At 67.4% G+C, this 57274-nt stretch carries 53 protein-coding genes and 1 pseudogene (1 of these 54 cut by a window edge); 40 read left to right on the top strand and 14 right to left on the bottom strand.

Annotated elements, in window-relative coordinates; translation table 11 throughout:
* Positions 1 to 158, top strand: partial view of a GAF domain-containing protein gene (locus AAFP30_RS21140; RefSeq protein ID WP_419231985.1) — the 3' end only. The gene continues 1486 nt to the left of window position 1, outside the view; 158 of the gene's 1644 nt are visible here — the last part of the coding sequence; its start codon lies off the left edge, out of view; it ends in the stop codon at positions 156 to 158.
* 151 nt (positions 159 to 309) lie between these two features.
* On the opposite strand, the gene AAFP30_RS21135 is transcribed toward AAFP30_RS21140, so the two are convergent.
* Positions 310 to 993, bottom strand: coding sequence for a response regulator (locus tag AAFP30_RS21135; protein ID WP_419231984.1), 684 nt, complete (start codon positions 991 to 993; stop codon positions 310 to 312).
* A 205-nt stretch (positions 994 to 1198) separates the two neighbouring features.
* On the opposite strand from AAFP30_RS21135, the gene AAFP30_RS21130 reads away from it, so the two are divergent.
* Both AAFP30_RS21130 and AAFP30_RS21125 read left to right on the top strand, forming a co-directional pair.
* Entirely contained in the window at positions 1199 to 2191 is a 993-nt protein-coding gene (locus tag AAFP30_RS21130; protein ID WP_419231983.1) for an acyl-ACP desaturase, read from the top strand.
* Entirely contained in the window at positions 2188 to 2598 is a 411-nt protein-coding gene (locus tag AAFP30_RS21125) for a hypothetical protein (protein WP_419231982.1), read from the top strand. The genes AAFP30_RS21130 and AAFP30_RS21125 overlap by 4 nt, the downstream gene beginning before the upstream one ends.
* 20 nt (positions 2599 to 2618) lie before the next feature.
* On the opposite strand, the gene AAFP30_RS21120 is transcribed toward AAFP30_RS21125, so the two are convergent.
* Positions 2619 to 4271: an AMP-binding protein gene (locus AAFP30_RS21120; RefSeq protein WP_419231981.1), complete on the bottom strand. Its 1653-nt coding sequence runs from the start codon at positions 4269 to 4271 to the stop codon at positions 2619 to 2621.
* 69 nt (positions 4272 to 4340) lie between these two features.
* Here AAFP30_RS21120 and cobA point away from each other — a divergent pair, with 69 nt between their 5' ends.
* The 3 genes from cobA (at position 4341) to AAFP30_RS21105 (ending at position 8625) form a co-directional block, all read left to right on the top strand.
* On the top strand, positions 4341 to 5588 hold the full coding sequence (cobA, locus tag AAFP30_RS21115) for a uroporphyrinogen-III C-methyltransferase (protein WP_419231980.1): 1248 nt from the start codon (positions 4341 to 4343) through the stop codon (positions 5586 to 5588).
* Between the two features lie 72 nt (positions 5589 to 5660).
* Positions 5661 to 7187, top strand: a complete 1527-nt coding sequence (locus AAFP30_RS21110; RefSeq protein WP_419231979.1) for a DHA2 family efflux MFS transporter permease subunit — start codon at positions 5661 to 5663, stop codon at positions 7185 to 7187.
* Positions 7188 to 7482: 295 nt separating this feature from the next.
* Positions 7483 to 8625 carry an FAD-dependent monooxygenase gene (locus tag AAFP30_RS21105; protein ID WP_419231978.1) on the top strand — a complete coding sequence of 381 codons (1143 nt, stop codon included), beginning with the start codon at positions 7483 to 7485 and terminating at the stop codon, positions 8623 to 8625.
* Here the strand turns inward: AAFP30_RS21105 and AAFP30_RS21100 are convergent.
* On the bottom strand, positions 8577 to 9557 hold the full coding sequence (locus AAFP30_RS21100; protein ID WP_419232077.1) for an XdhC family protein: 981 nt from the start codon (positions 9555 to 9557) through the stop codon (positions 8577 to 8579). The two genes, AAFP30_RS21105 and AAFP30_RS21100, sit on opposite strands and share 49 nt — an antisense overlap.
* 209 nt (positions 9558 to 9766) lie before the next feature.
* On the opposite strand from AAFP30_RS21100, the gene AAFP30_RS21095 reads away from it, so the two are divergent.
* The 9 genes from AAFP30_RS21095 (at position 9767) to AAFP30_RS21055 (ending at position 18490) form a co-directional block, all read left to right on the top strand.
* On the top strand, positions 9767 to 10339 hold the full coding sequence (locus tag AAFP30_RS21095) for a MarR family winged helix-turn-helix transcriptional regulator (protein WP_419231977.1): 573 nt from the start codon (positions 9767 to 9769) through the stop codon (positions 10337 to 10339).
* A 167-nt stretch (positions 10340 to 10506) separates the two neighbouring features.
* The gene (locus AAFP30_RS21090; RefSeq protein WP_419231976.1) at positions 10507 to 11487 is read left to right on the top strand and encodes an ABC transporter substrate-binding protein; all 981 of its coding nucleotides are present in this window, start codon (positions 10507 to 10509) and stop codon (positions 11485 to 11487) included.
* Between the two features lie 5 nt (positions 11488 to 11492).
* A complete protein-coding gene (locus AAFP30_RS21085; protein WP_419231975.1) occupies positions 11493 to 12284 on the top strand; it encodes an ABC transporter permease in 792 nt (263 codons plus the stop codon).
* Positions 12285 to 12397: 113 nt separating this feature from the next.
* Entirely contained in the window at positions 12398 to 13159 is a 762-nt protein-coding gene (locus AAFP30_RS21080; protein WP_419231974.1) for an ABC transporter permease, read from the top strand.
* Positions 13152 to 13985, top strand: coding sequence for an ABC transporter ATP-binding protein (locus AAFP30_RS21075; RefSeq protein ID WP_419231973.1), 834 nt, complete (start codon positions 13152 to 13154; stop codon positions 13983 to 13985). The genes AAFP30_RS21080 and AAFP30_RS21075 overlap by 8 nt, the downstream gene beginning before the upstream one ends.
* Positions 13985 to 14806, top strand: a complete 822-nt coding sequence (locus tag AAFP30_RS21070) for an FAD binding domain-containing protein (protein ID WP_419231972.1) — start codon at positions 13985 to 13987, stop codon at positions 14804 to 14806. Before AAFP30_RS21075 ends, AAFP30_RS21070 begins: the two co-directional genes overlap by 1 nt.
* Positions 14803 to 15336 (top strand): (2Fe-2S)-binding protein, encoded by a 534-nt coding sequence (locus AAFP30_RS21065; RefSeq protein ID WP_419231971.1) that lies wholly within the window; start codon positions 14803 to 14805, stop codon positions 15334 to 15336. The genes AAFP30_RS21070 and AAFP30_RS21065 overlap by 4 nt, the downstream gene beginning before the upstream one ends.
* Positions 15333 to 17699: a xanthine dehydrogenase family protein molybdopterin-binding subunit gene (locus AAFP30_RS21060; RefSeq protein ID WP_419231970.1), complete on the top strand. Its 2367-nt coding sequence runs from the start codon at positions 15333 to 15335 to the stop codon at positions 17697 to 17699. The genes AAFP30_RS21065 and AAFP30_RS21060 overlap by 4 nt, the downstream gene beginning before the upstream one ends.
* The gene (locus AAFP30_RS21055) at positions 17696 to 18490 is read left to right on the top strand and encodes an aspartate dehydrogenase domain-containing protein (RefSeq protein WP_419231969.1); all 795 of its coding nucleotides are present in this window, start codon (positions 17696 to 17698) and stop codon (positions 18488 to 18490) included. Before AAFP30_RS21060 ends, AAFP30_RS21055 begins: the two co-directional genes overlap by 4 nt.
* Positions 18491 to 18493: 3 nt before the next feature.
* Here the strand turns inward: AAFP30_RS21055 and yaaA are convergent, their stop codons facing one another.
* On the bottom strand, positions 18494 to 19234 hold the full coding sequence (gene yaaA / locus AAFP30_RS21050; RefSeq protein ID WP_419231968.1) for a peroxide stress protein YaaA: 741 nt from the start codon (positions 19232 to 19234) through the stop codon (positions 18494 to 18496).
* Positions 19235 to 19294: 60 nt separating this feature from the next.
* Here yaaA and AAFP30_RS21045 point away from each other — a divergent pair, with 60 nt between their 5' ends.
* The gene (locus AAFP30_RS21045; protein ID WP_419231967.1) at positions 19295 to 21025 is read left to right on the top strand and encodes a proline--tRNA ligase; all 1731 of its coding nucleotides are present in this window, start codon (positions 19295 to 19297) and stop codon (positions 21023 to 21025) included.
* 31 nt (positions 21026 to 21056) lie between these two features.
* Here AAFP30_RS21045 and AAFP30_RS21040 read toward each other — a convergent pair whose 3' ends face one another.
* Positions 21057 to 21491, bottom strand: coding sequence for a ferritin-like domain-containing protein (locus AAFP30_RS21040; RefSeq protein ID WP_419231966.1), 435 nt, complete (start codon positions 21489 to 21491; stop codon positions 21057 to 21059).
* Positions 21488 to 22033: a hypothetical protein gene (locus AAFP30_RS21035; protein ID WP_419231965.1), complete on the bottom strand. Its 546-nt coding sequence runs from the start codon at positions 22031 to 22033 to the stop codon at positions 21488 to 21490. The genes AAFP30_RS21040 and AAFP30_RS21035 overlap by 4 nt, the downstream gene beginning before the upstream one ends.
* A gap of 140 nt (positions 22034 to 22173) precedes the next feature.
* Here AAFP30_RS21035 and rimP point away from each other — a divergent pair, with 140 nt between their 5' ends.
* From rimP to AAFP30_RS21005, 6 genes are all read left to right on the top strand, one after another.
* A complete protein-coding gene (gene rimP / locus AAFP30_RS21030; RefSeq protein ID WP_419231964.1) occupies positions 22174 to 22731 on the top strand; it encodes a ribosome maturation factor RimP in 558 nt (185 codons plus the stop codon).
* Between the two features lie 96 nt (positions 22732 to 22827).
* On the top strand, positions 22828 to 23838 hold the full coding sequence (gene nusA, locus AAFP30_RS21025) for a transcription termination factor NusA (RefSeq protein WP_419231963.1): 1011 nt from the start codon (positions 22828 to 22830) through the stop codon (positions 23836 to 23838).
* Between the two features lie 71 nt (positions 23839 to 23909).
* Entirely contained in the window at positions 23910 to 24254 is a 345-nt protein-coding gene (locus AAFP30_RS21020) for a YlxR family protein (protein WP_419231962.1), read from the top strand.
* A 79-nt stretch (positions 24255 to 24333) separates the two neighbouring features.
* Positions 24334 to 27216 (top strand): translation initiation factor IF-2, encoded by a 2883-nt coding sequence (infB, locus tag AAFP30_RS21015; protein ID WP_419231961.1) that lies wholly within the window; start codon positions 24334 to 24336, stop codon positions 27214 to 27216.
* A 122-nt stretch (positions 27217 to 27338) separates the two neighbouring features.
* Complete coding sequence (gene rbfA, locus AAFP30_RS21010; protein WP_419231960.1) at positions 27339 to 27794, top strand: 30S ribosome-binding factor RbfA; 456 nt, start codon at positions 27339 to 27341, stop codon at positions 27792 to 27794.
* Positions 27791 to 28747: a DHH family phosphoesterase gene (locus tag AAFP30_RS21005; RefSeq protein ID WP_419231959.1), complete on the top strand. Its 957-nt coding sequence runs from the start codon at positions 27791 to 27793 to the stop codon at positions 28745 to 28747. The genes rbfA and AAFP30_RS21005 overlap by 4 nt, the downstream gene beginning before the upstream one ends.
* 3 nt (positions 28748 to 28750) lie before the next feature.
* Here AAFP30_RS21005 and AAFP30_RS21000 read toward each other — a convergent pair whose 3' ends face one another.
* A complete protein-coding gene (locus AAFP30_RS21000; RefSeq protein ID WP_419231958.1) occupies positions 28751 to 29653 on the bottom strand; it encodes a DUF5996 family protein in 903 nt (300 codons plus the stop codon).
* 60 nt (positions 29654 to 29713) lie between these two features.
* Here AAFP30_RS21000 and AAFP30_RS20995 point away from each other — a divergent pair, with 60 nt between their 5' ends.
* The 4 genes from AAFP30_RS20995 to truB all read left to right on the top strand — a co-directional run bounded on the left by AAFP30_RS20995 (position 29714) and on the right by truB (position 33814).
* Positions 29714 to 31057, top strand: a complete 1344-nt coding sequence (locus AAFP30_RS20995; RefSeq protein WP_419231957.1) for an MATE family efflux transporter — start codon at positions 29714 to 29716, stop codon at positions 31055 to 31057.
* Positions 31058 to 31267: 210 nt separating this feature from the next.
* The gene (locus AAFP30_RS20990; protein WP_419231956.1) at positions 31268 to 32260 is read left to right on the top strand and encodes a metallophosphoesterase family protein; all 993 of its coding nucleotides are present in this window, start codon (positions 31268 to 31270) and stop codon (positions 32258 to 32260) included.
* Positions 32257 to 32913 (top strand): 4'-phosphopantetheinyl transferase family protein, encoded by a 657-nt coding sequence (locus AAFP30_RS20985; protein ID WP_419231955.1) that lies wholly within the window; start codon positions 32257 to 32259, stop codon positions 32911 to 32913. Before AAFP30_RS20990 ends, AAFP30_RS20985 begins: the two co-directional genes overlap by 4 nt.
* A gap of 1 nt (position 32914) precedes the next feature.
* Complete coding sequence (gene truB / locus AAFP30_RS20980) at positions 32915 to 33814, top strand: tRNA pseudouridine(55) synthase TruB (RefSeq protein WP_419231954.1); 900 nt, start codon at positions 32915 to 32917, stop codon at positions 33812 to 33814.
* 7 nt (positions 33815 to 33821) lie between these two features.
* Here the strand turns inward: truB and AAFP30_RS20975 are convergent, their stop codons facing one another.
* On the bottom strand, positions 33822 to 34739 hold the full coding sequence (locus AAFP30_RS20975; RefSeq protein WP_419231953.1) for a LysR family transcriptional regulator: 918 nt from the start codon (positions 34737 to 34739) through the stop codon (positions 33822 to 33824).
* 100 nt (positions 34740 to 34839) lie between these two features.
* Here AAFP30_RS20975 and AAFP30_RS20970 point away from each other — a divergent pair, with 100 nt between their 5' ends.
* The 4 genes from AAFP30_RS20970 to AAFP30_RS20955 all read left to right on the top strand — a co-directional run bounded on the left by AAFP30_RS20970 (position 34840) and on the right by AAFP30_RS20955 (position 38660).
* Positions 34840 to 36042: a cytochrome P450 gene (locus AAFP30_RS20970; protein ID WP_419231952.1), complete on the top strand. Its 1203-nt coding sequence runs from the start codon at positions 34840 to 34842 to the stop codon at positions 36040 to 36042.
* A 30-nt stretch (positions 36043 to 36072) separates the two neighbouring features.
* A complete protein-coding gene (locus AAFP30_RS20965) occupies positions 36073 to 36390 on the top strand; it encodes a 2Fe-2S iron-sulfur cluster-binding protein (protein ID WP_419231951.1) in 318 nt (105 codons plus the stop codon).
* On the top strand, positions 36387 to 37556 hold the full coding sequence (locus AAFP30_RS20960) for an NAD(P)/FAD-dependent oxidoreductase (RefSeq protein WP_419231950.1): 1170 nt from the start codon (positions 36387 to 36389) through the stop codon (positions 37554 to 37556). The genes AAFP30_RS20965 and AAFP30_RS20960 overlap by 4 nt, the downstream gene beginning before the upstream one ends.
* 123 nt (positions 37557 to 37679) lie before the next feature.
* Positions 37680 to 38660: a helix-turn-helix domain-containing protein gene (locus AAFP30_RS20955; protein ID WP_419231949.1), complete on the top strand. Its 981-nt coding sequence runs from the start codon at positions 37680 to 37682 to the stop codon at positions 38658 to 38660.
* On the opposite strand, the gene AAFP30_RS20950 is transcribed toward AAFP30_RS20955, so the two are convergent.
* Positions 38650 to 39909 carry a styrene monooxygenase/indole monooxygenase family protein gene (locus AAFP30_RS20950; protein ID WP_419231948.1) on the bottom strand — a complete coding sequence of 420 codons (1260 nt, stop codon included), beginning with the start codon at positions 39907 to 39909 and terminating at the stop codon, positions 38650 to 38652. The genes AAFP30_RS20955 and AAFP30_RS20950 overlap by 11 nt on opposite strands.
* Positions 39910 to 40227: 318 nt before the next feature.
* Here AAFP30_RS20950 and AAFP30_RS20945 point away from each other — a divergent pair, with 318 nt between their 5' ends.
* Positions 40228 to 40725, top strand: coding sequence for a flavin reductase family protein (locus AAFP30_RS20945; protein ID WP_419231947.1), 498 nt, complete (start codon positions 40228 to 40230; stop codon positions 40723 to 40725).
* Positions 40726 to 40771: 46 nt separating this feature from the next.
* Here the strand turns inward: AAFP30_RS20945 and AAFP30_RS20940 are convergent, their stop codons facing one another.
* A complete protein-coding gene (locus tag AAFP30_RS20940; protein ID WP_419231945.1) occupies positions 40772 to 41515 on the bottom strand; it encodes a metal-dependent transcriptional regulator in 744 nt (247 codons plus the stop codon).
* A gap of 175 nt (positions 41516 to 41690) precedes the next feature.
* Here AAFP30_RS20940 and AAFP30_RS20935 point away from each other — a divergent pair, with 175 nt between their 5' ends.
* From AAFP30_RS20935 to AAFP30_RS20915, 5 genes and pseudogenes are all read left to right on the top strand, one after another.
* Positions 41691 to 42659, top strand: coding sequence for a bifunctional riboflavin kinase/FAD synthetase (locus AAFP30_RS20935; RefSeq protein WP_419231944.1), 969 nt, complete (start codon positions 41691 to 41693; stop codon positions 42657 to 42659).
* A 118-nt stretch (positions 42660 to 42777) separates the two neighbouring features.
* Positions 42778 to 43047, top strand: coding sequence for a 30S ribosomal protein S15 (rpsO, locus tag AAFP30_RS20930; protein WP_419231943.1), 270 nt, complete (start codon positions 42778 to 42780; stop codon positions 43045 to 43047).
* A gap of 442 nt (positions 43048 to 43489) precedes the next feature.
* Positions 43490 to 45778 (top strand): annotated as a pseudogene (locus AAFP30_RS20925) (polyribonucleotide nucleotidyltransferase); the annotation flags it as partial.
* On the top strand, positions 45764 to 47695 hold the full coding sequence (locus tag AAFP30_RS20920; protein ID WP_419232076.1) for a putative nucleotidyltransferase substrate binding domain-containing protein: 1932 nt from the start codon (positions 45764 to 45766) through the stop codon (positions 47693 to 47695). The pseudogene AAFP30_RS20925 and the gene AAFP30_RS20920, both read left to right, overlap by 15 nt.
* 16 nt (positions 47696 to 47711) lie before the next feature.
* Positions 47712 to 48479, top strand: coding sequence for an NRDE family protein (locus tag AAFP30_RS20915; RefSeq protein WP_419231942.1), 768 nt, complete (start codon positions 47712 to 47714; stop codon positions 48477 to 48479).
* 18 nt (positions 48480 to 48497) lie between these two features.
* Here the strand turns inward: AAFP30_RS20915 and AAFP30_RS20910 are convergent, their stop codons facing one another.
* The 4 genes from AAFP30_RS20910 to AAFP30_RS20895 are packed head-to-tail and all read right to left on the bottom strand — an operon-like array spanning position 48498 to position 52396.
* On the bottom strand, positions 48498 to 49451 hold the full coding sequence (locus AAFP30_RS20910) for a S1C family serine protease (RefSeq protein ID WP_419231941.1): 954 nt from the start codon (positions 49449 to 49451) through the stop codon (positions 48498 to 48500).
* Between the two features lie 16 nt (positions 49452 to 49467).
* The gene (locus tag AAFP30_RS20905; RefSeq protein ID WP_419231940.1) at positions 49468 to 50412 is read right to left on the bottom strand and encodes a VWA domain-containing protein; all 945 of its coding nucleotides are present in this window, start codon (positions 50410 to 50412) and stop codon (positions 49468 to 49470) included.
* The gene (locus AAFP30_RS20900; protein ID WP_419231939.1) at positions 50409 to 51344 is read right to left on the bottom strand and encodes a DUF58 domain-containing protein; all 936 of its coding nucleotides are present in this window, start codon (positions 51342 to 51344) and stop codon (positions 50409 to 50411) included. Before AAFP30_RS20900 ends, AAFP30_RS20905 begins: the two co-directional genes overlap by 4 nt.
* Positions 51341 to 52396 (bottom strand): AAA family ATPase, encoded by a 1056-nt coding sequence (locus AAFP30_RS20895; protein WP_419231938.1) that lies wholly within the window; start codon positions 52394 to 52396, stop codon positions 51341 to 51343. Before AAFP30_RS20895 ends, AAFP30_RS20900 begins: the two co-directional genes overlap by 4 nt.
* 104 nt (positions 52397 to 52500) lie before the next feature.
* On the opposite strand from AAFP30_RS20895, the gene AAFP30_RS20890 reads away from it, so the two are divergent.
* The 4 genes from AAFP30_RS20890 to AAFP30_RS20875 all read left to right on the top strand — a co-directional run bounded on the left by AAFP30_RS20890 (position 52501) and on the right by AAFP30_RS20875 (position 57180).
* On the top strand, positions 52501 to 53211 hold the full coding sequence (locus AAFP30_RS20890; RefSeq protein ID WP_419231937.1) for a response regulator transcription factor: 711 nt from the start codon (positions 52501 to 52503) through the stop codon (positions 53209 to 53211).
* Positions 53212 to 53215: 4 nt separating this feature from the next.
* On the top strand, positions 53216 to 54463 hold the full coding sequence (locus AAFP30_RS20885; protein WP_419231936.1) for a sensor histidine kinase: 1248 nt from the start codon (positions 53216 to 53218) through the stop codon (positions 54461 to 54463).
* 79 nt (positions 54464 to 54542) lie between these two features.
* Complete coding sequence (locus tag AAFP30_RS20880; protein WP_419232075.1) at positions 54543 to 55562, top strand: aldo/keto reductase; 1020 nt, start codon at positions 54543 to 54545, stop codon at positions 55560 to 55562.
* A 304-nt stretch (positions 55563 to 55866) separates the two neighbouring features.
* Positions 55867 to 57180: a DUF222 domain-containing protein gene (locus tag AAFP30_RS20875; RefSeq protein ID WP_419231935.1), complete on the top strand. Its 1314-nt coding sequence runs from the start codon at positions 55867 to 55869 to the stop codon at positions 57178 to 57180.
* The last annotated feature ends 94 nt before the right edge of the window (positions 57181 to 57274 follow it).

Raw genomic sequence — 57274 nt, 5'->3', positions numbered from 1 at the left:
AGATCAGCGACGACGGCATCGGCATCGACACCGACGTCGCCTACCGCGGCCTCGACAACCTGACCCGCCGCGCCGACGACAACGACGGCACCTTCACCATCGACACCCGTCCCGGTGGTGGCACCACACTCATCTGGTCGGTGCCGCTGCGGGGGTAGCGGATGCGGGGGTAGGGGATGCGGGGGTAGGGGATGCGATCCCGCTCCCTGAGGTGCGAGGCGCCAGCCGAGCCTCGAAGGGCCGGTGACCTAGGGCTTCGAGACGCGTCGGGCTCGCAGGCTCGCTCGTCGCTCCTCAGCCGGCGGAGAATCACATCTTGCCGTCGCGTAGCTTCGTGGCCATCACCGCGACCTGGGTGCGGCGCTGCATGTCGAGCTTGGCGAGGATGCGGGAGACGTAGTTCTTGATCGTCTTCTCCGCCAAGAACATTTTCTGCGCGATCTGCCGGTTGGTCATCCCGTCGCCGATGAAGTTGAACACCTCGCGCTCCTGGGCGGTGAGGTCGGCGAGGGGATCGGTCGCGGGGTCCTTGCCGTCGCGCAGCTTGGCCAGCAGCGCGGCGGTGCTGCGGTCGTCGAGCAGCGAGCCGCCGTGGCCGACGGTGCGCACCGCCTCGATCAGGTTGTGCCCGAGGATCTGTTTCAGCACGAATCCGGAGGCACCAGCGAGGACCGCGGCCAGCAGGGCGTCGTCGTCGGCGTAACTGGTGAGCATCAGGCAACGCACCGACGGTTCGGCGGCGCGCACGTCGCGGCACAGTTCAACGCCGTTGCCGTCGGGCAGGCGGACGTCGAGGACCGCCACATCCGGCTTGGCGGCCAGGATGCCGACCCGGGCCTCGCCGACGGTGGCCGCTTCGCCCACCACTTCGAGGTCGGGAGCGGTGCTGAGCAGGTCGCGCAGACCGCGCCGGACGAGTTCGTGGTCGTCGACGAGGAACACGCGGACCGGCGTGGTGGCGGCGGAGTCGGGACCGGTGGCAGCGGCAGACATGGTCCGACGGTACCGCAGCCCGAGCTGGTCCGGCGCCCATGCACGGCGTTACGACACCAGATTTTCGGCACTTGGGTCCCGGTCGATTCGGGACTTTCGGCACACGCACCTCGCCGGACCGACGAGCAGTGTGGGTATCTGCCCGACGTGTGACAACGACGCCAGACGCAAACCGAATACGACGTGAAGCGAGGACTCGAGAGAAATGACCAGTCTGATCGGTTCCGAGATGACCGGCTCCGACCTGCTCCGGGAGCTGCTGCCGGTGTGTGAGACCGAGGTCGAGCGCCACATGAAGATGACCAAGGATTGGCACCCGCACGACTACGTCCCGTGGGACGACGGCCGCAACTTCGCCGCTCTCGGCGGCATCGACTGGGATCCGGAGCAGTCGCAACTCTCCGAGGTCGCCAAGGCCGCGATGATCACCAACCTGCTCACCGAGGACAACCTGCCGTCGTATCACCGCGTCATCGCCGACAACTTCACCCTCGACGACGCCTGGGGCTTCTGGGTGGGTCGGTGGACCGCCGAGGAGATGCGGCATTCGGTGGTGATGCGCGACTACCTCGTCGTCACGCGCGGCGTGGACCCGGTGGAGCTGGAGAACCTCCGCATGGAGCACATGACCCATGGCTTCAACCCGCTCCCGGCCGACGACGGACAGCGCGACCACAGCTTCGACATGCTCTACGCGGTCAGCTACGTCAGCTTCCAGGAACTCGCCACCCGAGTCAGCCACCGCAACACCGGTAAGGCCTGCGGCGACCCGATCGCCGACCGCATGCTGCAGCGCGTCGCCGCCGACGAGAACCTGCACATGCTCTTCTACCGCAACGTCGTCGCCGGCGCACTGGATCTCGTGCCGGATCAGACGATGGCCGCGATTTACGGCATCGTGTCCAACTTCCAGATGCCCGGTGCCACCATGCCCAACTTCCGGCGCAACGCGGTGCTGATCGCCAAGGGCGGCATCTATGATCTGCCGCAGCACCTTTCGGAGGTCGTGATGCCAGTGCTGCGGAAGTGGCGCATCTTCGAGCGCGACGACTTCGGCCCCCTCGGCGAGCACTACCGCAACCTGCTCGGGGCCTACCTCGAGGAGATGAACGTCAAGGTCGAGAAGTTCGAGGCCTCCCGCGACCGAGCGCTGGAGCGCGCCCGCCGCAAGGGGCAGGTGGAGGTGGCGGTCGGATGACGGTGCTCGACGGACCCCGCTTCCGCGACGACGGTTTCGCCGACGACCGCTTCGGTGGTCCGCGATTCAACGGCCCGGTCCTCGACCTGGCCATCGACTCCGGCACCGGGTGCGGCGACTGCACCACCTGTGCCTGCAGCGGTGAATCGGCCACCGACGACGCCCCGGACACCACCGACGATCGGATGCCCGGCTTCGACACCGCCATCGCCATGGCCGAGGCCGCCGGCTGCGGCAATGTGAGCTGGTGGAACGACATCCGCGCGCACGCCGGCGACTCCGCGGTCGGCGAGTATGCTGCCTCGATGCTCCTCGCGCAGATGATCCGGGAGTCCGCACACCGCTGGGGCGTGCCGGTCGTCGACGTGTGGGATGCGGTGCGCCGCACCGGCCGCCTGCCGTCCTGACCCTGACAGAGACCTACCGGCTAGATCGCGGGCACCGGCGGAAGTAGGTGCCCGCGGTCATGGTCGGCGAACTCGACGGCGAGTTCCCGTACCCGATCGTCGGTGAGCAACCGGTAACGGCCGCCGACGAATTCGTACACGGGGTCGTCGCCGAACCATGCCGTGCGGCGCAACGCGGGCTTGTCGACCTTGCGAGTCGCGGTGTGTGGCAACGCTTCGGTCAACCGCAGCAGCGTCGGCATCCACTTGGTACCCAGATCGGGTTGCGCGGCAAGAAAATCCGCGAACTCGTCGGCGTCAAACCCGTCCGCGTCGGTCTCGATCGCCGCCATCACCCGATCGCCGGTCCGCGGGTCGGCCACCGGATATGCGGCCACGCTCCGAACCCCGTTGAACCGCATGATGATCCGCTCCAGAGGCGCCGTCGCGAAGTTCTCCGAATCCACCCGAATCCAATCGCTGGTGCGCCCGGCGAACCAGAACACCCCGTCGGCGTCCCGGTAGGCCAGATCGCCCGACCAGTAGTCGCCGTCGCGGATCTTGTCCGCGGTGGCGTCCGGGTTGTTGTAGTAGCCCTCGAAGCGTGCGGCACCGTCACGCGCGACGATCTCGCCGATCGCCTCGGCGGCATTGGTCATCTGTCCGGAGTCGTCGAACTGAGCTGGGGGACAGGGTGTTCCGTCGTCGTCGACGATGTCCAACCCCATCTCCGGGCGCGGGATGCCGAGTGCGCCAGGCGGTGTGGAGTCGTCGCGCAGGATGACGCACACCCCCTCCGACGACCCGTAGGACTCGATGATCTGACACCGGTAGCGCCGGGTGAACTCGGTTCGGTCAGTGGCCGAGGCCTCGGTGCCGAAGCCGAGCCGCAACTGTGTCTGTCCCTCCTCGGGCCGCTCGGGCTGGGCGAGAATGTAGGAGAGTGATCGCCCGACGTAGTTGAAGAAGGTCGCGCCGAAACGCTGAACGTCGGGCAGAAACCCCGACGCGGAGAACCGGGCGCGCAGCGCAAAGGTGCCGCCGTATACCAGGATCGGCGCCCACGCGCTCATCAGCGCGTTCCCGTGGAACAGGGGCATCGCGTTGTAGGCGACGTCATCGTGATCGAGTCCTCGGACGTTGAGTTCGCCGATCGCCGCCAACCGGCGTGACGAACAGATCACCGCCTTCGGCGCGCCCGTCGATCCGGACGTGAACAGCAGCAGCAGAAGGTGATTCACACCCCGATATGCGGTGAAGTCGGTCAGCGCGGCCGGCCGGTGCTCGGCAACTGCGGCGGTGTACTCGTCGCCCTCGGCCAACAAGTGGTCCACGCCGAGATCGGGCACCAGATCGCGGTGACCGGCTCCGACGATGACCAACTGGCAGTCGGTGCGGGCGACGTCGGCGATGAACTCGGCGCCGCGTCGGGTCGGATTGATCCCGACGATCGTCGCGCCGGCGAGCGCCGCCCCGCCGATCAGGAACAGATACTCGGGCTCGTTGTCCATCAGCACCCCGACGTGCCACGGCCCGGGGCGACGCAGCTCACGCAGTACCGCGGCGCGCACAGCGCATTCGTGGACGAACTCCCGCCACGTCCACGACCGGTCATCGATGAGCAGCGCTGGTGCGTCGTCCTCGGCGCGGGCGGCGAGGTGATCGGCGATGGTGGCGGTCGACGGCGTCGTCATCAGCGCAACGTTACGTGCCCGCCCGCATGGTCGGCGCCGAGTCGGAGTGCGTCGGTAGGATCTGCTGCCATGTCTGCCTCCACCCCGCTCGACTCGGGGACTGCCGATCCGGGCGATCGGACCCACTATCTGGCCGGCCTTGACCTGACCGACCGCAAGGTCGTGCTCGTGGGCGGGGGATCGGTGGCGCAACGACGACTGCCGAACCTGCTGGCGGCGGGTGCACGCGTGCACGTCGTCGCCCTCGATCCCACGCCCGCGGTCGAGTCGACCCCCGGTGTCACCGTGGAGCGGCGCGCCTACCGTGACGGCGATCTCGACGGCGCCTGGTACGTGATGGCGTGCACCGACGACCCGGAGGTCAACGCGCAGGTCGTCGCCGACGCCGAAGCCCATCACACCTTCTGCGTGCGCGCCGACGACGCCCGCTACGGCACGGCAGTTACCCCCGCGTCGGGGCGGCACCGCGATCTGCAGTTCGGTGTCCTCGCCGGCGGCGACCACCGCGCGTCGGCCGCACTCCGGGCCGCGATCGGCCAGGCGCTGGCCGACGGCTCACTCAGCGTGGACGACGACGCACCCCATCCGCCCGGGGTCGCGCTCGTCGGCGGAGGACCGGGCGACCCCGACCTCATCACGGTGCGCGGGCAGAAACTGCTGCAGGCCGCCGACGTCGTCGTCGCCGACCGCCTCGCCCCACCGCAATTGCTCGCCGAACTCGGGCCTCAGGTGGAGATCGTCGACGCCGCGAAGGTGCCCTACGGACGGGCGATGAAGCAGGAGGCGATCAACGCGATCCTCGTCGACCGCGCGCAGGCCGGGAAGTTCGTCGTCCGACTCAAGGGCGGCGACCCCTATGTCTACGGCCGCGGGTTCGAGGAGGTCCAGGCGTGCGTGGCGGCCGGGGTCCCGGTGACCGTCGTCCCCGGCATCAGCAGCCCGATCGCCGCACCGGCCGCCGCCGGCATCCCGGTCACCCACCGCGGTGTCACCCACGAGGTGGTCATCGCGTCCGGGCACGTCCCGCCCGGGCATCCCGACTCGCTGATCGACTGGTCGGTGCTCGCGCAACTGCGCGGCACACTCGTGCTGATGATGGCGGTGGAACGCGTCGACGTCTTCGCCGACGCGTTGCTGGCCGGGGGCAAACCGGGCGGCACCCCGGTCGCGATGATCGAGAACGCGTCACTACCGACCCAGCGGCTGATCCGCAGCGATCTGGCCAACGCCGCGGCCACCGCAGCCACGGAGAACCTACGACCCCCGGCGATCGTGGTCATCGGCGATGTGGCCGGCTTCACCGAAATATCGGGTTGAGCTGGACATCTCCGATCATCTGGCCAATGGGGATTGGCATATTACGCCCGGAGAACGGTAGCGTCGGAACCTATGTCCGCACCGGAAACGTCGCCGCCGGCGCACAGCTCGGCCTCGGGGTACCGCAACGTCTTCGGCCCGGCCATCCTCGTCCTCAGCGGAATGCAGCTGCTGATGGTGCTCGACGGCACGGTCGCGGCGCTCGCTCTGCCCCGCATCCGGGACGCCCTGCAGCTCTCGGAAGCCGGCTCCAACTGGATCATCAGCAGCTACGTGCTCGCCTTCGGTGGACTCATGCTGCTCGGCGGTCGACTCGGCGACACCTTCGGCCGCAAACGCATGTTCGTCATCGGTGTGGCCGCCTTCACCGTCACCTCGCTGCTGTGCGGACTCGCGTGGAACGAACCCAGCCTGATCATCGGCCGCGCGCTGCAAGGTGCGTCGGCCGCGATCGCCGCGCCGACGGCGATGGCGCTGGTCGCGACCACGTTCGCGCCCGGTAAGCAACGCAGCCAGGCGTTCGCCATCTACGCCGCGATGACCGGCATCGGCTCGGTCGCCGGACTCATCTTCGGTGGTCTGCTCACCCAGGTGTCATGGCGGCTGGTGTTCCTGATCAACGTGCCCATCGGGCTGATGGTCGCGCTCGGTGCGGGGGCCGTACTGCGTGAATCCCAGGGTGAACGGCTATCGCTCGACATCAAGGGCGCAGTACTCGGCACCCTCGGCTGCACCCTGCTCGTACTGGCGGTCAACGAAGGACCGAGCGCCGGCTGGGACAGCCCGCTCGTCATCGGCTCATTCGTCCTCGGCGGCCTGGCGCTGATCGCCTTCATCCTCGTCGAACGTCGCGCCAGCAACCCGATCCTGCCGTTCGTCCTGTTCGACAACAGCAGCCGCGTCGCCGCCCTGGTGGCCATCTTCTTCGCCAGCATGATCATGATGTGCATGGCCGTTTTCATCTCGCTGTACCTGCAGGGCATCCTCAAGTACTCGCCGGTGCAGAGCGGTCTCGCGGTGGTGCCCTTTGCCTTCGGACTCGGGATCGCCGCGGCCATCGCCTCCAAACTCGCGTTGCGCTATCAGCCGCGTTGGCTGGTGCTGTGCGGCGGCACGATCATCCTCATCGGCTGCCTCTACGCCTCGTCGATCGCTACGACGAATCCGTCCTACTTCCCGAGCATCTACCTGCCGGTCGTCATCATCGGCTTCGGTGTCGGCTTCGCCGTCATCCCGCTGACCCTGTCGGTGGTCGCCGGCGTCGCACCGACCGAGATCGGTCCGTTGACCGCGCTGGCGCAGGTCGCCCAGAACCTCGGCGGCGCGATCGGACTCGTCGTTGTCGGCGCTCTGGTCACCTCCCGGGCGCTGTCGCTGGGCGGCACCACCGGCCCGGTCGAGGATATGAATCCCACTCAGTTGGCCGCCCAGGCCAACGGTTACGGCCTCGCGTTCGCGTGTTGCGCGGGTATCGCCATCATCTCGACCGTCGTGGTGCTCTTCATGCGGTTCACCCCCGAAGAGGTCGCCGAGGGACAGGCCGCGCAGCAGTCGGCCGACGCGGGCCTCGAGCCCGACGCCGACCAGCCTCAGGCATAGGCCCACCAGCCCACAGCAACCACTTCCGCGCCGACAGCAACCACTTCCGCGCCGACAGCAACCACTTCCGCGCCGACGGCAACCACTCCTGCGCTGACAGCAACCACTTCCGCGCTGACAGCAACCACCAACTGGCCCGAGCAGGTTGCTGTCGACGCGATTTTGGTTGCTGCCGCTGTGCTCGCGGTACCAGGAAACTTGCTCAAAAGGGTTGACCGGACGTCCCACCTCGCGTAAACCTTTGCGCTAAGTGTTTTAGCGCTAAAATAGTCGCGCGCAACGAGAGGTGAGGACCATGGCAACACCCGAGATCGCCATCGTGGGAGCCGGCATCGGCGGACTGACGGCGGCCATCGCCCTCCGGTCGGTCGGCCTGAGCGTCGAGCTCTTCGAGCAGACCGCACAGTTCGCGCGCGTCGGCGCCGACATCAACCTGACGCCCAACGCCGTCCGTGCGCTCGACGGCCTCGGCGGAAATCTCGGCGCGAGTCTGCGTGCCGCCGGGGCGCGTCCTCGCTATCGCATCAGCCGTACCTGGGACACCGGTGCGGAGACCTCGCGCATCACCCTCGGCGACGACGCCGAACAGCGCTACGGCGCGCCGCAACTGATGCTGCACCGCGGCGATCTGATGTCGGCGCTGCGGGCCGAGGTTCCCGACGAGATCATGCATCTCGGCGAACGAGTGCAGTCGGTGGAGTTCGGTGATCGCCCGACGCTGGTGCTCGGCAGTGGTCGCCGCGAGTTCGACGTCGTCATCGGTGCCGACGGCATCCACTCCCGCGTCCGTACGGCCATGTTCGGTGCCGAGGACCCGACCTTCACCGGTGTGGTGGCCTACCGCGGGGTCATCCCCGCCGAGCGTGTGGCGCATCTGCCGAACATGGATTCCTTCACCAAGTGGTGGGGCCCCGACGCCGACACTCAGATCGTCACCTTCCCGCTGTCGCAAGGTCGGGAGATCTTCGTCTTCGCCACCGTTGGACGACCGGAATGGACCGAGGAATCCTGGACCACGCCTGCGCGCATCGCCGAGATCCGTTCCGCGTTCGACGGTTTCCACACCGAAGCACTCGAACTGCTCGACGCCTGCGACGACGTGATGAAATCTGCTCTCTACGTTCGGGATCCGCTGCCCGACTGGACCAACGGTGCCGCTGTGCTCCTCGGCGACTCGAGCCACCCGATGATGCCGTTCATGGCTCAGGGCGCCGGACAGGCGATCGAGGACGCCGTCGTGCTCGCCCGCTGCCTCGCGGGCAATGCCACGACGGCCGACGCGCTGCGCGCCTACACCGCCACCCGGCACAGCCGCACCGCCGAGATCCAGCGCGGCTCGCGCGGCAACGAATGGCTCAAGACCGCATGCAACGGTGACTGGGTCTACGACTACGACGCCTGGACCACCCCGATTTCTGGTGTGCCCGTCGCCATCTGACGCTGATCTGCGAGGCGTGTGACGAGTTCTGCAGCGATCGACACCGCGGTCTGCGCCGGACCGCGGTTGCCGATCGGCAATCCCACGGGACTCGACAGGCGTGCACACTGGTCGATGGTGATGCCGGCGTCGGCCAGTTCGCGACGGCGGCGCGCGTCGGCTGTTCTGGAGCCCATCGCGCCCACATAGAAGGGTGGAGTCATCCATCGGGCGTCGTCGAGACATTCGACCAGCACCGGGACATCGATCTTGGGGTCATGGGTCAGCACCACGACCACGGTTCGGCTGTCAAGACATCCCGAATCGCGCTCGCGCGCAATGAAGTCGGATGGCCACTCGCAGACGACGCGGTGCGCATCGGGGAGGCGTGCGGGCGTGGTGAAGACGGGCCGCGCATCGCACACCGTCACGAGGTAGCCGAGGCGGGCGCCGAGGGCGGAGAGCTCGGCCGCGAAGTCGGTGGAGCCGACGATCACCATGCGCGGCGGGGGTTCGAATACGCGCGTGACCGTGTCGGAGCGGATCCGTGTCGCGCCGAGGATCCCCTCGAGGAGATCGTGCTCGCACCCATTGGTCCTGACCGCTGTCGTCAGCGTGAAACTCTTTCCGGCACAAAGACCTTCGACGATTGATCCCAGGTGGGGAAATGCGCCGGGGCTCACCTTCTCGACCAACACCCGCAGCGAACCGCCACAGGTCAGCCCAGGTGCGATGAGATCACCAGCCGGGCCGTAGTCCTCGATACGCGGTGTGCCGGTGGACAATACGTCCAGAGCGCTCTCATACAGAGCGCCCTCCACGCACCCACCGGAGATGCTGCCCTCCACCGACCCGTCCTCGTGCACCACCAGCATCGCTCCAGGATCGCGGGGCGATGAACCGTTGGTCGCGACGACCGTCGCCAGCGCGCAGGAACGACCGGATTGCCACACCGCATAGGCGGCCCAGAGTATCGGATGCGAGGTTCGCAGCAGCTCGTCCACAGTACCGTGCCTCTCGAGAAGTGGGGCGGCGCTGAGCTATTCGGTGGCAGCATACCGCCGATGCCCGCATCCTACACATAGTTTTGCGCTAAGATACCCTACGTTCCGTCCGGGACGCGTCCTGGGGGTTCGCGGCCCGAACCGACAGGAGAGTGATCATGGCGAGTGCGTCGCAAGGTTTCGACGACGGTGTCGGTGACATCGTCCGGGGATGGGCCCGGTCGCGTCCCGACCTCGACACGTCGGGTCTGGAGGTCTTCGGGCGCCTGCACCGCAGTTATCTGCTGTATCGCGCAGAGATCAACGCCGGGTTCGAGTGCTACGGCATCAACGAGGCGGGATTCGACGTATTGGCCTCCCTGCGGCGCGCCGAACCGCACTACCGGCGGACCGCCGGCGATCTGGCCAAGCAGACCCTCGTCACCACCGGTGGTCTCTCCCTGAGGGTGAACAGGCTGGAGGTGGCGGGGCTCGTTGTTCGCGAACGCGACGCGGCAGACGCGCGTGTGGTCTACGTCCGTCTCACCGACGACGGCCGGCGGCTCGTCGACGAGGTTGCCGATGCCCATTTCGAGACGCTGTCGACGATGCTCGGCAGTGTCCCGGCGGGTAGTCGTCGACAGCTTGTGGAGTTGCTCCACGGACTCGAGCGGTCCCTTCAGGACAAATTCGATCCGAGTGATCCGAGCGCCGTCACCAAGCATGTTGTGTTGCATATCATGCCTGGTTAGACCGCATTTAACGTAAGCAAAGGGGAGTAACCAACTCGTTAACGCAGGTTACGTCTTTGCGCGAAGCCATTGCGCAGCCAGCGGCCGTCGGGTTACATGTCTTTCTACAAAGAATCTTGGCGCAAAGGTAATGCGCCTCAGCCTCCCAACAGAGAGTTGTTCATTCCATGAAACGAGTCCGTCTGATCTCCCTTGCTGCCGTGGCAGCGTGCGGGATACTCGCCATGTCCGGGTGCGGCAACGGGGAATCGGCTTCCTCCGGTAGCGCCGCGGACGGGAAACTGGAGAAGACCGCCATCACCGTCGGCGTACTCCCGCTCGCCGACTATGGGGCGGTGTACTGGGCCGAAGAGAAGGGCCTGTTCGAGAAGGCCGGTCTCGACGTCACCCTCGAGCCGATTCAGGGCGGTCCCATCGGGATCCAGAAGGTGGCGTCCGGCGAACTGGACTTCGCCATCGCCAACACGATCTCCGCATCGATCACCCAGGCCCAGGGCGCTCCGATCACCGACGTGGCGTACACCTCCTCGCTCGGCGCGGGAAGCGGAATCGTCTTCGTCAAGCCGGATTCCCCGATCAAGGCGATCGATGATCTCAACGGAAAAACAGTTGGTACCAATACAACTCGCAATATCGGTGACGTGACGTTCGCCAACCTGGTGCAGAGTGAGCACAAAGACATCAAACCGAATTGGGTGGAAGTGCCCTTCTCCGAGATGATCTCGGGCGTGCAGGCCGGTTCCATCGAGGCGGGCTATGCACCCGAGCCGTTCTCGTCTGCGGCGAAGGAAGCGGGCATGCGTCAGGTCGTCGACCTGACCACCGGTCCGAACGAGAATCTCGCCGCCTCGATCTTCGTTGCGGGCAACCGATTCATGCAGGCGAACCCGGACACCACCAAAGCGTTCGCGGAGGCCATCTACGCGGCCGGTGGCCAGATGAGTGCCGATGAAGCGGCGGTTCGCAGTTGGCTGCCGGGAGTGGCAAAGGTACCCGCCGACATCGCGCAGACCATGGTGATGCCGAACTACTCATCGGCGATGGATCTTCCCGCCCTGGAAAAGGTCGCCACCATGCTGAAGCAGCAAGGTCTGGTGCCCGAAGATTTCGACATCTCCGAGCATGTCTACCGCCTGCCGACGGACTGACCGCCGTGCGTATCGACAACGAACCCTTGAGCCGACGTGCTCGCGTCGCCTACGGAACCCTTGGGGTGGTGGGGACTGCCGTCATCGCACAACTGCTCCTCGGCTCCGGGCTGATCTCGAAACCGGGACTTCCCGTGCCGTCCAAGGTGATCGGTGGAATCGGTGACCTCGCCGGGGATGGTGCCTTCTGGCACGCAGTGGGCTTCACCCTCCGCGAGTGGATGCTGGGGGTGCTCATCGCCGCCGTCGCCGGAGTCGTCATCGGCGGTCTGATGGGTGCATTCACCACCATCTTTCGGGCGTTGGAGTACCCCGTCGAGGTGTTCCGGGTGCTGCCGTCGGTGGCCGTCGGACCGATCCTCGTGCTGCTCATCGGCAACGGGATGCTCCCGCTTTCGCTGACCGTCGCGCTGGCCTGCATGTGGCCGATTCTGTTGAACACCCTCTACGGGGTGCGGGCCACCGATCCCACGGCGGTGCAAACAGCTCGGACCTTCGGTATCGGTAGTCTCGGCATCCTCGCCGCGATCAAGATCCCGAGCGCACTTCCGTTCGCGTTCACCGGCATTCGGGTCGCAGCGTCGATCGGACTGATCGTTGCGGTCAGTGCGGAGTTGCTCATCGGCAACGGCGACGGGATCGGCGGGTACATCCTGATCAACAGCGCCAACGCGCTGAACCTCGACATCGTCTATGCCGCAACGCTGGTCGCCGGAGTGCTCGGCGTGCTGGTGAGCGCGGCCTTCGCCGTCGTCGACGCCGCAGCGCTCGGCTGGAAAAAGGGGTTGGCACAGTGACATCGGTACAGATCGACACACGACCGACTACTCTCGGAACGGGCTCGCCGCAGGCGGGGACGAAGGTCGCGCACGCGCGAAAGATTCTCGAAAATACGGGAATTCGGATAATCGTGCCGGTAGTTCTGATCGGCATCTGGTACGCCGGGTCGCAATCGCCCACCGCTGGACTGTTCATCGCCAACCCCGTCGACGCGGTGTCGCGGGTCTTCACCGACTTCTTCAGCACCGACGCGAGCACACTCTTTCTCGGCCCGGCGTTCTACGACGACCTGATCCCGAGCGTCTATCGCGCGATGGCTGGTCTCGCGTTGGCCGTTGTCGTCGGTGTCGCGGTGGGAATCCTGCTGGGCGTCAACCGAACCCTGTTCGCGCTGTCGGCTCCGTTGATCCATCTCGGACGTTCCCTGCCGAGTCCGGCCTTGCTCGGGGTGTTCTTTCTGCTGTTCGGCACGGGCGACAGTCCCAAGATCTTCCTGATCGCGTTCAGTGTCGTCTGGCCGATTCTGTTCAACACCATCGACGGCGTACACAGCATCGGCACCGCGCGACTCCAGGCCGCGGCGGTGTTCGAGATCGGCCGCCGCGACGTGCTGTTCCACATCATGCTGCCCGGATCGGCACCCAAGATCTTCGCCGGCACGCGCACGGCGATGTCACTCTCGCTGATCATCATGATCATCTCCGAACTGCAGAAGTCCGAGAACGGTCTCGGCTACCTGCTCGTCCAGACCCAGCGAAACTTCGATTACACTGGCTTCTGGGCCGTCTTGATCGTTCTCGCCGTACTCGGCGTGGTACTCAATTTCGTCTTCAAGGCCATCGAACATCGTGCGCTGGCCTGGCACCGAGGAGCAACAGCCCAAAATGACTAGCACCGAATTGCGGTCCGCCGCGGCCAACACCCGATCGGCCACCATCGAAACCTCCTCTGCCGAACTGGTTCTCGACGCAGTATCCAAGTCGTACGGTGACAATCTCGCCGTGCGCGAGGTGACAGCCCGGGTGCCCGCCGGACAGGTCAGTGTCATCGTCGGCCCTTCCGGATGCGGCAAGTCCACTCTGCTGCGCATCATCAGCGGACTCGATACGCCAACGTCCGGTTCGGTCACCTTCGACGGTCGGCCTGTCAACGGCGTCCCCGAGGGTCTGGCGATGGTGTTTCAGGACTATTCGCGTTCGCTGTTCCCGTGGATGCGAGTTGAGCGCAACATCGCCTTCCCCCTCAAACATCTGCCGAGCGGTGAGCGCAAGCAGCGGGTGCGCGAGGCGATCGAAGCGGTCGGTCTGGCCGGCAAGGAGAAGCTCTACCCCTGGCAGATGTCGGGTGGAATGCAGCAGCGTGTGGCGATCGCGCGAGCCCTCGCCAGCCATCCGCGGCTCCTGCTGATGGACGAACCGTACGCGTCCGTCGATGCGCAGACGCGCGCCGAACTCGAGGATCTGCTCCTCACGATCCAGGCCCGCCTCGGGATCACCGTGCTCGTCGTCACGCACGACATCGACGAGAGCGTCTATCTCGCCGACCGGATCATCGTGCTGTCCACACCGCCGAGCGTCGTCGCCGAGGTGATCGACGTGAACCTGCCTCGCCCGCGTGACCAGGTGACGACCAAGGAGGATCCGGACTTCGTGGAACTCCGCGCCCATGTGACAACGATGCTGCGATCGACCGACGGTCGGGCGACCGAGTCACGCTGATGCGGACCCAGGCACGTAATGCCGGGTTGCTCGCGCAGAGCCAGTCGGCCACCCCTGCGTTCCGATTGCATCGGCCGACCACCGTCGCCGAAGCGTCCGACCTGGTTGCCGAGTATCCGGACGCGACCATCGCGGCCGGATGCTCGGACCTGGTGGCGCAGATTCGGGAAGGTGCTCGCGTCGAACGGCTCATCTCGCTGCAGCGGGTCGACGACTTGCGGCGCATCGACCTCGACGCCGACGGCGGACTGACCATCGGCAGCACGGTGACCCACCATGACGGATCGTCGAATGCCCTGGTGCACAAGGCTGTGCCCGGTTTGGCCGATGCGTGGGCGGCCATCGCCACGGTGCGCATCCGCTACACGGGCACCATCGGCGGCAACGTCATGGCCGGTCGCACTCGTTACGAGATGCCGATCCTGCTGGGCGCACTTGACGCCGACCACAACTACGATTCAACGGGACGTCTCCTGCTGGGCGTGCACGTCGATACCAGCAACCTGGTCGCCTACGCCTACGAACGGTCGATGCGTCCCACCGCCACCCTCGCCGTGGCCGTTCGTCGCGACGCCCACGGTCGGTTGGCGCTGCGCGCGGTGGCCGGTTCGGAATACCGACCCTGCTACACGCTGACCGCACAGACCGCTGCGACGGCCATGGGTGAGATTGAAATCGACGACACGGCAGAGCATCTCGCACGTCAGATGCCCGACGACTGCGCCGATCACACCGGGTCGGCGCAGTATCGCCGACACCTGGTGCGGGTGCTGATGTCGCGGACACTGCACCGGATGAGGGAGAAGGAAACCGAATCATGACCCACGACGAATCCGGTACGTCCCGTGGCGGCGAACTGTCGACGACCGTCGAACTCACCCTGAACGGCGTGCGCCGGGCCGTGGATGCGCCGTCGAATGCCACTCTGCTCGACGTGCTGCGTGATGATCTCGGCTGTCGAGGCGTGCGTGCTTCGTGCGAGCGGGGTGTCTGCGGTGCCTGCACGGTATTGATCGACGACGTGCCGGTGGCGTCGTGCTCGACCTTCGCCTTCGCTGCCGACGGTGCATCGGTGGATACCGTCGAGGGACTCGTCGAGCCGTGCGGCCGGCCGTCACCGGCGCAACAGGGATTCACCGAGTGCGGCGGATTCCAGTGTGGCTATTGCACTTCCGGCATGCTGATGCTCACCACCGGGCTCCTACGCCGCGACCCTCACCCGGACCGAGACACCATCCGTGAGTGGATCTCATCCAACACCTGCCGATGCACGGGATACGAAATGATCCTCGAATCAGTGGAGCGTGCCGCGGAACTCGCCGGCGAGCGGGACAGCGGGGGTCTGCGATGACCGTCGTCGATCCGACCCCACAGGTGCACTACGAGGTGCACACCTTGCCGACCGCATCGGCGCAGCACAGAATCGTCGGGCGCGACGGTCCCCGGGCCGACTCCGGGATCAAGGTGACCGGAAAAGCCGTATACGGCACCGACATCGCGCGCGCCGGGATGCTCTGCGCCAAGGTGCTCCGTAGCCCCCACGCTCACGCCCGGATCGTGTCGATCGACGCGTCGGCGGCCAGGGCATTGCCAGGTGTGCACGCGGTGCTGACGCGCGACGAGGCAGTGGGTCTGCAGCCGTACGGCACGATGGTCAAGGACCAGCCCACGGTCGCGATGGATGCGGTGCGTTATATCGGTGACATCGTCGCAGCGGTGGCCGCCGTCGACGAACGCACCGCGCTCGATGCGCTCGATCTCATCGACATCGTCTACGACGTGCTGCCCGCTGTTTTCGACCTCGACGAGGCGATGGACCCGTCGTCGCCGCTGATCCACCCGGAGGCGCCGTTCGGCGCGGTCCCCGGCTACGGCGACGGTGCGTCGGCAAAGCTGCGTGCCGACCACAACGTTCCCTACGAGTTCCGTTACAGTACAGGCAATCCCGCGGTGTGGGCCGACTGTGACCACATCTGGGTTGACGAGTTCCGCTATTCCCGGATGAACCACATGCACCTCGAACCGTTCGTCACCGTCGCCGAGGCGACCGACGACGACATCGAGGTGTGGACGTCGACGCAGAGTCCGTTCAACCTCCGCAAGGAACTCGCCCGTATTTTCACCATTCCCGAGAACCGCATCCGCGTGCAGGTCCCGTTCATCGGCGGCGGCTTCGGTGCGAAGAACGGCCCGAAGGCCGATCCGGTCGCGATCCGGCTGTCCCAGCTCTGTGGCGGGCGGCCAGTGCGGTTCGCGATGACCACCGAGGAGGTGTTCCTCACCGTCTCGCAGCACGCGGCGAAACTCGTCGTGAAGAGCGGCGTGAAGTCCGACGGCACATTCGTGGCGCGCGAGTCGCTGGTACTGCTCGACGGCGGCGCCTACGCAGAGCATTCGCCCGCCGTCGCCGAGAAGGCCGGGTACCGGATGCCCGGCGCCTACCGATGGCGCCACATCGACTCGGTATGCCGCGTGGTCACCACCAACACCGTGCCGGCCGGAGCCATGCGCGGCTTCGGCGGCACACAGGCGACCTGGGCCAGTGAACGTCAGGTCGACTTGATCGCCGAACGGCTCGGCATGGACCCCTACGACCTGCGGATCAAGAACTTCAAGGCCCTGGGAGAGGAGTACGTGCCGGGCGAGTCCGGTATCGACTCCGATCTCGCCGAGGGATTGCGGCTCGTCGCCGACGCGATCGGCTATCACGATCGAAAGCGCAGCGATGCTGGCGGCCCGCTGCGGCGCGGTATGGGAGTCGCTCTGGGCGTCAAAGACGGCGGCGGTATCAACAAGCCGGCGATGGCCCGCGTGAAGGTGACCTCCCGCGGTGATGTGATCCTCAACTGCGCGCTCACCGAGATGGGTCAGGGCGGGCATTCCGCGTTGTGTCAGATCGTCGCCGAAGTGCTGTGCACTTCGCCGGCCAGAGTTGTGTACGGTCGCATCGATACCGAGAACACCCCGTTCGACCAGGGCACCAACGCGAGTTCGGGGATCGCCGTGATGGGACAGGCGGTGCGCAGCGCCGCGGAGAATCTGCGTCGCCAGGTGCTCGACTGGGCGGGGGATCAGTTCGGCTTCGAACCGAGCACCGCACGGCTCGAGGACTGGTCCGTGCACACCGCCGCCGGCGAGGTCCACCCGCTGTTCGGTCGCATCATGGAGATCTTCGGGAACACTGGTTTCGAGTTCTCCGCCGACGGCTACTACAAGGCACGCATCGACCACCGCGCACCACTCGAGGCGCCCTGTGTCTTCTGGGAGATCGGCTGGGCCGCCGCGGAGGTCGAGGTCGACATCGAGACCGGCCGGGTCGAGGTACTGCAACTGGTGGTCAGCGGTGACGCGGGCAAGGTGGTCAACAAGATCAGCTGTCGCGGTCAGGACGAGGGCGCGGCGATCTTCGGTCTCGCACAAGCACTTTTCGAGGAGATGCGGTACGAGAACGGGGAACTGCTCAACGCCGAGGCGCTGCTCTACCGAGTGCCGCTGGCCGAAGACATCCCGCGACATTTTCGCTCCATCACCCAGGAGCAGGGTCACGGCGCAGGCCCGTTCGGCGCCAAGGGCATGGGCGAGGGCGGCATGCTGCCGGTGGCGCCGGCCATCGCGCAGGCGATCGCCGACGCCACCGGGGCGCAACTACGGGCGCTGCCGATGACTCCCGAACGAATCTTTCGGGCGCTGCCCGGTACCCAGGAGGACCAGTGACCCACACTCGTGGCGACACCCTGCGCGTTGCGGTCCTCGGCCGCGGCAGCATCGGAGCCGTCGTCGCCCAGCGACTCGCGAGCGGCGCCGTCGACGGAGCCGAGCTCTCGTGCGTCGTCGGCCGGACGGCGACCGGTGATGCGCTACCGCTCGACGAGGCGCTCGCCTGCTCCGACGTCGTCGTCGAATGTGCCGGTCAGCCGGCGCTGCACCAGCACGCGCTCGCTATCGTCGAATCCGGATGCGACCTCGTCGTCACCTCGGTCGGTGCGCTGTGCGCCGACGGCCTCGGCAAGCGCCTGCGCGACGCGGGACCCGGCCGCACGATCTGCACGCACGGCGCGATCGGCGGCCTCGACCTCCTTGCGTCGGCCGCTGACGCCGACGGGGTGGACTCGGTGACCGTCCGCTCGACCAAGAAGCCCGCCGGCCTGGTCCGGCCGTGGATGTCGGCGCCGGAAGTGCATCGCATCGAGGGTGCGTCGGTGCCGATCGAGGTGTTCCGTGGCTCGGCCGAGGACGCGGCCCAACTGTTCCCGGAGTCGTTGAATGTCGCTGCGGCGGTCGACTTCGCGGTGCGCGGCGGTGGTGCCACCACGGTGGAACTCGTCGCCGACCCCCACGCCACACTGACTCGGCACGAGATCCACGCCGACGGCCCGATGGGCCGCTACACGTTCGTCGTCGAGAACCGACCGAGTCCGGAGAATCCGAAGAGCAGCGCGGTCGTGCCGTACTCGGTGCTGCGGACCGTCGCCGGCCTCACTCGTGCGCTGCCGCTGATCGCCTGACGGTCAGTCGGTTACCACGGTGATCGCGGTGGCGCCGCTGACCTCCACCCGCTGCCCCGCGTCGGCGAGCACCGCCGCCAGTCCATTGATGTCGCGCACGTTCCGGCGGGTCGCGACGAGCTCACGCGCCATCAGTCCCTTGTAATGCTTGTTGAAGTGGCTCACCACTTTTCGCGACCCATCGGCGGCTTCGGTCACCACCGTCGCGGTCACCGCGCCCCGCACCGGACCCAGTTGCTGATACACGCCCGACCGCAGGTCGACGACGAAATCGTCGACCGCATCGAGCGCGTCCGACAGGGCCGGTTTCCACACCGCGGCCAGTGTCGGCATGCCGGGCAGCTTGGACCCGCCCGAGAGGCGGTAGGCGGGGATCATGTCGCCGGCGCGGACGACGCCGAACAGTGCCGACCCGATGGCGAGCCGATCCGCGGCCTTGGTCTTGCCGGCCCGGGTCAGCGAGGCGTGGTCGAGGGCGTCGTAGAGCACCCCGGTGTAGCGCTCGATCGCCGGTCGGGTGGGGGAGAGCCAGAGGTCGGCGTTGCGGTCGACCTCGGCGAGCTGGGTGCGACCGAGCCCGAGAGCCTGCCGGCTGGCGTCGAGGTCACCGGCCAGATCGACGATCGCCTCACCGATCCGCTTGCGGATCGGGGTCAACTCGGGGAAGGCGAGGGTGTCGAGGTCCAGGGGAGCGCCGCGACCGCCGTCGGACTTGGTCTCGGAGGGAGGCAGGATGACGAGCACCGCAACACCATAACGAGGCGCGATGGACGGCCGTTAAGCTGGTCAATTGTGATCACTGCGATGTCCTCCCTGTTCTTGCGTACGCTGCGCGACGACCCGGCCGATGCCGAGGTCCCCAGCCACAAGCTGCTGGTTCGCGCCGGCTACATCCGCCGCGCCGCTCCGGGCGTGTACAGCTGGCTGCCGCTGGGCCTCAAGGTGCTGCGGGCGGTGGAGAACGTCGTCCGCGAGGAGATGGACGCCATCGGCGCCCAGGAGATCCTGCTGCCCGCGCTGCTGCCGCGTGACCCGTACGAGACCACCGGCCGCTGGACCGAATACGGCGACGGCCTGTTCCGCCTCAAGGATCGCAAGGGCGCCGACATGCTGCTCGGTCCCACCCACGAGGAACTGTTCGCGCAGATCGTCAAGGGGGAGTACTCGTCGTACAAGGATCTGCCGCTGGTGATCTATCAGATCCAGACCAAGTACCGAGACGAGGAACGGCCCCGCGCCGGCATCCTGCGCGGCCGTGAGTTCATCATGAAGGACAGCTACTCCTTCGACCTCGACGACGACGGCCTCAAGGCCGCCTACCACGCGCACCGCGAGGCCTACCAGAAGATCTTCGCGCGCCTGGCCATCAAGTACGTCATCGTCGCCGCCACCTCCGGCGCCATGGGCGGCAGCGCCTCCGAGGAGTTCCTCGCCGAGAGCGATGTCGGCGAGGACACCTTCGTCCGCTGCCTCGAGTCCGGCTACGCGGCCAACGTCGAAGCGGTGATCACGCCTGCGCCCGAAGCGATTCCGTTCGATGGTCTGGCCGAGGCCGTGGTGCACGACACCCCGGACACCCCCACCATCGACACCCTCGTGGCATGGGCCAACGACACCCTCGACGGCACCTACGATGCCGCGGACACCCTCAAGAACGTGCTGGTCAAGACCCGCCAGCCCGGCGGCGACTGGGAACTCCTCGGCGTCGGCGTCCCCGGCGACCGCGAGGTCGACTTCAAACGCCTCGAGGCGTCGCTGGAGCCCGCCGAGGTGCAACTGCTCGACGATGCCGACTTCGCCGCCAACACCTTCCTCACCAAGGGCTACATCGGACCGAAGGGATTGGCCGCCAACGGGGTTCGCTTCCTCGTCGACCCGCGCGTGGTCGACGGCACGTCGTGGATCACCGGCGCCGACGCCCCCAACAAGCATGTGGTGAACCTCGTCGCCGGGCGTGACTTCACCCCGGACGGCACCATCGAGGCCGCCGAGGTCCGCGACGGCGACCCGTCGCCGGATGGCAAGGGCGCCTTGGTGTCCGCCAAGGGCATCGAGATCGGGCACATCTTCCAGCTCGGCCAGAAATACACCAATGCCTTCGAGGTCGACGTCCTCGGCGAGAGTGGCAAGCCCGTTCGCCTGACCATGGGTTCCTACGGCGTCGGCGTCTCCCGCCTCGTCGCGGTGATCGCCGAACAGTGCCACGACGAGAAGGGTCTGCGCTGGCCGAAGTCGGTGTCGCCGTTCGGCGTTCACCTCGTCATCGCGAACAAGGACGAGGCCGCCATCACCGGCGCCCACGAACTCGCCGCCGACCTCGACGCCGCCGGTATCGACGTGCTGCTCGACGACCGCAAGGCCTCGCCCGGCGTGAAGTTCAAGGACGCCGAACTCCTCGGCGTGCCCACGGTGGTGGTCGTCGGACGCGGATATGCCAACGGCACCATCGAGATTCGTGACCGGTTCACCGGTGAGGCCAACGAGGTTGCCGTCGACGCCGCCGTCGAGTCGATCGTGGCGGCGGTCCGCGGGTAGCCGGACCTCGTTTCGAGAGCCGGGGCCTCGATCAGGTCGTGCGCCCCGGAAACGCCACCGTCGCCGGGGATTCCCGCAACACGACCCGCCAGTTCGCGGCCCGCACGGTGGACTCGGTGAGTCCGTCCAGGCCGAGTCGGCGGTTCTCACCAGAATCGGCCTGCTCTATCAGTGAGCGGTAGGCGACGGTGCAGTCGACCTCGGCGGCCAGCAACGCCTGCACGGCCGTGACGGCATTGGTCACCGCCACCGGAAGGGTGTATCCCGCAGCGGCTTCGGGGACTTCTGCCTGTGCCGCGGTCAACGCGGCGACCAGAGATTCGCGACGAACGCGATGTGCCGCAACGTATTCGGCGACCGTCATCCGTCGTGCGGCGGAGACGAACGCGGTGCTCACGCCGTAGGCGAAGATGGTGGCGTCCTCCACCTCCACGGCTTTGGCCAACGCATCAGTGGTGGCGCTCATCCGAGTTGCACCTCCACCATGCTGGTCACCGACGCGCCGATTGATCCGGCCAGGCCGGCCGGATACCCGTTGAGTGACACCGCCGCATCCCCGGCCGCGCGCGCGGATGCAGTCAACTGGGTGCGCAACGCCGAAACCGTCGTCGGGGCGGGGGCCGGCGCGGGCGATGTCGAGGTTGCACCCGGAGCTACCGACGCGGATGCCGAGGTCGAAGCCACCGCGGGGTCGGTGATTCGGTTCGCGGTCTCCTGATCGAGGCGGGTGATCTCCTCGCGGAGCGCCCGCGCGTGATCGCCGCGCTGGGTGGCGACCACTCCGAGTGCTGCCGAGTACTCCGCAGACTGGGGTGAGAGTTGTTGGGCCGCATACTGATCGGCGAGAGCGCTGTCGGCCAGTGGTACCAGCGCCGCCGCGGTGACCTGTTCCGGGGTCGGTCCGCGGTCGCAGGCGGCGACCACCGAGGCGGCGACGGTCCCGGCCGTGATGACCAGACCGCCGCGCAGCACCGCGCGCCGGGTCAAGGGTGTGCTCACCCGACACATGATGCCAGCCGCGGCGCCTGGCGGTCGCCGGCTCACCCGTCGGAGACCGGAAGGCGCAGCGAATAGGTCGATGGCACGCCCATCCACTACGATGGTCGACCGGACCGAAACGCGGAACAACTGAACACGGAGGAGTGGTCGTGGCGATCAGAGCCGAGCAGATACGTGATCTCATCGACCCCGTGGTCACCGCCAACGGATTCGACCTCGAAGACGTCTCCGTGCGATCGACCAACGGCACCGACAACGTCACCGTCGTCGTCGATCGTGACGGCGGCAGTGAACTCGATGTGCTGGCCGCCCTGTCCACCGCGGTCTCCGACGTCCTCGATCAGGCGCCCGACATCGACGAGACCGCTTACACCCTCGAGGTCACCTCGCCGGGCATCGACCGGCCGCTGACCGCGGAACGACATTGGCGCCGGGCACGTGGCCGCAAGGTCACCGTCGACGTCCGCGAGGACGACACCACCCGCACCGTGACCGGCCGCATCGGCGCCCTCGACGACGGCCGGATCCAACTGGTGAACAACGACCGCGGCCGGATGCGCAGCGAAGAAATCGTGCTGGCGTCGGTCATCAACGCCGTCGTACAGGTTGACTTCAGCAAACCGAGCGCCGCCGAACTGAAACTGTGCGGCCTCGACGACGACGAGATCGACCGCCGCCGGTCCGACGCCGCGCAATCGGACACCTGACCCACCCCGATCGGCGATCATGGATATCAGAGATCGCGCGACAACTGCATACCCGGATAAGTGAATACACCGACAAATGAATAGGAACCCAGCCCCATGAACATCGACATCAACGCGCTGCGCATGATCGAAGCCGAGAAGGGCATCTCGATCGACACGGTCATCACCGCGATCGAAACCGCGCTACTCACCGCCTACCGCCACACCGACGGCTTCGCGCCGCACGCCCGCATCGATGTGAACCGCAAGTCCGGCGCCGTCCGCGTGATGGCGCAGGAGGTCGACGACAACGGCGACGTCGTCCACGAATGGGACGACACCCCCGAAGGCTTCGGCCGCATCGCCGCCACCACCGCTCGCCAGGTCATCCTGCAGCGGCTGCGCGACGCCGAGAACGAGAAGAACTTCGGCGACTTCGTCACCCACGAAGGGGAGATTGTCGGCGGCGTCGTCCAGCAGGACGCGCGTGCCAACGCGCGCGGGATGATCGTCGTGCAGATCGGCAGCGACGCCAACAGCGCCGAGGGCGTGATCCCGCCCGCCGAGCAGGTGCCCGGTGAGACCTACACCCACGGCGACCGCATCAAGTGCTACGTCGTCGGCGTTTCCCGCGGCCCCCGCGGACCGCAGATCACTCTGTCGCGCACGCACCCGAACCTGGTTCGCAAGCTCTTCTCACTCGAGGTCCCGGAGATCGAGGACGGCTCGGTGGAGATCGTCGCGGTCGCCCGCGAGGCCGGTCACCGTTCGAAGATCGCGGTGCACACCGGTGTCAGCGGCCTCAACGCCAAGGGCGCCTGCATCGGCCCGATGGGGCAGCGGGTACGCAACGTGATGAGTGAACTCGCCGGCGAGAAGATCGACATCATCGACTTCGACACCGACCCCGGCAAGTTCGTCGGGAATGCGCTGTCACCGGCGAAGGTTGTGTCCGTCGAGGTCGTCGACCTCGCGGGCAAGGCCGCTCGCGTCGTCGTCCCCGATTACCAGCTGTCGCTGGCCATCGGCAAGGAAGGGCAGAACGCCCGGCTCGCCGCCCGACTGACCGGGTGGCGGATCGACATCCGCTCGGATGCCGACCCCGCGCCCGCGGGTGACGACGCGTGATCGAGCGATCTCGCGCACACCGAGTGACCAGCCAGTTGTCGTTGACGGCCCAACTAACGCTAGACTGATCGATGGTCCAGCGAGCAGTGTCGGCAGCGCATCCCATTCGGATGTGTGTCGGCTGTCGGCAACGCGCCGAGGCAACTGAATTGGTACGGGTCGTCGCCCGAACGGAAGACGACTCACCGAGGGTTGTCGTCGACGTCGCGAAGACCATGCCGGGACGCGGTGCCTGGTTGCATCCACGACGGGACTGTGTGTCCGCCGCGGTGCGACGTAAGGCGTTCGGATCGGCACTTCGGGTGCCCGGCCTGACCGTGGCGCCCGACGACCTCGCCGAAGCGATCGGTGGGATCACCGAAGAAGAAGGCCATCAACGGCCAGAACAGGTAGCAGATGACATGAGCACACCGTGAAGTCTCCACGATGAGCACGTTTCAGACGTAAACCGAGGTCGTAGCGGGCAGGCCGCTCGACCTCCAAGTGAGGAGAGCAGTGGCAGGCAAGGCCCGCGTGCATGAACTGGCCAAAGAACTGGGCGTGACGAGCAAGCAAGTGCTCGAGCGTCTCAAGGAACAAGGCGAGTTCGTCAAATCGGCGTCGTCGACGGTGGAAGCCCCCGTCGCCCGACGACTCCGCGAATCATTCCCCCAGGCCGGGGCAGCCAAGGAGACCGCCAAGCCGGCGGCCAAACCTGGCGGTTCCCCCGCGCCCAAGCCGGGCGCCAATGGCGGCTCGGCAGCAAAGCCCGGTCCGGCTCGTCCCGGACCCAAGCCGGGTGCCCCGGCACCGGCTGCAGCCGCAGCACCAGCGGAAACCCCCGCTCCGGCGGCCCCGTCAACTCCGGCGGCCCCCGCCGCCGAGTCGACCCCGGCCCCCGCACCGACGCCGACCCCGGCATCGGCCAAGCCCGGACCAGCTCCGACGCCGCAGGCGCCGGCCGCCAAGGCCCCGGCCCCCGAAGCCCGTCCGCAGGAATCCGGTGGCGGCAACCGTCCCGGCCCCGGTCCGCGTCCGGGTCCCAAGCCCGGCCCGCGTGCCCCGCGCGTCGGCAACAACCCCTATTCGTCGGCTCCCGCACCGCGTCCGCCGGCCGCTCGTCCCGGTCAGGGACAGGGCCAAGGCGGTCCGCGTCCGGGTGGTCGTGCCGGCGGTGCCGGCCGTCCCGGCCCCGGTCAGGGCGGTCCCCGTCCGGCACCCGGGCAGGGCGGACCTCGTCCGAATCCCGGCAACATGCCCCCGCGCCCGAATCCGGGTGCGATGCCCAGCCGTGCCGCACGACCAGACGCCCGTCCGGGCGGTCGTGGCGGACCCGGCGGAGGCGGCGGTAATCGCGGTGGCGGTGGCGGTGGCTACCGTGGCGGCGGTGGCGGCGCTCCCGGTGCCGGTGGCGCACCGGCCGGTGGTGGCGGTTTCCGCGGTCGCCCAGGAGGCGGCGGCGGTGGCCGTGGCCGCGGTGGTGCAGCCGGCGCGTTCGGTCGTCCCGGCGGTGCCCCGCGTCGAGGCCGCAAGTCGAAGCGCGCAAAACGCGCCGAGTACGAGAACATGCAGGCACCTGCCGTCGGCGGTGTGCGGCTGCCGCGCGGCAACGGCGAGACCATCCGGCTCGCCCGTGGCGCGTCGCTGTCCGACTTCGCCGACAAGATCGACGCCAACCCGGCATCGCTCGTGCAGGCGCTGTTCAACCTCGGCGAGATGGTCACCGCGACCGAGTCGGTCAACGACGAGACGCTGGAGCTGCTCGGCTCCGAGATGAACTACGACGTCCAGGTCGTCAGCCCCGAGGACGAGGACCGCGAGCTCCTGGAGAGCTTCGACCTCACCTACGGCGAGGACGAGGGCGGCGAAGAAGACCTCGAACAGCGTCCGCCGGTGGTCACCGTCATGGGTCACGTCGACCACGGCAAGACCCGACTGCTCGACACCATCCGTAAGGCCAACGTCCGCGAGGCCGAGGCCGGTGGCATCACCCAGCACATCGGTGCCTACCAGGTGAACACCCACCTCAACGGTGAAGATCGCCTGATCACCTTCATCGACACCCCGGGTCACGAGGCGTTCACCGCCATGCGTGCCCGTGGCGCGAAGGCCACCGACATCGCGATCCTCGTGGTCGCGGCCGACGACGGCGTCATGCCGCAGACGGTGGAGGCGGTCAACCACGCACAGGCGGCCGACGTGCCGATCGTGGTGGCGGTCAACAAGATCGACAAGGAAGGTGCCGATCCGCAGAAGATCCGCGGACAGCTCACCGAGTACGGCCTGATCCCCGAGGAGTACGGCGGCGACGCCATGTTCGTCGACATCTCGGCCAAGCAGGGCGACAACATCGACGCACTGCTCGAGGCCGTGCTGCTGACCGCGGATGCCTCGCTGGATCTGCGCGCGAACCCGGACATGGACGCTCAGGGCGTTGCGATCGAGGCACACCTCGACCGCGGCCGCGGCCCCGTGGCGACCGTGCTCGTGCAGCGCGGCACGCTCAAGGTCGGCGACTCGGTGGTGGCCGGCGACGCCTACGGTCGTGTTCGACGCATGGTCGACGAGCACGGCGACGACGTCAGCGAGGCACTGCCCTCGCGTCCGGTCCAGGTCATCGGTTTCACCTCGGTGCCCGGCGCAGGCGACAACCTGCTCGTCGTCGAGGAAGACCGCACTGCTCGGCAGATCGCCGACCGGCGCAATGCGCGTAAGCGCAACGCGTTGGCCGCACGTAGCCGTAAGCGGATCAGCCTGGAAGACCTGGATTCGGCGCTCAAGGAGACCAGCCAGCTCAACCTGATCATCAAGGGCGACAACTCGGGTACCGTCGAGGCCCTCGAAGAGGCGCTGCTCGGTATCGATATGGGCGACGAGGTGTCGTTGCGCGTCATCGACCGCGGTGTCGGTGGCGTCACCGAGACCAACGTCAACCTGGCGACCGCCTCGGATGCGATCATCATCGGCTTCAACGTTCGTGCGGAGGGCAAGGCCACCGAGCTGGCCAACCGCGAGGGCGTCGACATCCGGTACTACTCGGTGATCTACCAGGCCATCGACGAGATCGAGAGCGCGCTCAAGGGCATGCTCAAGCCGGTCTACGAAGAGGTGGAGCTCGGCCGCGCCGAGATCCGTGCGATCTTCAAGTCGTCGAAGGTCGGCAACATCGCCGGCTGTCTGGTCCAGTCCGGGATCATGCGTCGCAACGCCAAGGCCCGCCTGCTGCGCGACAACGTCGTCATCGCCGAGAACCTCACGATCGCGTCGCTGCGTCGGGAGAAGGACGATGCCACCGAGGTCCGCGAAGGCTACGAATGTGGTCTCACGGTGACGTATTCGGACATCAAGGTCGACGACGTCATCGAGAGCTACGAGTTGCAGGAGAAGTCGCGAGACTGACCTGGACGCGCGACCCATGTTGCGCAGCACAGGTTTTCGTAATCTGACTACGTCCCCTTTCCGTCCCCGGTCCACCGGTGGGCGGGAAGGGGAGTAGTTTTTGCCCAGAGGAAGGGATCGGGATGGTTGATACGGCAAGAGCAGCACGCCTGGCCAAGCGCATCTCGTCGATCGTCGCGTCGGCGATCGGCAGCGAGATCAAGGACCCACGGCTCGCATATGTGACCATCACCGACGCCCGCGTCACCAACGATCTGCACGACGCCACGCTGTACTACACCGTGATGGGCGAGTCGATCGACGCCGAACCCGACTATGAGGCCGCGGCCGCCGGACTGGCGAAGGCCACCGGCATCCTGCGGTCCAAGGTCGGGGCCGGCACCGGTGTGCGATTCACCCCGACCTTGACCTTCGTCCTGGACACTGTGCCCGACGCAGCCCGGCACATGGAGGAACTCGTCGCCCGGGCCCGCGCCAACGACGAACTCGTCGCCCGGCAGGCCGCCGAGGCCAAGCCGGCCGGCGACGCCGATCCCTACCGGCACGACGATCCGGACGAGGACGGTTCCGGTCAGTGACGACCTCCACCAGCGCAGCGGTGGCGCAGGCCCTGGCCGGTGCTGACGCTGTGACGATCCTCTGCCACGTCCGCCCCGACGCGGACACCATCGGCAGTGGATTGGCGCTGGGTTTGGCGCTGCAGCGGCGGGGCGTCGACGTCGAGGTCGCCTTTCCGGGCGGCATCGAACTACCGCAGGCGATGCGGGCGCTGCCCGGGTACACGCTGCTCGTCGACGAGGCGGATCTCGTCGGGCATCCGGTTGTGGTGTCGGTCGACGCGGCCAGCCGCGGACGGCTCGAATCGTTGCAGCCGACCTTCACCGCGGCCACCCGGACCATCGCGATCGACCACCACGCCTCCAACGACGGCTTCGCCGATCTCGACCTGATCGACGCGACCGCCGACTGCACCGCCGTGCTCGTCCTCGCGGTGCTCGACGAACTGGGGGTGACCATCGATCTGGACATCGCGACCTGCCTCTATGCCGGGCTGGTCACCGACACCGGATCGTTCAAATGGGCTCGGCCCGAATCCTTTCGGATCGCCGCCCGACTCCTCGACACCGGCGTCGACGCCCGCACGTGGAGCCGCATCCTGCTCGACACCCACCCGTTCGCGTGGCTGCCCATGGTCGGCTCGGTGCTCACCGCGGCGCAACTCGTGCCGGGTGCCTTCGACGGCGCCGGACTCGTCTATGCCGTCGTCGACAACGACCTTCTCGCCGGCATGAGCTGGGAAGAATCCGAGAGCGTCGTCGACATCGTCCGCACCGCCGCCGAAGCCGAGGTCGCCGCGGTGTTCAAGGAAACCGCGCCTGGCGCGTGGTCGGTGTCGCTGCGATCCAAGAGCAGCATCGACCTGGTCCCGATCGCGGGCGTGCACGGCGGCGGTGGACACCGCCAGGCCTCGGGCTACAGCGACGAAGGCACCGCGGCCGAGGTCATTGCGCGCTTTCTCAAGTCGGCGTAACCACTACTCGGCCAACCCCGCCGGCCACCCACCCGTATCCGCAGCCGCGCGGTAGGTCTGCTCGAGGAAGTCGAGGACCGTCGCGGCCGGGTTCGACGACGTCCGCGCCGTTTCGTACGGCAGGATGAACTCGCCGAGCTGCTCGTCGTACCGTGCCCCCGACACCGTGATCGGGGTGCTGCGGAACCCGTCCGGCTCGGGATAGGCGTAGGAGTAGAACGCACCCTCCTCGCCGCCACCGCACCAAAAGCCGGCGCTCGACAACTCCGAGTCGTAGGCCTCGTGCATCACCGAGTCCGGACAGTTCGGCACCCCGCCCGGATGCTGCGGCGCGGCCCGGCCGGAGAATCGGGTGACCGCGAGATCGAAAGCGCCCCAGAAGAAATGCGACGGGCTCACCTTCCCGGTGAACCGTGCACGGAACTCGGAGAACACCTCGGTGATGACGACGAGCTGCTGCCAGAAGGTGTGCACGGCCTGCGGATCGTAGGAGTGGTGGGTCTCGTCGTCGGCGAACGGGATGACCTCGGGGAGCTCGACGGGCACCGGATAGATCTGCACGTGCACCCCGAGTGCGTCCAGGTCGGCGCGGACGTCGCGGTAGAAGTCGGCGACCGACCGCGGCCCGAGCTGGATGCTGCGGGCGCGGCCGTCGGTGTGCTGGAGGATCAGTTCGTGGGCGATGAAGTCGAAGCGGATCTCCAGGCCGCCGTCGTCGACGGGCATCAGACCGGTGGTGAGGCCGCGGGCATCGACGTAGAGCGTGGTGCCCCACCAGTGGTTGACGTGCGGGGACAGTGCCATGCGCACCTTGCCGACGATCTGCGTCCACATGTGCAGGGTCTCGCGGGTGTCGGTCCAGGAATCGACGGTGAGCGCGGGCCAGGGAAAGGTGGGGGAGACCATGTCCCCACCCTGACACGATCGGTGCGATCTCGTGTTCGTTCGCCTCGATAAGGTTTCTCCATGACGACCTCCGCAGCCGACACGAGTGGTCGTCGGATCGCCACGCTGACCATCTCGGCGCTCGCCGTGCTGATCGCCCCGCCGCTGTACCTGCTGCTCGATCTCGCGGTCGTCGGCCGGCTCGGCGGACACCAACTCGCCGCGCTCGGCGTGGCGACGCTGGTCCTATCCGTGATCAGTACTCAACTGACCTTCCTGTCCTACGGCACCACGGCACGGTCGGCGCGACGCTTCGGCGCCGGAGACCGTGTCGGCGCGATTCGTGAAGGCGTGCAAGCGAGTTGGATCGGGATCGCGGTCGGGCTGGCGTTGGTCGTCGTCATGTATCCGCTCGCGCCGTATGTGATGGACCTGCTCGTCGGCAGCGGCCCCGATGCTGCCGAGGTGGCCGACGAGGCCACCGGCTGGCTGCGGATCGCGATGTTCGGGGTGCCGCTGATCCTGCTGTCGATGGCCGGCAACGGGTGGATGCGCGGCGTGCAGGACACCCGCCGTCCGGTCATCTACGTCGTCGTCGGGCTGTCGGTGGCGGCGGTCCTGGTGGTCGGCCTGACCCACGGCGTCCTCGGATTCCCGCGCCTCGGACTACCGGGCAGCGCGATCGCGAACCTGATCGGGCAGGGACTCACCGGGCTGCTGTTCCTGATCCGGCTCGTCCGGGCCGCTGGTGCCGACGGGCGAGCGGCGTTGCGCCCCGACTGGGCGGTGATGCGAGCCCAGCTGGTGATGGCTCGAGATCTCGTCGTGCGCAGCCTCTCGTTCCAGGTGTGCTTCCTCTCGGCGGCTGCGGTTGCGGCGCGGTTCGGCGTCGCCGAGGTCGCCGCCCATCAGGTCGTGTTGCAGCTATGGGAGTTCATGTCGCTGTTCCTGGACTCGCTCGCGATCGCCGCCCAAGCCCTGGTGGGTGCCGCGCTCGGTGCGGGGGCAGTGGGTGCGGCCGGGGTGGTCGCGCGGAAGGTCACTCTGGTGTCGCTGGGGGCGGCATGTGTGGCCGCCGCGGTGTTCGCCGTCGGCGCCGGCATCATCCCACGACTTTTCACCTCCGACCCCGACATCCTCGACGCGATCAGCGTGCCGTGGTGGTACTTGGTCGCGATGCTGCCCGTCGCCGGCGTGGTGTTCGCACTCGACGGGGTGCTGCTCGGCAGTGGCGACGCCGCCTTCCTGCGCACCGCCACCCTGACCGGCGCGCTGGTCGGCTTCTTCCCGATGATCTGGCTGTCGCTGGTGTTCGACTGGGGGCTGGCCGGCATCTGGACCGGACTGATGTTGTTCATGCTCATCCGCCTGGCCACCGTCGCTTGGCGGATTCGGTCGGGGAGGTGGCGGCGGGTCGGGGTGTGACGTGTGTGGCGGGGGTGGTTGGCCGGCGGCTCGGAAACCGCCCGCACAAACCGCCCTTCGTCGAAAACCGCCCTCGGTAGGGCCGGCAAACTCGCTACGCACTCGGTCAGCCGCTGGTGGGTGGACTTGCTGGGCGGCTTCGTGCCGGCGGGCCGGCGTTGGGGACCGCGCGACGCGACGAGCATCGGCGTTCTGGCACGATGGATCCTCGTGGCAACACTCTGGGCGATCAGCGATCTGCACGTCGCGCACCGCGGCAACGAGCACATCATCGACATGATCCGCCCGTCGAGCAGCGACGACTGGCTGATCGTGGCGGGCGACGTCGCCGAACGCACCGACGACATCGTCGACACCCTGCGCCGACTGCGCTCACGCTTCCACACCGTCATCTGGGTGCCCGGCAACCACGAGCTCTACACCACCGCCAAGGACCCGCTGCAGATATTCGGCGTCGCCCGCTACGACTACCTCGTGCAGGCCTGCCGCGACATCGGTGTGGTCACCCCGGAGGACATCTACCCGCTGTTCGATCCGGGCGACGGCACCCCGCCGGTGCGGGTGGTCCCGATGTTCCTGCTGTACGACTACACGTTCCGTCCGGAGGGCACCTCCACCAAGCTGACCGCGCTGGCGCTCGCTCGCGAACGCAATGTGGTGGCCACCGACGAGTTCCTGCTGTCACCCGAGCCGTACCCCACCCGCGACGCGTGGAGCCGGGCACGGATCGAGGCCACCCGCAAGCGCCTCGACGCCATCGACCCGTCGGAGTCGACGGTGTTGATCAACCACTGGCCGTTACGCCGTGAACCCACCGACACGCTGTTCTATCCGGAGTTCGCGCTGTGGTGCGGCAGCGAACTGACCGCCGACTGGCATACCCGCTATCGGGCTGCCTGCTGCGTCTACGGGCACCTGCACATCCCGCGGACCACCTGGTACGACTTCGTCCGGTTCGAGGAGGTATCGGTGGGGTACCCGCGCGAATGGAAGCGTCGCGGACTGCCGGAACCGTTGCTGCGGGCCATCATTCCCGATCCGGGCCTGACCGAGGATGACCTGCCGGGCCACGGCGCCCGCTTCGAACTGCCGCCCGACTACGAGAAGCGGGCCGCGGAGTTCGCCCGGCGACTCGAGGAACGACGACAACAGCGTGCCGAACGTGCGCAGGCTCGCGCGGCGAAGACGGAGGAGCAAGGGTGATCGAACAGCTGGTGCCGGCCGGGGTGGCCGCGGCCGAGGCATTCGAGGACCCGCCGGGTATCGAACCGCTGCCCGCCGAACGCAGCCTCATCGAACGGGCCGTGGAGAAACGGCGTCGGGAGTTCACCACCGCCCGCCACTGTGCGCGTCAGGCGTTGTCGGAGTTGGGTTTCGAGCCCACCCCGATCATGCGCGGGGAGAAGGGCATGCCATTGTGGCCGGACAAGGTGGTCGGCAGCCTGACCCACTGCGACGGCTACCGGGCGGCGATCGTCGGATTCGCGCTGCAGGTGCGGTCCCTCGGGATCGACGCCGAACCGCACGATGCGTTGCCCGACGGCGTGCTCGACCACACCAGCATCGCTGCCGAACGTGATGTCCTGGCGACCCGGCCCGCCGGCCTGCACTGGGATCGACTCCTGTTCTGCGCCAAGGAGGCAACCTACAAGGCGTGGTTCCCGGTGACGCAGCGGTGGCTCGGGTTCGAGGACGCGCACATCACCTTTGAGCAGACCGCCGACAACGCCGGCACCTTCACGTCGCAGATCCTGATCGACCCGGCAGCCATCGACGGCGGGGCGCCGCTGGCCGAACTGTCCGGGCAGTGGCTGATCGACCGCGGCCTCATCACGACCACGATCGCGCTGACCTGACATGGCCGACGCATCCATCGAGAACGCCGGACTGCTCATCGTCGACAAGGACGCCGGCATGACCAGCCACGACGTCGTGTCCCGATGCCGAAAGCTGTTCAACACCAGACGAGTCGGGCATGCGGGCACCCTGGACCCGATGGCCACCGGCGTGTTGGTGATCGGCATCGAACGCGCCACCAAGCTGTTGGGCCTGCTGTCGCTGACCACCAAGTCCTACAGCGCCACCATCCGGCTCGGTGCCAGCACCGACACCGACGACCGCGAGGGTGAGATCCTCACCCGCACCGACGCGTCGCATGTCACCGACGACCAGATCGCCGCCGGCGTCGCCGATCTCACCGGCGACATCCAGCAGGTGCCCGCGAAGGTCAGTGCCATCAAGGTCGACGGCCGGCGCGCGCACAACCTGGTGCGGGCCGGAGCCGAGTTCGACCTCGAGGCGCGGCCGGTGACGGTGTCCCGCTTCGATATTCGTGAAACACGGAGGGAGGACGCCTACATCGACCTCGACGTCGAGGTCGACTGCTCCTCGGGCACCTACATCCGTTCCCTCGCCCGCGATCTCGGCGCAGCCCTCGGCGTCGGCGGCCACCTGACCGCGCTGCGGCGCACCGCCGTCGGACCGTTCACCCTGGAACACACGCGGCGACTAGAGGATCTGACCGACGGACCCGAACTGTCGCTGACCATCGACGAGGCGGCGAAACTCTCGTTCCCGCATCGGGATATCGATGACGACGAAGCCGAGTCGATCAGTCAGGGCCGCTGGCTGACGCCGGTCGGTCGCAAGGAGGTCTACGTCGTCATCGATCCGGCCGGGCAGGCGATTGCGTTGGTGCAGGAGAAGGGGAGACGTGCCGGTTCGGTGATGGTGGTCCGGCCGGCGACGTTGCGCTGACTACTCGTCACCCGCGCGATTCGGTCTCGGTACGCCACTCCCGATCTGGACGCGCGACCCACGCAACAAACTCCCGCAACAGATTTGACGGCGCCCTATCCTTCGGCCAGGCCAACGCCACCACGGTCGGTTCCGGCAGTGGGGACAGATCCTTGACCACCACGCGCCGTCCTTCGTGGGTGAGATCGTTGACCGGCCGGTTCACCAGCACGGTGTAGCCGAGTCCGCGCCCGACCATGGACCGCGCCAGTTCGTAATTGGCGGTCGCATAACGGATCACCGGCCGTACGCTGGCGGCGGCCATCAGCGCCAGGGTGTTCTGCCACGCCGGTTGGACGTCGAACTGGATGAATGGTTCGTCGGCGAGGTCGGTCAGCGACACCGAGTCCGCCTCGGCGAGACGGTGATCGGCCGAGAGCAGGACGTGCGCGCGCAGCTCGTAGAGCGCCTCGGTCTGCACCGGTCCGTAGATGTCGCGGTGGTAGAGGATCGCGACGTCGGCGCGGCCCTCGTCGAGGGCGTGCAGCAATTCGTCGCCGGAGCCCTCCAGGAAGTCGAGTCGCACGGCGGGGTGCTGCCGGGTGAAACCGTCGATGATGCCGGGGAGAAGCGACGCCGACAACGTCCGATAGATGCCGAGCACCAAGTGTCCGGAGAGTCCCTCGGTGTCGTCAGGGTTGAGATCGGCGGCGGCCGCGAGCACCGCGCGGGCGCGGGGGAGCAGGGCGCGTCCGGCGGTGGTGAGCGTGACGCCGTGAGCGCGTCGTCGAACCAGCAGTTCCTCGCCCAGGTGTTTCTCCAGCTCACCGAGCGCGCCGCTGACCGCCGACGGCGAGGCGTGCAGCGCGTCGGCGGCGTGCGCGATGGTCGCGTACTCGGCGACCGCGACGAAACACTCGAGTTGACGCAGCGTGAAGTCCGGCATTGCACGATTCTCCCGTGGATATTGCGCGCTTTTACGCGTTTTACACGAGGTTACCGCGGTGGTGAACTGTTGTAGACGCCACAGAACGCGGAGGCAAGAGATGACCAGCACAGTGCACAGCGTGGAAGCCGGCGGGACGGCGGTCGCCGACTGGATCACCCTCGACGACCTCGACCGCGATCCGTTCCCGATTTACGCCCGACTCCGGCGCGAATCCCCGGTCGCCTTCGTGCCGGTGGCCGGACGCTACTTCGTCACCCGCTACGACGACGTGCACACCGTCGACCACGACCCGGACACCTTCACCGCGAACGAGGCCGGCTCGCTGATGAAGCGGTCGATGGGACATTCGATGTTGCGCAAGGACGATCCCGAACACGCGGTCCAGCGCGCTTCCTACGGCGGCGTGCTGAAACCCAAAGCGATCAAACAGCTCTGGAATCAGCGGTTCGAGGAGAACTTCGAACGCTTCTTCGCCGAGTTCGTCGCACGTGGTCCGGGCGCGTGCCTGGTGCGTGACTTCGCCGCACCATACGCGGCCGAGAACCTGCGCGTGGTCATGGGATTCGACAACGCCACCCACGAGGACATGCTGCGGTGGAGTCAGACGCTGATCAACGGCACCGGCAACTACGCCGACGACCCGTCCGTCTGGGCGCTGGCCGAAACCTCCTACAGCGAGGTGAACGACGCGCTCGACGAAATGATCACCCGGTTCCGCCGCGAACCCGACGGATCGCTGATCTCCCACATCGTGAACAGCGGTGCACCCGAGGTGACGCTCGAGGACACCCGCGCCAACCTCAAGATGTCGATCGGCGGTGGCATCAACGAGCCCCGCGACGCCCTGACCACCACGGTGTGGGCCTTGCTCGAACGGCCGGAACAGCTTGCCGCCGTGCGTGAGCAGGGACGCTGGAAGGATGCGTTCGAGGAGAGCGTGCGGTGGGTCGCACCGATCGGCATGTACCCGCGGCAGACTACCCGCGAGGTGGAACTCGGCGGCATCACCCTGCCTGCCGGTGCCAAGCTCGGGGTGGTGGCGCTCAGCGCGAACCGCGACGAGACCGTCTTCGAGAACCCCGACGAGTTCGACGTGTTCCGGCCGAAGAAGCCGCATCTGGGATTCGGTGGGGGAGCACACTTCTGCGCCGGCGCCTGGGTGGCCCGCGCGCAGGTCGCCGACATCGCGCTGCCGCGCCTGTTCGAACGTCTACCCGACCTGCGGCTCGATCCGCAGCAGCCACCGGAGATCGGCGGCTGGGTGTTCCGCGGCATGACGTCGCTGCCCGTGCACTGGTAGCCCACCGAAACCAATTCAAGGAGAAGAACAATGGCACTCATCACCTATCAGCACGCCGACGGCTCCACCGACGAGATCCAGGCCGCCGAAGGTATCTCGGTGATGCGGGCGGCGCTGACCAACGGCGTCGCAGGCATCGTCGGCGAATGCGGAGGCCAGGCGATGTGCGCCACCTGCCACGTCTACGTGCCCGATCAGCAAGGGCTACCGGAACTCTCGGAAGACGAGGACGAGATGCTCGACTGCGCAGCCGACGAGCGGACCGACCAATCCCGGCTCGGCTGCCAGTTGGTGTGCGGTGAGCATTTCGCCGACCTCACCGTACGGGTCCCGCAGGTGCAGGTGTGAACACGCCCGGAGTGGTCATCGTCGGCGCGGGCCATGCCGGCGTCGAGACCGCCGATGCGCTGCGGCGGGCAGGCTTTGGCGACCCGATCACCATCATCGATGGTGCCGCCCACCAGCCGTATCAGCGGCCGCCGTTGTCGAAAGACTATGTGCGGCAGAGCGCTACCGCCGAGCCGCTGCCGCTGCGGCCGGACACCTCCTATGCTGACAACGACATCACCCTACGGTTCGGGTCCCAGATGCATCGGATCGACCGCGTAGAACAGGTGGTGCACCTGCGCGACGGCTCCCGGGTGCCTTACGACGACCTGGTCCTCGCCACCGGTGCCAGGGCGCGGCACTTACCCAGTCCGGGAGGCGAACTCCGCGGCATCCACCACCTGCATACCCTCGACGACGCGGAGCAGCTCCGGACAGCGATCGACCACGCGACACGGGTGGTGGTGATCGGCGCCGGTTTCATCGGACTCGAGTTCGCCTCCGCCGCAGCCGGACGCGGGATCGATGTCACGGTGCTCGATGTCGGCGACCGCCCGATGGCGCGGGTGCTGACGCCGGAGATGTCGGCAGTGTTCGCCGAAGCACATACCACTGCGGGCGTCCGCCTGGAGTTCGGCACGGCACCAATCGAATTCGAGGGAACCGACGGACAGGTCACCGCGGTGGTGGACGACCGCGGCCGACGACACGCCGCCGACCTCGTGGTGGTCGGTATCGGTGTGCGGCCGAACACCGAGTCCGCCGAGGCATCCGGTCTGGCGACCGACAACGGCATCGTCGTCGACGAGTATCTGCGCACCGACGATCCGCACGTCTACGCGATCGGGGACTGCGCGGCCTACCCGAATACGCATGCCGGCCGCCGGATGCGGCTCGAGGCAGTGCAGAATGCCACCGACCAGGCCCGTTGCGTCGCGGCCACGATCGCCGGTGACCCGACGCCGTATACGGCGGTGCCATGGTTCTGGACGATCCAGCATGGTCGGAAACTGCAGATCGCCGGCTTCACCGACACCGTCACCGAGACCGTGGTCGTCGGTGACCGGTCGGCCGGAAAGTTCAGTGCGCTGGGCTTCGCGAACGGGCGATTGGTCAGCGTCGAGAGCGTCGGTGCGCCCGCGGACCATCTCGCCGCCCGTAAGCTTCTGGCGCACCGCCGTCGGTGACGCCGGAGGACGCGCGGGCACCCGGATTCACCCTGAAGGGGAGTCTTGCGGCCCTCGCCACCGCGACAGCGGGGCGCTAAATTCAACGAGGTTCTCGACGACGAGACCCACGAAGGAGGCGTCGTGTCCCAGGCTCTGCTGCGGTCGACGACGCCGGTCGTGCAGCCGCCGGTCGCCTTCGCGACGGAGTCCGTGGTGGCCTGGCAGCGAGTGGTTTCGAGATCCTTCGTGCCGCTCATGGTCGACGATCTGTCCGACGACCATTTCGCCGGCACCATCCGCGGGCGCGTCGTCGACGACGTGTTCTTCTCGCGACTCAAGGTCACACCGCACGAGGTTCATCGGACGCGGTCGCTCATCGACGTCTCCGAGCGGCTGTTCTACAAGATCACCCTGATGATCAACGGCACGGGCGTGCTGACCCAGGACGGCCGCACCGCGGTCATGCTGCCCGGCAGCATCACCGTCTACGACACCGCACGGCCCTACAGTCTCCGGTTCGTCGGTGACATGGATGCGGTGATCATCATGTTCCCGCGAGATCTGGTGGAGCCCAGCCCCGATCACGTGCGGGCAATCACCGCCATCACGCTCGGTAGGGAGGAGAGCCTGACACGTCTGGTTACGCCGCTGCTGACCGAGATCTCCAGCGACTTCGCCTCGCTCGAAGGACCGGCGGCCACCCGCGTGGTGCACACCACCGTCGACCTGATCTCGGCGCTGTTGAGTACCGCCGCCCTGAGCCGGGCCACCGAATCCGACCCCGGACACCTGGCGCTGATGCTGCGGATCAAGGACTATATCCTCGCCAATCTCGGTGACAGCGAACTGAACCCGGATGCGGTGGCGAAATCCGCCTACATCTCGACGCGGCATCTGCATGAGCTGTTCCGGCAGCAGGGGACCACGGTGTCGGCATGGATCCGCGACCAGCGACTCGACGCCATACGACGCGAACTCGGCGACCCGATGCATGCGCACCGGGCGATCGCCGAGATCGCGTCGCAGTGGGGTTATCCGGATGCCTCGCACTTCTCGCGGACGTTCCGCGGCCACGTTGGCATGTCGCCCAGCGCTTTTCGGCGGGCGGCGCTCAGGAAGTAACGAGTTCGGGCGGACGTGCGCCGAGTGCGGCGTGCCGGGCGATGGCCTCGTCGACGCGTGCCGGGGTGGCGACCATGTCGCCGTTGCGATGTGGGTGACTGAAGTTCTCGGTGAACTCGTCGCACAGTGTACGCATCTGCGACATCGCGCCGAGCAGTTTCTGCAGGTGCGGCGGGGTGGGGGTCTCGATCATGGTGTTCACCCAGGTACTCAGGCCATCCACCCGTTCCCGACGCCGCAAGGCCACCTTCTGCGCGAATCGCTCGTCGACGATGCCGTCCTCGATGATCGCGTCCGCGGCCACCTGCGCTTCGAACGACGCGGAGTTGGCGCCCTGCCCGGTCACCGGATCGACGGTGGCGTGGGCGTCGCCGAGCGAGAGGACCACGGTGCCGTCGTCGAGGAGGCGATAGTCGTCGCGGACCACGGGTCGTACCGCGCCCTGCAGGATGTCGCCGGGTTGCATCAGCTGGAAGCGGGACTGGTCGATGCGCTCGTACACGGTCGGGTGATGGATCTTGAGCTTGTCGAGCAGTAGCTGTCGGTAGGCGTCGGGATCGTCGGATTGCTTCTGCGTCATGAGGATTTCCAGGTCGCCGCCGGGCACGTTCTCGCACAGCAGGGCGCTGGCCCAGCCACCGAATGTGGTGATCGGCAGGTCGAGGAGTTCACCGTGGCCCGGCGAGATGCTCATCGTGACCGCCCGCGGATCGGTCTGCTCGACACCGTCCCAGAAGCCGACGGCCAAGTGGCGCTGCGGTTTTGCGTATGGCGACACGTCCGGTCGCTCGCCGAAGTACTCGCCGAACGACCGCTTTCCGGCGGCCACGACGACGAGATCGTGTGCCGCGCCCAGTTTCTCGAAGTCACCCGGCTCGACGTTGCGCTGTTCGATGGTGCCGCCCCGGTTCTCGTATTCGGCCATCAGCCGCGGCAGATAGATGCGGTAGTCGAGCACACGCGACGGGCGCAGGAAATCTCCGCGGAACACCGGCGGACCGTCCGGCACGTTGAGGTGGTGGAAGTGCACCTGATAGCCGTATTCCTCGGCCGGCCAGAAGTTCACGCCCATCGCCTCTTCACGGGCGATCGTCGGGGCGTGATGCGACACGCTGTTCTGCGGACGACCCGAGGCCACCTCGTCGGCGGTCTGGTTGGTGTAGATCCGGGTCGATACGCCCGCCTGCTGCAGCAACAGCGCGAGGTGCAGGCCGGCGGTGCCGGCCCCGATGATCCCGATGTCTGGCATGTTGACTCCTCGTGAAACGCGCGCCGGGTGGCGCTGCGACGTCCTCGTCGGTAGGCAACATCGTGAACCCGTGAGGACCGTCACGGGAGGGGTTTGTCTATGAGTGCACTCACAGACAGGATCTGCGCGCCCAGTGTCAACTCGCGCTGGTGACGGGTGCCCGACCTCTGGTTCCTGGCCGCACGAGTCTGTGCAATCCGCGCACGGCAGTGGTCCGGGTCATCGAACCCGTTGTCGGCCCGCGTCGGTGCATCTAACGTCGCCGCTACACACGCTCCGCCAAAACCGTTGGGCGGAACGAGCACTCGAGGAGACGCGATGACCGTGACCGCCGATCAGCCCACCGCGGCCCAGATCTTCCGGAGCAGCCTGGGTCGCTTCGCCACCGGTGTGGCCGTCGTGACCTTCGACGGACTCGTCGACGGCGGGGTGAAACGCCATGGCCTGACGGTCAACTCCTTCACGTCGGTGTCGATGGACCCGCCGCTGGTGCTGGTGTCCATTCAGCAGTCGGTGCGCGCCCACGCCCTCCTGTTGGACCGGCCGTTCACCGTCAACGTCCTCGGGGCCGAGCAGCGCGACACCGCACTGCATTTCGCCGGCCGCCCGAACGACGATCCGCGGTGGGTCGAGGGCGTCCACGCGCCGCGGCTCACCGACGCGGCATCGTGGTTCGAGTGCATGCCGTGGGCGCAATACGACGGCGGCGACCACACGCTGTTCGTCGGCAAAGTGGAGAACTTCGCTCACCGACGTGGTGACTGCCTCGGGTTCGTCGACGGTGGGTTCGTCACGATTCCCGATGTCGGCGTGTGAGCGCGTTTCGACTCGCGTCAGGCTCGCTGCGCGAGCGTGTCGCGGCTCAACGAGCGGAGGGGCTCAGGAAGATCGCGCGGGCGGCCACGTCGCCGAGATCGAGGTTGGTGTTGCCGTCGACCGAGATGGAGATGGTCCCGGCGAACGGACGCTTCTCGACGACGGTGATCTCGCAGTCGAGCGCGACGCCCACCTCGTCGAAGTATCGCAGCATTTCCGGATCGGTGTCGGAAATCCTTGCGACACGACCGCTTTGGGCGATCTCCAGGTCGGCGAGCGGAGTGACCTCGGGGCTGGGGACCGAGCCGTCGAGCGCCGGGATCGGGTCGCCGTGCGGGTCGCGGTCGGGGTAGCCGAGCTTGGCGTCCAGTCGCGACATCAGCCGGTCGGAGACCGCGTGCTCGAGGATCTCCGCCTCGTCGTGCACTTCATCCCACCCGTAGCCGAGTTCGCGAACGAGGAAGGTCTCCAGGAGCCGATGTCGTCGGACCATCAGGATCGCCGCGGTGCGGCCCTCGTCGGTGAGGGTGACCGCGCCGTAGCGTTCGTGCGAGACAAGGCCTTGGTCGGCGAGCTTCTTGATGGCCTCCGACGCCGTCGACGCCGATACACCGAGTTTCTCGGCAAGCATCTTGGTGGTGACCTTGACGTCGGCCCATTCCTGGCTGGTCCAGATCACCTTCAGATAGTCCTGGGTGACCGACGACAGCGCGGTCACCGGACGGTCGGCACTCGATCCGGGGTTGGCGGCCGCCGACTTGGCAGCAGCGACCGAGCGCGTTTGGGGCATGAATTGAGCTTAAGCCATAAGCGGGGAATCTCTCTCCACCTGCATGCGTGGTCGGTGTGGGCGCGGTGCGCGTCCGTCACCGGTTGTTCACGAGGCTTGAGGGCGAACGAAACACGACGTTCAACAAGGCAGGCGGAGGTGGTCAGTGGGGCTGGTGGGTCGTAGGCTAAGGCCCGTGTTGCGTTGGCGAGGTCTCGAGGACATCCCCGCGGACTGGGGCAGATGTGTGGTCACCATTGGCGTTTTCGACGGCGTGCATCGGGGACATGCACAGCTGATCAATGCCGCGACGACGGCGGCGAAGGCGCGCGGCGTGCCGTCGGTGCTGATGACCTTCGATCCCCATCCGTCCGAAGTGGTACGGCCCGGATCGCATCCGCCGCAACTGACGACGCTGACCCGGCGGGCCGAACTCGCCGAGGAACTCGGCATCGACGTTTTTTGCGTGATGCCGTTCACCCCAGAACTGGCAGCACGCTCACCCAAGGACTTCGCCCACGACATCCTGGTCGAGACGCTGCACGCGGCCGACGTGGTCGTCGGCGCCAACTTCACCTTCGGCAAGAAGGCGGCCGGTGACGTGCCGAAACTGACCGAACTCGGTAAGAAGTTCGGCTTCGAAGTGCAGGCCATCTCTCTGTTCGGCGAGCACGCGGTGACGTTCTCGTCGACCTATATCCGGTCGTGTGTGGCCGCCGGCGACGTCGAACGGGCCACCGAGGCGCTCGGCCGGCCGCATCGCGTGGAGGGCGTCGTCGTCCGCGGTGACGGTCGTGGCCGCGAACTCGGGTATCCGACCGCCAACGTCGCCCCACCCATGTACGCCGCGATCCCCGCGGACGGGGTCTACGCGGCCTGGTTCACCGTGCTCGGCGCCGGTCCGGTGGTCGGGCAGGTGGTGCCGGGGGAGCGGTATCAGGCTGCGGTGTCGGTCGGCACCAATCCGACTTTCTCCGGACGGACCCGCACCGTCGAGGCCTTCGTCCTCGACACCAGCGCCGACCTCTACGGCCAGCACGTGGCGGTCGATTTCGTCGCCCGCATCCGCGGCATGGTCGACTTCGCCGACATCGACGACCTGATCACCGCGATCGGCGACGACGTCGACAAGACCCGAGCGTTGCTCGCCGCCGACGAGGCGTGACCTGCGACGATTTGGGTCCAACCGCTGCTGCTGGTAAATTGGCTCCTCGGCGTTGCTGCAGTCCGCGGTGGCGCGCCCGGAGCTGTGTACGCGGAACTGAAATAACGGGAGTATCTCCATGGCATTGACTGCCACCCAGAAGAAGGAAATCCTCAGCGAGTACGGGCTGCACGAGACCGACACCGGTTCGCCCGAGGCGCAGGTCGCGATGCTGACCAAGCGCATCACCGACCTCACCGAGCACCTCAAGACCCACAAGCACGATCACCACAGCCGTCGTGGTCTGCTGCTGCTGGTCGGCCGTCGTCGTCGTCTGCTCAAGTACGTCGCCAAGGTCGACATCAACCGCTACCGTTCGCTCATCGAGCGCCTCGGTCTGCGTCGCTGATCGACTACCGACTTCTCGGCCGTCCCCGCATCACGCGAGGGCGGCCTTGTCGTATATGTAGGTCGTTGTTTATGCAGGTCGGGCCGCAATGATAAGCTGGACAACGACCGTTGCCGTGATAGTCCTGCTGGACGTGTGAGAACGAGCAGATCGGTCCTCGGTAGTGGCCGCCGGACCAGGGGTGCATCCACCCACATTCCGGCCGCTTCGATCGAAGGCCGTCTGCAGCACAACATCGGCGCGCCACAGGCTTGCGCGCCCGCACGACCGGCAATTCTTTACGGCTCCTGTCTGGGTCGGCCATCTGCACCAGCAGTCGTCGCCGCAGTTGTGTTGCGTCACCGATGTGACCGCAGCGCGCCGCGTGCCGATCAGGGCCGACCCGCTCCACCACCGCATCGTCGACGTCGACGATGCGACACGAAGGGATTTCACCACTCACATGACAGATGTGACCACCGAGCAGAACATCGATTCTGCCGACTACGACGAAGATGACGCCATCACCGAGGCGACCGCGATCATCGACAACGGGAGCTTCGGCACCCGCACCATCCGCTTCGAGACCGGACGTCTCGCCCTGCAGGCCGCCGGCTCGGTCGTCGCGTACCTCGACGAGGAGTCCATGCTCCTGTCGACCACCACGGCATCCAAGCAGCCCAAGGAGCACTTCGACTTCTTCCCGCTGACCGTCGACGTCGAAGAGCGCATGTACGCCGCCGGCCGCATCCCCGGCTCGTTCTTCCGCCGCGAGGGCCGCCCCTCGACCGACGCGATCCTCACCTGCCGCCTCATCGACCGTCCGCTGCGCCCGACCTTCGTCGACGGCCTGCGCAACGAGATCCAGGTCGTCGTCACCGTGATGTCGCTCGATCCCAAGGATCTCTACGACGTCGTCGCCATCAACGCGGCATCGGCCTCCACCCAGCTCGCCGGCCTGCCGTTCTCCGGCCCCGTCGGCGGCGTGCGCGTCGCGCTCATCCCGACCGAGGAGAACAAGGCCGGCCAGTGGGTCGCGTTCCCGACCGTCGAGCAGCTCGAAGGCGCCGTGTTCAACATGGTTGTCGCCGGCCGCATCGTCTCCGGTCAGGGCGATACCGCCGACGTCGCGATCATGATGGTCGAGGCCGAGGCCACCGACAACATCCTGGAGATCCTCGCCGGCGGCGCGCAGGCACCGACCGAGGCGATCGTCGCCGAGGGCCTCGAGGCCGCCAAGCCGTTCATCGCTCGTCTCTGCGAGGCGCAGAAGTCGCTCGCCGAGGCCGCGGCGAAGGAGACCGGGCAGTTCCCGCTGTTCCCGCCGTACGAGAGCGACGTCTACGACGCCGTTGCCGCCGCTGCGACCGATCGCCTCAGCGAGATCCTCACCATCGCCGGCAAGCAGGAGCGCGACGAGCGGACCGACGAGCTCAAGGCCGACATCCTCGCCCAGCTCGGTGGACAGTTCGAGGGCCGCGAGAAGGAGATCGGCGGTGCGTACCGCTCGCTGACCAAGAAGCTGGTCCGCCAGCGGATCCTGACCGACCACTTCCGCATCGACGGCCGTGGCATCACCGACATCCGGTCGCTCTCGGCCGAGGTCGCGGTGATCCCGCGCGCCCATGGCTCGGCGCTGTTCGAGCGTGGCGAGACCCAGATCCTGGGTGTCACCACCCTCGACATGGTCAAGATGGCCCAGCAGATCGACTCGCTCGGACCGGAGAAGTCCAAGCGGTACATGCATCACTACAACTTCCCGCCGTATTCGACCGGTGAGACCGGTCGCGTGGGTTCGCCCAAGCGTCGCGAGATCGGCCACGGAGCGCTCGCCGAGCGCGCCCTGGTGCCGGTGCTGCCGAGCGTCGAGGAGTTCCCGTACGCCATCCGTCAGGTCTCGGAAGCGTTGGGCTCCAACGGTTCCACCTCGATGGGTTCGGTGTGTGCGTCGACCATGTCGCTGCTCAACGCCGGTGTGCCGCTCAAGGCCCCGGTCGCGGGTATCGCAATGGGCCTGGTGTCCGACACCATCGACGGTGAGACCCGCTACGTCGCACTGACCGACATCCTCGGCGCCGAAGATGCCTTCGGCGACATGGACTTCAAGGTCGCCGGCACCAAGGACTTCGTCACCGCGCTGCAGCTCGACACCAAGCTCGACGGCATCCCGAGCCAGGTGCTCGCCGGTGCGTTGAGCCAGGCCAAGGACGCGCGGCTGACCATCCTCGACGTGATGGCCGAGGCCATCGACGAGCCGGACGAGATGAGCCCGTACGCGCCGCGCATCACCACCATCAAGATCCCGATGGACAAGATCGGTGAGCTCATCGGGCCCAAGGGCAAGACGATCAACGGCATCACCGAGGACACCGGCGCCAACATCTCGATCGAAGATGACGGCACCGTGTTCGTCGGCGCCGCCGACGGCCCGTCCGCGCAGGCGGCCATCGACCGCGTCAACGCGATCGCCAACCCGCAGCTGCCCAAGGTCGGCGAGCGGTTCCTCGGCACCGTCGTCAAGACCACCGCGTTCGGTGCGTTCGTCTCGCTGCTCCCCGGTCGCGATGGCCTCGTGCACATCTCGAAGCTCGGTAAGGGCAAGCGCATCAACAAGGTCGAGGACGTCGTGAGCGTCGGCTCCAAGCTCCGCGTGGAGATCGCCGACATCGACGACCGCGGCAAGATCAGCCTCGTCCCCGTCGACGAGGAGGCTGCGGCCGACGCGCCCGCCGAAACCGTGGGAGCCGACGCCTGGGGGTGGCCGGACCCACACCCGCGTGGTCCCCCCCCCGCGGCTTCTCCCGACGGGGCTTCACTTCTACCCACGGACGGAGGAGTCGTGAGCCCAGCGACCGCGACGACGCTGCTGCGTGGTCATCCGCCGTTCGACGCGCTCACCGACGAGCAACTCGCCGGTCTGCTCGAGCGCGCAGAGAATCACCAGTTCGAGTCCGGGGCAACTATTTTCGACGGCTACTCCACTCCGGCCGATGCGATCTACGCGGTCATCTCCGGGCAGGTGGAGCTGTTCAACATCGGCGCCGACCAGGGCGAGGCCGACGAGACCCTGGGTCCGGGAGGGGTTTTCGGCTACTCGTCGTTGTTGACGAAGACTCTGGTCGGGCCGCGCGCGGTGGCTGCCGGGCCGGTCACCATCTGCCTGATCCCCGGGGATGCAGCACGATCGCTGTTCTCCGGTGTCCGGGGCGCGCAATTCGTCGCCGACAAGCTCACGGTGGCGCGCCGCCGCGATGCGCAGACCCACACGCAGGGGACCGTCGATGCGCTCATCGTGAGCGCACCGGTGATCGGTAGGGCCGACATGACTGTCGCCGACGCCGCCCGCCTGATGACCGACCGCCATCAGGAGTACGTCATCTTCGTCCGCGACGACGGTTACCGGGTCGTCACCGACGCCGACATCCGCGCCCGCGTCGTCGCCGCCGGACTATCGACCGACACCGTGCTCTCCGACGTCGTCGACGCCCCGGCCCGCGTTGTGTACCGCGACACCGCCGCGGCCGATGCGCTGACCGAGATCCTCGATCACGATCTCGCCGCCGTACCGGTCCTCGATCCCAGCGGTGTTGTCTGTGGGGTCGTGGGGCCGGCGGATTTCATTGCCGCACCGGCCGGTCCGTCGATGTCGCTGCGCCGTCAAGTGTCGCGCGCCGCCACCATCGACGACCTCGTTGCCAGCGGCGGCCGAGTGCCGTACCTGGTGGCCGACCTGCTGCGGCGCGGACAACCCGTCTACGAGGTGACCGCGCTGGCCTCCCTGGTCAACGACGCCATCGTGAGACGCGCCATCGAACTCACGCTGCGGAGTCATCCCGAGCTCGACCCGGCCGCGCTGACCTGGCTGTCGTTGGGCAGCAACGCCCGTCGTGAACCGGTGCTGGCCTCCGACGTGGATTCGGCCGTGTCGTTTGATGATTCGGTGACCGACGAGCAAATCGTCGGCTATCGGCAGGCGTTCGCCGAGGTCGACGAGGTCCTGCGGCGGGCGGGCATGGCCATCGACACCAACGGTGCGATCGCCTCGATGCCGTTGTTCGCCCGCACCCACGCGCAGTGGCGGGCGGCGGCTCGGCTGTGGTTGGGTGCGCCGCTGGAGAACAAGGGCATGATCTTCACGTCGTTGCTGCTCGACGGCCGGCCGATCTGGGGTGACCAAGGGCTCTCGGCGGTCGGCGAGGTGTTCGCCGACCTGCGCTCGCATCCGGGCACTTTGGGGCTGTTGTTGCAGGAGTCGTTGTCGCACAAGGCGCGACTGCGTTCGGTGCGCGACGTCCTCACCCGCCGCGGCGGCACCTTCGACATCAAACATCATGCACTCACCCCATTGGTGAACATCGCGCGGTGGGCCGCGCTCTCGGTGGGGTCCGGTGAACTCGGCACCCGTGGGCGCCTGATGGCGGCCGCGGGCAGCCCGATGATGCCCGCCGACTCTGCGCAGACCCTCGTCGAGGTGTTCGACGTGCTGCAGCGCGTGCGGCTGACCTATCAAGTGGCGCAATTCGATCGGGGTGAGCAGGTGAGCGATGTGCTGAACATGAAGCGGCTCTCGCCGCTGGATCGGAGTCTGGTGGCCCAAGCGGTACGCGAGATCACCGGGGTGCAGCGACGGATGACCAACATGAGTCACTACATGTCGATCGCCGAGTAGGACAGGTCGAAACACGATGTGTCTCATTCTTTTTGCGGTGGACACGCATCCAGACTTCGCGATCATTGTCGCCGCCAACCGTGACGAGTTCTACCGTCGCCGGACGCACGCGCTCGGGCGGTGGCCGGAGGCGCCGATCATCGGTGGCCGCGACGGCGAGGCCGGTGGCACCTGGCTGGGCTTGCATGCCGAGCGGACCTCCCGGATCGCGATGGTCACCAACGTGCGCAATGGATCACCCGCCGGGCCGGGTCCCCGGTCGCGGGGTGAGCTGCCGGTCGAGTTCCTGACGGGTGACGCCTCGCCGGAGGCTTTTGCTCAGACGTTGCCTCGTCACGCCGACGACTATGCTCCGGTCAACCTACTGGTCGCCGACGACGGAGAACTGTGGTGGGCCACCAACTTTCCGGAGCCGCAGGCGCAGCGGGTGGCGCCGGGTGTGCACGGTCTGTCCAACGGGGCACTGGACAGCAACTGGCCCAAGGTCACCGACGGACGCGACGCGCTGGCCGCGGTGGTCGGCGCCGACCGGCCCGACGGAACGGTGGAACCCTATCTGGAGTTGCTCGCCAACGACACCCGACCGGCGATCGACCGGTTGCCCGACACCGGGGTTCCGGCGCAGCGCGAGCAGGATCTGTCGCCGGTGTTCGTGCGGATGCGTGGTTATGGCACCCGGGCGTCGACGGTGCTACGGGTTGGTCGTAATGGCCACGGCGACATCACCGAACGTCGTTTCACCTATCGCGGGCGACAGCGGGGGACCACGACGGTGCGGTTCTGAGCGGTGTGCTTCTGAGGGTCAGCCACCGGCGATGATGCGCCTGGCGACGATCATCGCCCGGTCGATGGGGATCGCGAAACCGATTCCGATGTTGCCGGATTCGGGTCCACCGACGGTGGCGATCGCGGTGTTGACGCCGATGACGCGGCCGTCGAGGTCGGCGAGCGGACCGCCCGAGTTGCCGGGGTTGATCGACGCGTCGGTCTGCACGACCTGCTGGGTCGGACCCGCGGGACCGCCGAGGCTGGCCATCCGATCGACGGCACTGACGATCCCGGCGGTGACCGTGCTCGACAGACCCAGCGGTGAGCCCACGGCGATCACCGGCTGACCGACCAGAAGTGCTGAGCTGTCACCGATCTGACCCGACGGCGGACCCGTGCCGTCGAGTCGGATCACCGCGAGATCGACCGCCGGGTCGCGGCCGACGACCCGCGCGGTGCGTTGCTCGCCATTGGCCAGCTGCACCTCAACCGCGGCGGACCCGCCGACCACGTGCGCGTTGGTGAGCACATGGCCGGCCTCGTCGAAGGCGAAGCCGGAACCCCGCGCTGCGCCCGCCCGCACCTGCACGACACTGGGCATGAGTGCGGCCGCCGCGCGTCGTCCGTCGAGTACTCCCTGGCCGGTGCTGATCGACGACGGTGGTTGCGGCGCCGCCGATTCCAGCGCTACACCGGTGGCGACCAGACCGGCCGTCGCGCCGGCGATTCCGCCGAACACCAGGCTGGCCACGAACATCAGTGGGGCGCGGCGGGTGGCTGATCGTGGTTTCGGTTGCGGTGCTTGGTTTTCGTTGGTGCTGGTCGGTGGCGTCGGCAGAGTGGTGGGCGACGGTGGCGGCACAGTGGGTCCGCCGATACGGGTCGGGATCGATGTCCTGGGCGGCGCGGTGGTGGATGGGGGAGTCGGTGGAGCGACCACAAAGGCAGGCCCGGCGGGCCGGCCGAGGCCGGATGGTCCAGTTGCCATGACGATCAACCTTTCTCTACAGAAGTCGGGAGAACCAGCGCAGCGAGAACGCGGCTGCAACGAGACCGAACAGCAACGCGATACCCGCCACCCACGGCGTCACCTCGCGCTGTTCGGTGCGCCAGCCGATCGACGACCCGATGTCGCGGTAGACGTTGCGTAGCTCGTCGCGGTTCTCCGCTTCGTAGGCGGTGCCGCCGGTCGTGTCCGAGAGTTCCGCCAGCGCTTCGTGATCCACCGGCACCGGGATGGCGTAGCCGCCGGAGAGCAGCGTGCCCCACTCGCTGCCGTAGGCGATCGTGGACACCGGGACACCCGCATCGGAGGCCTGTTCGGCCGCAGCGGGAATCGCGGTGCCGCTGGTGTTGCTGCCGTCGGAGAGCAACACGATGTGCGCGGGCAGTTCCTGCTGGCCGGGCCCCACGGCGGCGCGGATCTGCTCCAGCGAGGCGAGGACCCCGTCCCCGATGGCCGTGCGGGACTGGGTGGTCACCATCCGCAGGCTGCGGCGCGCGGCGTCGTGATCGCCGTCGGCGGGATGGATGACGGTGGCCGACCCGGAGAAGGTGACCACCCCGACGTTGAACGTGTCGGGTAGTTGCCCGATGAAGTCGCCGGCGGCGTCGAGGGCGGCGGTGAGCCGATCCGGATCGACGTCGGTGGCGCGCATGGAATCCGAGGTGTCGATGGCGACCAGGATGGTCGCTCGCTCGTAGGGGACGCGCACCGGCATCTCGGGTCGCGCGACCGCGACTGCGGTGAGTCCGAGCGCGGCCAGCAGCAGTCCGGCCGGCAGATGTCGGCGCCACCGCGGGCGCTCCGGGATTGCTTTGTCCAGCAACGGCAATGCGGCGAAGCGGACGGCGTAACGGTCGCGTCGTCGCAGCATCACCAGGTAGGCGATGGCGAGCGCGGCGACCGGGATGAGGACGAGCAGTCCCCAGGGGAACAGAAAGGTCATCGTGGATGTGTCCTTGTATCGACGGCGGATCGGGCGGTGCGTCGTCGGATCTGGAGGAAAACGGCGAGGTCGCGCAGCCAGTCGCGGTCGGTGTCGACGGCCAGGTGCGCGGCGCCCGATGCGGCGATTGCGCGCCGGACGTCGTCGCGATGTGCGACGGCGGTGGCGGCGAACCGGTCTCGGATCGCCGGATCTGCCGTCCAGATCGACCGCTGCCGACCGGATTCCGGGTCGACGAGGGTGACCAGACCGACGTCGGGCAGCGCACTCTCCCGCGGATCGGTGACCTCGACGGCGATGACATCGTGGCGGGCGGCGAGCTGCCGCAATGGCGACTGCCATGCGAAGGGTGCGGCGAGACCATCGGCGGGCTCGAGGAAGTCGGTGATGACGACGCGTAACCCGGGACGACGATGTCGACGCGCGAAGGCGCGCAACGTCGCCGACAACGCGGGTGCGAAACCGGACCGCTGGTCATCGTCGCCGATCGAGCGGATCAGGCGGGCGGCCGCGAGCCGGGGACTGTCCGCGGCCGACCACGTGATCCCGGTGGCGCCCACCGTCGTCACGCCCAGGCGGTTGCCGGGGGCGTCGATGAGATGGGCCACCGCCCCGACTACCGCGACGGCGAGGTCTCGCTTCTCCTGGTTCGCGGTGCCGAACGCCATGCTGGGCGACAGGTCGAGGAGGATGCGGCAGTCGAGTTGGTTGTCGATGCGCGGTCGCCACACATGCAGCTCACCGGTGCGGGCGGTGATGTTCCAGTCCACGCGACGCACGTCCTCGCCCGGCTGATAGCGCACCACCTCCTCGCGGTCGAAGCCGGTGCCGAGCCGCATGCCCTCATGGTCGCCGGGCAGCAGCGCGTCGAGGCGGCGGCGCAACGTGAGGTCGAGGCCGCGGAGCGAGCCGGGCTGCTGCGGGTGGGTCACGACGCCAACTCGGCGTCGTCGGCGAGTTGCGGGGCCGGGATGTGGGTGACGAGCTGGTCGATGATCCAGCGGGCCGGGACACCGTCGGCGACCGCGTCGAAGGTGAGGACGAGACGATGGGCCAGCACGTCGGCGGCGATGTCCCGGACGTCGTCGGGCAGCACGTAGTCACGGCCGCGGATGAGGGCGAGTGCGCGGGCTGCGGCGAGCAGGCCGAGTGATCCGCGGGGGCTGACCCCGTACTCTAGTAGCGGAGCGAGGAATGCCACGCCGTAGGCCTCCGGGTCGCGGGTGGCCATCACCAGCCGGACGATGTAGTGGGCGAGGGTGTGATGGACGAAGACGTCCTCGGTGGCGCGCTGGAGGTCGGTGACGTCGGCGAGCGACAGGATCTGCCGCGCCCGAGGCGGTCGACCACTCATGCGGGAGAGGATCTCCATCTCGTCGAGTTCGGTGGGATGCCCGAGGTCGACCTTGAGGAGGAAGCGGTCGCGTTGGGCCTCGGGCAGGTGGTACACGCCGTCCGTCTCGATCGGGTTCTGGGTGGCCAGCACCAGGAACGGCTCGGGCAGGGGAAACGTCTGCCCACCGATGCTGACCTGCCGTTCGGCCATCGCCTCGAGCAGCGCCGACTGCACCTTGGCGGGTGCGCGGTTGATCTCGTCGGCGAGGATGAGGTTGCCGAACACCGGTCCGAGTTCCACCTCGAAGGACTCCGTCGACGGCCGCCACACACGGGTGCCGACGATGTCGGCGGGTAGCAGGTCGGGGGTGAATTGCAGCCGGCGGAACGTGCCGCCGACGACGTCGGCCGCGGTCCGCACCGCCAGGGTCTTGGCGATGCCGGGCACCCCCTCGAGGAGGACATGCCCGTTGGCGAGCAGTCCCACCAGCAGCCGTTCGAGCATGGCGTCCTGGCCGACGACGACCCTTTTCATCTCGAACAGGGCGGTCTGGATTCGTGCGGTGGTCGTGAGATCCGTTGTGTGGCTGTGCTCCTGCTCGATCGACGTGGGCAGGTCGGGTTGGTCGTCCGAGTGGGGGGAGGTCATGAGTCCACCGAAGCAGGCGAGGCCGAAAACCAGCAGAATCGTCGCCGAAAGACCAGCGAAAGCGCCGTGGCCGCGTCGATGCCACGCCGGTACGATCGGGGTATATGCGTGTGCTCATCATCGAAGACGAAGAGGGACTGGTCAGCGCCCTCCGCATCGCGTTGCAGCGTGAGGGTTACGCGGTGGACGCGGCGACCACCTACGCCGACGCGTGTGAACACTTGGCGCTCAACGACTACGACGTCGCGTTGGTGGACCTGACCCTGCCCGACGGCGACGGCCTGGAGTTGGCGTCCCGGATTCGTGGGCAATCGTTGCCGTGCCGGTCGGGACCCGACATGCGTATCGTGATCCTCACCGCGCTGGGCACGCTGCCCGACCGGGTGCGCGGATTGGATGCCGGTGCCGACGATTACATCGTCAAACCCTTCGCCATCGCCGAGTTGCGGGCGCGGCTGCGCGCCGTGCTGCGCCGCGAGGTGTCCGGCGAGACGTCGGTGCTCCGGGTCGGCCAGGTCACGCTGGATACCGCGCGGCAGACCGCGTTCCGGGGACGGCGCGAACTGGATCTGACGCTGAAAGAGTTTGCGGTGCTGCGGTTTCTGATGTCCCGACCCGACCATGTGGTGTCCGCCGAAGAACTACTCGAGCATGTGTGGGACGAGAACGCCGACCCGTTCACCCAGACCGTGCGGGTCACTGTCGGTAATCTGCGGCGCAAGCTGACCATCGACGACGAGTCGCCGATGCTGCAGACCCTGATCGGTCGCGGCTACCGGCTGCGGGTGCCGGCCGAGTCTGCGGAAACGGGTTGAGCCGGTGTGGTTTCCGAGCCTTCCGTTACCCGGCGTCGTGCGCACCGTACGGATGCGGCTCGCGCTGACCACCTCGATCTGGCTCTTCCTCATCAGCGGACTGATCCTGCTCGGCGTGTATGTTGCGCTGGCTGCGACGATCGATGCGCGCCAATTGGATCCGGTCACCGTCAAGCGATTCATGCGGAAGTCCGACGGCTCGCTGGTCTACAAGCCGGGGGAGTCCTTTCAGGCGGCCGATCTCGCGAGCGTGGAGCAGGCCGTCAACCAATCCACGCTCGAGACCCTGCGGAACTATTCGCTGATCGCGCTGGCGGTGATCTCGCTGATCAGCATCCTGGTCGGGTGGCTGGTCGCCGGACGGATGCTGCGGCCCATCGGCGAGATGACCGCGACGGCGCAGCGACTTCGTGCAAGTGACCTGTCCGAACGCATCCACGCCAGCGGTCCGCACGATGAGTTGCGCGTGCTGGCCGACACCCTTGACGACATGCTCGACCGCATCGACATCGCCTTCCGTGCCGAACGGGCCCTGGTCGCCGACGTGTCGCATGAGCTGCGCAATCCGGTCGCGGTGATCCAGGCCAATGTGGAGGCGGTGCTCGCCGACGACCGCGCCACGCCCGCCGAACGCAGCGACGCCATCGCGATCGTGTCCCGGCAGACCGCCCGAATGAGCCGACTCCTCGACGACCTGCTGGCCACCGCCCGGCGACGATCCGGCTCGTTCGCCGACGAACCCGTGCCGGTCGGTCGGTTCGTCGCTGACCTCGCCGCCGAGCACGCACTGCTGGCCGACGACCGCGGCAAACACATCGAGACCCGCGCAGCCGACGGGCCGGTGGTGTTCGCGGACCCGGAATCGTTGAGCCGCGCCGTCTCCAACCTGCTCGGCAACGCGCTGCGGCTCGCGCCCGACGATTCGACGATCACCCTCGGCGGCGGCAGCGTCGACGGCTGGGCGTGGATCGCGGTGGCCGATCAGGGACCGGGCATCGCCGATGCCGACCAGCAGCGCATCTTCGAACGGTTCCGGCGCGCCGACAACGGTGACACCGTGGAGGGACGACGCGGGTCCGGCCTGGGCCTCACCATCGCACGGCAGATCGTCGAGAGCCACGAGGGCCGGTTGGAGGTCCACAGCCGGCTCGGCGTCGGATCGACGTTCGTGATCTGGTTGCCCGACCGTGCCGCCGCTGCTCGGCCCGATCGGAGTGGCCGTCCGCCGGAGGGGAATCCGATGCAGTTCTAGGGTGAGTCTCCCCGGGGGTAATGCCAGGCCCTCCCTCGTACGCGGTGTGGTCATTACGGTGGGCTGCATGAGCGAATCCATGGAGTATCGCAATCTGGGTCGGACCGGAGTTCGGGTGAGTCCACTGTGTTTGGGCGCCATGATGTTCGGACCGTGGGGCAACGACGACGTCGACGACTCGGTGCGGATCATCCACCGCGCACTGGACGCCGGCATCAACTTCATCGACACCGCCGACGTCTACTCGGCGGGGGCGTCCGAGGAGATCGTCGGCAAGGCACTCAAGGGTCGTCGCGATGACGTCGTCCTCGCAACCAAGTTCTTCATGCCGATGGCCGACGATCCCAACGCCCTCGGAGGTTCCCGCAAGTGGATCATGCGCGAGGTGGAGAACTCGTTGCGGCGGTTGAACACCGACTACATCGACCTCTACCAGGTGCATCGCCCGGACCCCGGAACCGACGTGGAGGAGACACTCGGGGCGCTGAGTGATCTCGTGCACCAGGGCAAGGTCCGGATGATCGGCTCGTCGTCATACTCCGGCAGCCAGATCGTCGAGGCGCAATGGGTTGCGCGCGAACGGAATCTACAACGATTCGTCACCGAACAACCGCCATACTCGATCCTGGTGCGCGGCATCGAAGAGGACGTACTGCCGACCGCCCAGCGACACGGGATGGGCATCCTGACCTACAGCCCACTATCGGGCGGGTGGCTCTCCGGGCGGTTCCGCAAGGACGCCGACGCTGCACCGACATCCCGGATGCGTCCCGGCGCCCGCTTCGACATGTCGCGCCCGGCCAACCAACGCAAGCTCGACGTGGTGGAAGAGATTGTCGCGGTTGCCGAGTCCGCTGGATTGACCATGATCGAGCTCGCCATCGCCTTCGTCATCCGCCACCCCGCGGTCACCTCGGCGATCGTCGGTCCCCGCACGATGGAGCAGTTGGAGTCCTACCTGCCCGCGCTCGACGTCCGACTCGACGACGCGGTCCTCGACCGGATCGACGAACTCGTCGCCCCCGGTGTCACGATGAATCCCGACGACAACAGTTACGGGGCACACGAACTCACCGCTGCCGCGCGGCGGAGGCGGTAGGCGCGCTTATTCGTTGGTTGAGTCCTTCTCCGTTGGTGTCCTTCTCCCTTGGTCGAGTCATTCTTCAGTTGGTCGAGTAAGCCCGGCGACGAAGGAGCCGAGCGCATCGAGACCACCGCGCACACTCAAAGGACGCCCAAACCATCGTCACCCAATCTTGTCGGTACCCCCGGCTATAGTGGCTCTAGCAGGTCACACTGATGAAAGCTGCACACCGGCAACGGTTTCCGAGACCGTCGCCGACCCTATGATGACGAGAATTGCCTGCCTCCCGTTTCACCCTGTGATGTGGAAGGTGTTCGTCATGACAACCGCTACTGCTCCGTGCCCGGACCCGGTCGCCGAGCATCCTGAACCGATCGACGGTGCGGGCTACCTCGCCACGTTGACCGCGATCCGCGCGATGCTGTGGGACCTCCCTCCCGGCGGCAGCGGGCAGACCGGTCCGCAAGCCCTGGCGGCGATGACGGTGTTGATCGAGTTGCGCGCGATGATCGATCACCACGCCGCGGCCGGTGCCGCAACGCTGGATCGGTTGGGGGTGGCCCGTGACCGCACGGGCAAGACCGCCGCACTGTTGATGACGAAGGGCGTCGCACCCGCGGTCGCCTACCGCTGGCTGCGCATCGGTGCCGCGCAGTCGCAGGTGTCGCGACTACCCGGCTACACCGCTGACGGCGCGATCTCCGGTGAACATGCCGATGCCATCCTCTCCGGAATCACCCACGTCGAGCGTCGGGCACCCGACGGATTGTGTACGCAGGAGAAAGCCGAAGTGGAACGCACGTTGATCGCGCAGGCGATGTCAGGTGCCAGCCCGGTCGACATCGGGAAGAAAGCCCGAGAACTGGGCAACGATTACGCCGCCGAGACCGGTGGACTGCCCGCCGGGGAGGACCGCACGATCAACGAGTTCACCATCGGCCCCACCACCGACGGCCGGCTCACGGTGAAGGGTGATCTGGACACGGTGATCGGGGAGAAACTGACCGCGGCGATCGAATCGCTGAACACCCCACGCCCCGAACCCGACGGATCCGCCGATGCCCGCACCACTGGTGCTCGCAACGCCGATGCACTCGAAGCGATCCTCGATGCCGCCGCGGTCGCCGACACCAGTCTGGCCACCCCACCGAAGGTGCATGTCGACCTGGTGTTGCCGGCCACCACCCCGGAGAAGGCCAGGTTGTTGTGGCTGGGGACGATCACCCCGACGGTCACGAAGCTGCTGCTGTGTGACGCCGAGATCGCCGAGGTCGTCGTCGACGGACAGACCGTGCCGCTGCAGATGGGCACCACCCGACGCCGGTTCCCGCCGCATCTGCGGCGCGCGATCATCATCCGCGACCAGTGCTGCGTCAAGTGCGGGGCATCGGCGGGCCGCACCCACGTGCACCATGTGCAGTGGTGGAGCCAGGACGGGCCGACCGATCTGGACAACGGGTGTCTGCTGTGTCCGTCGTGCCACGCCTTCATCCACGCCACCGACTGGGACATCATCCTGGGCGCCGACCGGCACCCCTGGTTGATTCCACCAGCGGTCATTGACCCGCAACGACGACCGCTACCCGCCTACAACCGCCGCACCCTGACCCTCGACGACCCGATCGCCGCCTGAGGTCCACCGAACTTGTCGGGGGTCGGTGATACACCTGTACCGGGTGATCAGCCAGGGCAAGCGGCCGACACCCCACGACATCTGATGCGGGCTC

It is taken from the genome of Gordonia sp. CPCC 205515 (assembly GCF_048537925.1).
Lineage (GTDB): Bacteria > Actinomycetota > Actinomycetes > Mycobacteriales > Mycobacteriaceae > Gordonia.
Note: the sequence above shows the minus strand (reverse complement) of the source record. Positions and strands in the feature narration are given on the sequence as shown.

Coding starts and splice junctions, on each gene's coding strand:
- AAFP30_RS20880 (WP_419232075.1), top strand. CDS start 54,543: ATGGAGTATCGCAATCTGGGTCGGACCGGAGTTCGGGTGAGTCCACTG.
- AAFP30_RS21120 (WP_419231981.1), bottom strand. CDS start 4,271: ATGACGACGCCGTCGACCGCCACCATCGCCGATCACCTCGCCGCCCGC.
- AAFP30_RS20915 (WP_419231942.1), top strand. CDS start 47,712: ATGTGTCTCATTCTTTTTGCGGTGGACACGCATCCAGACTTCGCGATC.
- AAFP30_RS21135 (WP_419231984.1), bottom strand. CDS start 993: ATGTCTGCCGCTGCCACCGGTCCCGACTCCGCCGCCACCACGCCGGTC.
- AAFP30_RS21105 (WP_419231978.1), top strand. CDS start 7,483: ATGGCAACACCCGAGATCGCCATCGTGGGAGCCGGCATCGGCGGACTG.
- rpsO (WP_419231943.1), top strand. CDS start 42,778: ATGGCATTGACTGCCACCCAGAAGAAGGAAATCCTCAGCGAGTACGGG.
- AAFP30_RS21040 (WP_419231966.1), bottom strand. CDS start 21,491: ATGAGCGCCACCACTGATGCGTTGGCCAAAGCCGTGGAGGTGGAGGAC.
- AAFP30_RS20965 (WP_419231951.1), top strand. CDS start 36,073: ATGGCACTCATCACCTATCAGCACGCCGACGGCTCCACCGACGAGATC.
- AAFP30_RS21020 (WP_419231962.1), top strand. CDS start 23,910: ATGGTCCAGCGAGCAGTGTCGGCAGCGCATCCCATTCGGATGTGTGTC.
- cobA (WP_419231980.1), top strand. CDS start 4,341: ATGTCTGCCTCCACCCCGCTCGACTCGGGGACTGCCGATCCGGGCGAT.
- AAFP30_RS20995 (WP_419231957.1), top strand. CDS start 29,714: ATGACGACCTCCGCAGCCGACACGAGTGGTCGTCGGATCGCCACGCTG.
- AAFP30_RS21110 (WP_419231979.1), top strand. CDS start 5,661: ATGTCCGCACCGGAAACGTCGCCGCCGGCGCACAGCTCGGCCTCGGGG.
- AAFP30_RS20970 (WP_419231952.1), top strand. CDS start 34,840: ATGACCAGCACAGTGCACAGCGTGGAAGCCGGCGGGACGGCGGTCGCC.
- AAFP30_RS21095 (WP_419231977.1), top strand. CDS start 9,767: ATGGCGAGTGCGTCGCAAGGTTTCGACGACGGTGTCGGTGACATCGTC.
- AAFP30_RS21045 (WP_419231967.1), top strand. CDS start 19,295: ATGTCCTCCCTGTTCTTGCGTACGCTGCGCGACGACCCGGCCGATGCC.
- AAFP30_RS21075 (WP_419231973.1), top strand. CDS start 13,152: ATGACTAGCACCGAATTGCGGTCCGCCGCGGCCAACACCCGATCGGCC.
- AAFP30_RS20890 (WP_419231937.1), top strand. CDS start 52,501: ATGCGTGTGCTCATCATCGAAGACGAAGAGGGACTGGTCAGCGCCCTC.
- nusA (WP_419231963.1), top strand. CDS start 22,828: ATGAACATCGACATCAACGCGCTGCGCATGATCGAAGCCGAGAAGGGC.
- AAFP30_RS21060 (WP_419231970.1), top strand. CDS start 15,333: ATGACCGTCGTCGATCCGACCCCACAGGTGCACTACGAGGTGCACACC.
- AAFP30_RS20950 (WP_419231948.1), bottom strand. CDS start 39,909: ATGCCAGACATCGGGATCATCGGGGCCGGCACCGCCGGCCTGCACCTC.
- AAFP30_RS20975 (WP_419231953.1), bottom strand. CDS start 34,739: ATGCCGGACTTCACGCTGCGTCAACTCGAGTGTTTCGTCGCGGTCGCC.
- AAFP30_RS21090 (WP_419231976.1), top strand. CDS start 10,507: ATGAAACGAGTCCGTCTGATCTCCCTTGCTGCCGTGGCAGCGTGCGGG.
- AAFP30_RS20945 (WP_419231947.1), top strand. CDS start 40,228: ATGACCGTGACCGCCGATCAGCCCACCGCGGCCCAGATCTTCCGGAGC.
- AAFP30_RS20875 (WP_419231935.1), top strand. CDS start 55,867: ATGACAACCGCTACTGCTCCGTGCCCGGACCCGGTCGCCGAGCATCCT.
- AAFP30_RS21125 (WP_419231982.1), top strand. CDS start 2,188: ATGACGGTGCTCGACGGACCCCGCTTCCGCGACGACGGTTTCGCCGAC.
- truB (WP_419231954.1), top strand. CDS start 32,915: ATGGCCGACGCATCCATCGAGAACGCCGGACTGCTCATCGTCGACAAG.
- AAFP30_RS21065 (WP_419231971.1), top strand. CDS start 14,803: ATGACCCACGACGAATCCGGTACGTCCCGTGGCGGCGAACTGTCGACG.
- AAFP30_RS20895 (WP_419231938.1), bottom strand. CDS start 52,396: ATGACCTCCCCCCACTCGGACGACCAACCCGACCTGCCCACGTCGATC.
- AAFP30_RS20910 (WP_419231941.1), bottom strand. CDS start 49,451: ATGGCAACTGGACCATCCGGCCTCGGCCGGCCCGCCGGGCCTGCCTTT.
- AAFP30_RS21000 (WP_419231958.1), bottom strand. CDS start 29,653: ATGGTCTCCCCCACCTTTCCCTGGCCCGCGCTCACCGTCGATTCCTGG.
- rbfA (WP_419231960.1), top strand. CDS start 27,339: ATGGTTGATACGGCAAGAGCAGCACGCCTGGCCAAGCGCATCTCGTCG.
- AAFP30_RS21130 (WP_419231983.1), top strand. CDS start 1,199: ATGACCAGTCTGATCGGTTCCGAGATGACCGGCTCCGACCTGCTCCGG.
- AAFP30_RS21070 (WP_419231972.1), top strand. CDS start 13,985: ATGCGGACCCAGGCACGTAATGCCGGGTTGCTCGCGCAGAGCCAGTCG.
- AAFP30_RS21035 (WP_419231965.1), bottom strand. CDS start 22,033: ATGTGTCGGGTGAGCACACCCTTGACCCGGCGCGCGGTGCTGCGCGGC.
- AAFP30_RS20905 (WP_419231940.1), bottom strand. CDS start 50,412: ATGACCTTTCTGTTCCCCTGGGGACTGCTCGTCCTCATCCCGGTCGCC.
- AAFP30_RS20940 (WP_419231945.1), bottom strand. CDS start 41,515: ATGCCCCAAACGCGCTCGGTCGCTGCTGCCAAGTCGGCGGCCGCCAAC.